We start from the raw sequence: 57,166 nt of genomic DNA, 5'->3' as shown, positions 1-57,166 counted from the left end.
CGCCGGTCGCGAGATCGATGACCGCCCCCTTGATGCCCGTGCCGCCGATGTCGATGCCGATCGCGTGCTCAGTCGCCATGGCGCCACACTATCGCGGGCCGCTCGGGAGACGCTCAGGGGAGGGTCAGGACCTCCGCGCCGCGCTCCGTGACGACGAGCGTGTGCTCGAACTGCGCGGTGAGCTCCCGGTCGCGCGTGACGACCGTCCAGTCGTCGTCCCAGACGTCCCACTCGATCGTACCGAGCGTGAGCATCGGCTCGATCGTGAAGACCATGCCGGGCTCCATGATCGTGTCGAACTCGGGTGCGTCGTAGTGGGGGATGACGAGGCCCGTGTGGAATGCGCGGCCGACCCCGTGGCCGGTGTAGTCGCGCACCACCCCGTAGCCGAAGCGCCTCGCGTACGCCTCGATCGCGCGGCCGATGACGTTCACCTGCCGACCGGGTGCGACGGCGCGGATGCCGCGGGCGAGCGCCTCGCCGGTGCGCTCGACGAGCAGGACGGCCTCCTCGCTCGCGGCGCCGACGAGGAAGGTCCGGTTGAGGTCGCCGTGGTACCCGTCGAGGTACGCGGTGACGTCGAGGTTCACGAGGTCGCCGTCGTCGAGCACGGTGTCGTCGGGGATGCCGTGGCAGATCACCTCGTTGACCGACGTGCACGAGGACTTCGGGTAGCCGCGGTAGCCGAGCGTCGAGGGGTACGCGCCGTGCGCGACGACGAACTCGTGCGCGATGCGGTCGAGCTCGTCGGTGGTGACCCCCGGACGGATGGCGGATGCCGCGGCCTCGATCGCCCGCGCCGCGATGCGCCCGGCGGCGCGGATGCGCTCCACCTCGTCGGGGGTGTAGGTGTCGCCGGCGCGGTTCTCGGCGGGCGCAGGGCGCCCGACGTACTCGGGACGGGCGATGGATGCGGGGACGGCGCGGGTCGGCGACAGGCGTCCGGGGATCAGATGGCCGGCGGCATCCTTGGGCATAGGATCAGCCTATGGCCGAGGATGTGGAGCACCAGTTCTGGTACAACATGCACACCGGTGAGGTGGAGCAGGGATTCGTGTCGCCGTCGGTCGATCGGGTCGGCCCGTTCGAGACGCGCGCCGAGGCCGAGCGGGCGCTCGAGATCCTGCGCGCGAACAGCGCGAAGTGGGCCGAGGAGGAAGCCGCCGAGGACTGAGCGTCCGCTACTCGTAGCTGTGCTCGGCGTTCGGGTAGCTGCCCGACTCGACGTCCTCGCGCCACTCCCTCGCCGCCTGGCTGAGGATCCCCGCGAGGTCGGCGTACTGCTTCACGAACTTCGGCACGCGCCCGATCGTGAGTCCGGCCCAGTCGGTCCACACGAGCAGCTGGCCGTCGGTGTGCGGCCCCGCGCCCACGCTGATGGTCGGGATCTCGAGGAGCTCGGTGACCTGCCTCGCGGCATCCGCCGGCACCATCTCGAGCACCACCGCGAACGCGCCGGCCTCCTGCACGGATCGCGCATCGGCGAGGAGTTGCTTGACGCCCTCGCCGCGACCCTGGATGACGTGTCCGCCGAGCCCGTGCTCGCTCTGGGGGGTGTAGCCGATGTGCGCCATGACCGGGATGCCCGCGCCGACGATGCGCCGGATCTGCTTGTGGCTGCGTTCGCCGCCCTCGAGCTTCACCGCGTGCGCGCCCGTCTCCTTCATGAATCGCACGGCGGTGTGCAGTGCCTCCTCGGGCCCGTTCTCGTACGACCCGAACGGCATGTCCGCCACGACGAACGCCCGCTTCACCGCACCCGCCACGGCCCGCGTGAGCGGGATCAGGTCGTCGACCTTCACCGGCAGCGTGGTCTCGTAGCCGAACACGTTGTTGCCGGCCGAATCGCCCACGAGCAGGAAGTCGATGCCGGCCTCGTCGAAGATGCGCGCCGTCAGCATGTCGTAGCTCGTGAGGCCGGTGATCTTGATGCCCTCGCGCTTGGCATTCTGGAAGTGGCGGGTGCGTACGCGCTTCGGTCCGCCGGATGCCGCCGCGCCGCCGTAGGGGTTCGTCTCCGCGGTGGCCGAGGCCGCGTTCGAGGTCTCGGAAGCTGCGTCGTTCACGGGCTGCTCTGACATGCCGCCAGTCTGGCACACGCGGCATCCGGGCTCGGCGCTCCGCCGGTCGCCGAGCCGCTACCCTGAGAGGTGCGAGAGAGGGTGTGGATGGATAAGCAGCGCGACTTCGTTCTCCGGACCATCGAGGAGCGAGGAGTCAAGTTCGTCAGGCTCTGGTTCACCGACGTCGTCGGCACCCTGAAGTCGGTGGCGATCGCCCCGGCCGAGGTCGAGGGGGCGTTCACCGAGGGGATCGGGTTCGACGGGTCCGCGATCGAGGGGTTGAGCCGCTCCTTCGAATCCGACCTGCTCGCGTACCCCGACCCCACCACGTTCCAGACGCTCCCGTGGCGCGGCGACATCGACCCGACGGCGCACATGTTCTGCGACATCACGACGCCCGACGGGGAGCCCGCCGTCGCGGATCCGCGCAACGTGCTCAAGCGCACGCTCGCACGGGCTGCGGATCGCGGCTTCACGTTCTACACGCACCCCGAGATCGAGTTCTACCTGCTGCGCTCGTCGAAGTACGGCGAGGAGGGGCCGCTGCCGGTGGACTCCGCCGGCTACTTCGACAACGTGCCCGGCGGCACGGCGCACGATTTCCGCCGCCGCAGCGTGCGAATGCTCGAGGACCTCGGGATCTCGGTGGAGTTCAGCCACCACGAGGCGGGGCCCGGCCAGAACGAGATCGACCTGCGCTACGCCGACGCCCTCACCACGGCCGACAACATCATGACGTTCCGCACCGTGATCAAGGAGGTGGCGATCGAGCAGGGTGTGTACGCGACCTTCATGCCGAAGCCGTTCTCGCAGTATCCCGGCAGCGGCATGCACACCCACCTCTCGCTGTTCGAGGGGGATGCGAACGCCTTCTACGAGGCGGGCTCGCAGTACCAGCTCTCGAAGATCGGCCGCCAGTTCATCGCCGGACTGCTCCGGCACGCCAACGAGATCTCGGCGGTCACCAACCAGTTCGTCAACTCGTACAAGCGGCTCTGGGGCGGCGACGAGGCCCCCAGCTTCATCTGCTGGGGCCACAACAACCGTTCCGCGCTCGTGCGGGTGCCCCTCTACAAGCCGAACAAGGGGCAGAGCGCGCGCGTCGAGTACCGCGCCATCGACTCGGCCGCCAACCCGTACCTCGCCTTCTCACTGCTGCTCGCTGCCGGCATGAAGGGCATCGAGGAGGGATACGAGCTGCCGCCCGAGGCGGAGGACGACGTCTGGGCCCTGACCGACAGCGAACGCCGCGCGCTCGGCTACCACCCGTTGCCGGCGAGCCTCGACCACGCCATCGAGTACATGGAGGAATCCGAGCTCGTCGCCGAGACGCTCGGCGAGCAGGTGTTCAACTTCGTGCTCGCGAACAAGCGCTCCGAGTGGCGCGACTACCGCTCGCAGGTGACGCCCTTCGAGCTGCAGCGCAACCTCGAGATCCTCTGACCCGCTCCGGATGTCACGCCAGGCGCAGACCCTCGGACGACTCGCACGGGCGGGGTTCGACGACCTCGCCGCCGCCGCCGCGGGGCTCGAGGCCCTTGCGGAGGCGACCGGCGTCGACGAGGAGCGCCTGCTCACGGCCTACTCGCACGCCGGCGATCCCGACGAGGCGCTCGTCGCGACCCGCCGCCTCCAGGAGCGCGCTCCGCACGAGGTCGCGGCGGTGCTCGGCCACGACGCGTCGGCTGAGCGGATGGCGCTGCTGCTCGGCGCGTCGCGGGGGTTCGCCGACTTCCTGATGCGGCATCCGCGGGAGGTCGCCGTGCTGCAGGAGGTGCCGATGCCCCCGCTCGGCACCGAGGACGCACGCACCGTGATGCTGGCGGCGCTCGACGAGGTGGACGTGCCCGCCGTGCGCTACCTCGAGGCGGCGGCATCCGCCATCCGGGTGCGCTATCGCCGGCTCCTCGCCGGCGTCGCGGTGTACGACCTGACCCGGCCCGACGCGATCGACGCCGTCGACTCCGTCGCCGCGGGACTGGCCGACCTCGCCGGCGCGACGCTCGACACCGCGATCGAGACGGCGCGCCGCGCCACCGCCCGCGCGGAGGGCGACCCGGCCGTCCCCGGCCGGTATCCCGCGGACGAGGTCGCGGCGACGCGCCTCGCGGTCATCGGCATGGGCAAGGCGGGCGCACGAGAGCTCAACTACGTGAGCGACGTCGACGTGATCTTCGTCGCCGAGTCGGCCGACGAGGAGCACGTCACCACCCCGCGCTCGCTCGACATCGCGACCAGGCTCGCGATGGTCGCGATGCGGGTGATCTCGGAGCCCGGCATCGAACCGCCCCTGTGGGAGGTCGACCCGAACCTGCGGCCCGAGGGCAAGGACGGCGCCCTCGTGCGCACGCTCGAGTCGCACCTCCAGTACTACGACCGCTGGGCGAAGAGCTGGGAGTTCCAGGCGCTGCTGAAGGCGCGCCCGCTCGCGGGCGACCGCGAGCTCGGCGATCGGTACGCCGCGGGCGTGGCGCCCAAGGTGTGGGCCAGCTCGGGCCGAGACGGCTTCGTCGAGTCGGTGCAGCGCATGCGCGAACGGGTCACCGAGCACATCCCCGCCGCCGAGGTCGAGGTGCAGGTGAAGCTCGGCCCCGGCGGACTGCGCGACATCGAGTTCACCGTGCAGCTGCTGCAACTGGTGCACGGCGCCACAGATGCCGCGATCCGCCAGCCGGGCACGCTGCCCGCGTTGTCCGCCCTCGCCGAGCACGGCTACGTCGGACGCGAGGAGGCGGCGGAGTTCGCCCGCGACTACCGGATCCTGCGCGTGCTGGAGCATCGCCTCCAGCTGGAACGCCTCCGCCGCACGCACCTCATGCCGCGCGGCGACGCGGAGCTCCGCACGCTCGCTCGCTCCTCAGGCCTGGCGCGCGACGCCGCGGGCCTCGCCTCGCTGTGGCAGACCACGCGCCAGCGCGTGCGGGGCCTGCACGAGCGCCTGTTCTACCGGCCGCTCCTGTCGGCCGTCGCGGCCCTGCCCTCCAGCGGGCTCGAGCTCACGAGCGAGCAGGCCGAGGCCCGTCTCGCGGCGATCGGCTTCCGCGACCCCACGGGTGCGTTGTCGCACATCGGCGCGCTGACCGCGGGAGTCTCGCGTCGAGCCACCATCCAGCGGCACCTCATGCCCGTGCTCATCTCGTGGTTCGCCGACGGCGCCGATCCCGACTACGGGCTGCTCTCGTTCCGCCGGCTGAGCGACACGCTCGGCACGACGCACTGGTACCTTCGGCTGCTGCGGGACTCGTCGGATGCCGCGCTGCGCCTCACCCGCGTGCTCTCGGGTTCGCGGTTCGCCGGCGAGCTGCTGGAGCGCACCCCGGAGGCGGTGGCCTGGCTCGAGGACCTCGACGAGCTGCGGCCGCGGTCGCTCGCCGCGCTCGACGACGAGAAGCGGGCGGTGCTCGGCCGACACGGCGACGCGGACGCGGCCGCGAAGGTCTTCCGAGCCATCCGTCGCCGCGAGGTGCTCCGGCTCGCCCTGTCGGCGATCCTCGACGTCTGCACCGTCGAGGAACTGGGCCACGGGCTCTCCGACGTGACGCAGAGCCACATCTCCGCGCTCGTCACCGCGATCCGCGGCGGCGAGCCCGACGGCATCGAGTTCGCGGTCATCGGCATGGGCCGGTTCGGCGGGCGCGAGCTCGGCATCGGCTCGGACGCCGACATCGTCTACGTCTTCCGTCCGCTGGACGCCGAGTCGGGCGCGGCGCAGAACCGGGCGCTGCGCATCGTGTCGGAGCTCGTCCGGCTCAGCGAGGACGCACGACTGCCGTTCGAGCTCGACGCCGACCTGCGCCCCGAGGGACGCAACGGCGTCGTCGCCCGATCACTCGACGCCTATCGGGCGTACTACGCGCGCTGGTCGCTCACGTGGGAGGCGCAGGCGCTGCTGCGCGCCCGCGGCGTCGCGGGCGACGACGCCCTCACCCACGACTTCATCGAGCTCGCCGACACCGTGCGGTATCCGCGCGAGATCTCCGAGCAGGACATCCGCGAGGTCAAGCGCATCAAGGCGCGCGTCGAGAACGAGCGGCTGCCGCAGGGGGCCGACCCGACCCGGCACCTCAAGCTGGGCCGCGGGTCCCTCTCCGACGTGGAGTGGTTCGTGCAGCTGGTGCAGCTCGAGCACGGTGCCGAGGAGCCGTCACTGCGCACGCCGTCGACGCTCGACGCGCTCGCGGCGGCCGTCGAGCACGACCTGATCGCGGCCGACGACGCGCGCACGCTCCGTGCCGCGTGGGTGTTCGCGTCGCGAGCACGATCGGCGCTCACCCTGTGGCTCGACCGCACCACCGACGTGCTGCCGGTCGAGCGCTCCCAGCTCGAGGGCGTGGCCCGGATCATGGGGTACCCGCCGGGCTCGGCGACCCGCCTCGAGCACGAGTACCTCCAGGTCACGCGCCGCGCCCGCGCGGTGTTCGAGCGCGGCTTCTACGGCGTGGGGCCGCGCCGGGAGCCCACCACGGGCTGAGCGCCGGTCGGATCGTCGGCCGGACGGGTTCGGGCCCGGTGGCGCACCGTCACCCACGCGGACGGGCCCGCACCGCCGAGGCGATGCGGGCCCGTCCGGGACTGCAGGGGGTGGGGTCAGACGCCGAAGTACAGTTCGTACTCGAAGGGGTGCGGGCGCTGGGCGAGCGGCTTGAGCTCCTTCTCGCGCTTGTAGTCGATCCAGGTCTCGATGAGCTCCTTGGTGAACACGCCGCCCTCGACGAGGAAGTCGTGGTCGGCCTCGAGCGCGTCGAGCACGGCGTCGAGCGAGCCCGGCACCTGGGGGATCGACTTGGCCTCCTCGGGCGGGAGCTCGTAGAGGTCCTTGTCGACCGGCTCGTGCGGCTCGATGCGGTTCTTGATGCCGTCGAGGCCGGCCATGAGCTGCGCGGCGAACGCGAGGTACGGGTTGCCCGAGGCATCCGGCGCGCGGAACTCGATGCGCTTGGCCTTGGGGTTCGTGCCCGTGATCGGGATGCGGATGGCGGCCGAGCGGTTGCCCGCCGAGTAGACCAGGTTGACCGGCGCCTCGAAGCCGGGCACGAGGCGGTGGTAGGAGTTCACGGTCGGGTTCGTGAACGCCAGCAGCGCCGGCGCGTGCCGCAGGATGCCGCCGATGTACCAGCGCGCGAGGTCGGAGAGACCGCCGTAGCCCGCCTCGTCGTAGAAGAGCGGCTTGCCCTCGTTCCACAGCGACTGGTGGGTGTGCATGCCCGAGCCGTTGTCGCCGAAGAGCGGCTTGGGCATGAACGTGGCGGTCTTGCCCCACTGGTCGGCGGTGTTCTTGACGATGTACTTGAACTTCAGGATGTCGTCGGCCGCGTGCACCATGGTGTCGAAGCGGTAGTTGATCTCGGCCTGGCCGCCGGTGCCGACCTCGTGGTGGGCACGCTCGAGGATGAGGCCGGCGTCGATGAGCTTCAGCGAGATGTCGTCGCGCAGGTCGGCCTGCTTGTCGACGGGCGAGACCGGGAAGTACCCGCCCTTGTACGGCGTCTTGTTGCCGAGGTTGCCGCCCTCCTCGGTGCGGCCCGAGTTCCACGCGCCCTCCTCGGAGTCGACCGAGTAGAAGCTCGAGTTCTGCTTCACCTCGTAGCGCACGTCGTCGAAGATGTAGAACTCCGCCTCGGGGGCGAAGTAGGCGGTGTCGGCGATGCCGGTCGACGCGAGGTACTTCTCGGCCTTCTTCGCGACCTGGCGCGGGTCCTTCGCGTAGATCTCGCCGTTGCGCGGGTTGTAGATGTCGAAAACCATGACGAGCGTGCGCTCGGCGCGGAAGGGGTCGACGTATGCCGTGGAGACATCCGGGATCAGCTGCATGTCGGACTCGTGGATCGACGCGAAGCCGCGGATCGACGAACCGTCGAACAGCTGGCCGACCGTGAAGAACTCCTCGTCGACGGTCGACGCCGGGATGTTGAAGTGCTGCTGCACACCCGGGAGGTCGGTGAAGCGGATGTCGAGGAACTTGACATCCGTCTCCTTGATGAACTTGAGCACTTCAGACGAATCACTGAACATGTGACGGAATCTCCAAGAGGGGCGGGTGGGGCGGACGGACGTGCACAGCCGTAAGTGACGCTATCGACCCGCGGTTTCCCTGCCGTGACGCGAATGTTTCCGCCATGTTACGCGCAGCCCGGGTCGATAGACTCGTCGGATGCCTGACGCGACGCCCCGTACCTTCGGCGACCTCGAGCCGAGCCGGTGGCCGGGGGAGCGGCTGGGCCTGCCCGATTCCGGTCCCGGTTCCGTGGGCCGCGTCGGCCGGCGGATCGGCGCGATCGCGATCGACTGGGTCGTGGCGCTCCTGATCGCCCTGCTCTTCGCCCCGTACAGCTCGCTGCTGCACTCCTGGCTGACCCTCGCGGTCTTCGCGATCATGCAGGTCGTCTTCATTCCCACGATCGGCGGCAGCGTCGGCCATCGCCTCACCGGCATGCGCGTGGTGCCGCTCACCGGCGGCTGGGTCGGCCTCTGGCGACCGCTCGTGCGCACCTTGCTGCTCATCGTCGTGGTGCCCGCGCTCGTCTGGGACTCCGACCAGCGCGGCTTCCACGACAAGGTCGCCGGCACGGTCCTGATCCGCTCCTGAGACGCCGATGCGGCATCCGTCGACCAACGGATGCCGCATCGCGAGTCGTGCCTGCGGTCAGCGCATCTTGCCGCGCTGCGGCCGCGCCTTCATCGGGTCGATGCCCTTGGGGATCGGCAACGCGGTCTGCAGCGAGTTGAGTCGGTTCGACACCGCGAGCACCTCGGGCTTGGTGAGCGTGCGCTTGGTCTTGCGCAGCGTCGCCGGGAGGCGGTGGAGCTCGATCGAGCCCTCGTCGTGGCCGACCGAGATCAGCGTGACGGGCACATTCGGCAGGATGCGGGCGACCTTGCGCTGCTCGTCGTCGAGCATGCGCTTCGTGCGGGTGACGGGGCCCTCGCTGATGAGCGCGACCCCACCGCGACCGACGGCGCGGTAGACCGCATCCTGCGTCTTGCCGTTGACGGCGATCGGCATCTCGTTGCCGACCCAGCCGCCGCGCAGGCCGCTGCGGAGCACCGCGCCGACCGCGCCGGGCTGGCCCTCGATCTGGGCGTAGGCGGCGCGCTCCGCGCGTCGTCCGAGGATGAGCAGCGCGATCAGCACGCCGGCGAGCACGCCGGCGACGACCCACAGCGCGATCGTGAAGCCGTTGCCCTCGCCCAGCCAGAGCGCGAGGCCGAGGCCGACGAGCACGGGGGCGAGGAATCCGAGGAGCATGAGCCACTGCGCGCTCGAATCGTAGCGGCGGGTCATCTGGAAGACCTGCCACATCTGCTTCATGCGGCCGGGCTCCTTCGGAGCGGACGTCTTGTCCTTCGTGCGTGCCATGGTCACAAGGATACCGGCGGCGGCGGCCGCCTCCGACCGTGTTCTCGATGGGCGGAGGCGGCATCCGCAGTCGTCAGCCCACCGCCTGCGCGAAGCCGAGCGAGGCGTCCGCGAGGTGGGACAGCGACGCGGGCAGTTCGCGCCCCTTCGCGTGCATCGACTGCGCCCACAGTCGACCCGCTCGGTACGACGATCGCACCAGCGGACCCGCGAGCACGCCGAGGAACCCGATCTCCTCGGCCTCCTCCTTCAGCTCCACGAACTCCTCGGGTCGCACCCAGCGATCGACGGGCAGGTGTCGCGGGCTCGGTCGCAGGTACTGCGTGATGGTGATGATGTCGGTGCCGGCGTCGTGGAGGTCGCGCAGGGCCTGCGAGATCTCCTCCCGTTCCTCTCCCATGCCCAGGATCAGGTTCGACTTGGTGATCAGCCCCGCGTCGCGGCCCTGGGTGATCACGTCGAGCGACCGGTCGTACCGGAACGCCGGGCGGATGCGCTTGAAGATGCGCGGCACCGTCTCGACGTTGTGGGCGAACACCTCGGGCCGCGCGGAGAACACCTCACCCAGGTGGTCGGCATTGCCCGAGAAATCGGGGACGAGGATCTCCACTCCGGTGCCGGGGGACTGGCGGTGGATCTCGCGGATCGTCTCCGCATAGAGCCATGCGCCCTCGTCGGGCAGGTCGTCGCGCGCGACGCCCGTGACGGTGGAGTACCGCAGCTGCATCCGCACCACCGATTCGGCGACGCGTCGCGGCTCGTCGACGTCGTAGTCGGCGGGCTTGCCGGTGTCGATCTGGCAGAAGTCGCACCGACGGGTGCACTGCGAGCCGCCGATGAGGAACGTGGCCTCGCGGTCCTCCCAGCACTCGTAGATGTTCGGGCAGCCGGCCTCCTGGCACACGGTGTGCAACTCCTCGCCCTTCACGAGCTGCTGCAGCTGCCGGTACTCCGGTCCCATCTTCGCCCGGGTCTTGATCCACTCGGGCTTGCGCTCGATGGGCGTCTGGGCGTTGCGGACCTCGAGGCGCAGCATCCGGCGCCCCTCGGGTGCGGTGCTCATGCGGCGGCCGCCGTCTCGGCCCCGGCCAGGAACCGGCGCGTGATCGGCGCGACGAGGTCCTCGGGGGTGACGTCGCGGCCGAGCTCCCGGCTGATGGTCGTCACGCCGGCGTCGCGGATGCCGCACGCGACGATCCTCCCGTAGGGCTCGAGCGAGTTGCTGCAGTTCAGCGCGAAGCCGTGCATCGTGACGCCGTCGGCGACGCGGATGCCGATGGCCGCGATCTTGTTCTCGCGGCCGGGCTCGCCGACCCACACGCCCGAGCGTCCGTCGACCCGGCGCCCCTCCACGCCGAGCTCGGCGAGGACGTCGATGAGGATGCCCTCGAGCCGGCGCACGTAGCCGACCACGTCGATCGGCTCGGCGAGGTGGAGGATCGGGTAGCCGACGAGCTGACCCGGGCCGTGCCACGTGATCTTGCCGCCGCGGTCGACGTCGACGACGGGGGTTCCGTCGGTCGGCCGTTCGTCGGGCGCGGTGCGCTTCCCGGCGGTGTAGACGGAGGGGTGTTCCAGGAGGATGACGGTGTCGGGGCGTTCGCCCGCGACCACCGCGCGATGGACGGCGCGCTGAAGGTCGAGACCCTCGATGTACGGCACGGAGTTGGCGCTTAGCCCCGCGACGACGAAGTCGAGCATGGCGTCCAGTCTAGGTCGGTCGTCGGATGCGGCGGCGCACGGTCGCGCAGGTCCTTCGACTCGTCCTCCACATCGAGGTCGTCGGCGGGCGGCGGCGTTCCCGACGCGGACCGGTCGCCGACCGCGCGTTCGCGGCTGCAGCATTGCCGGCATGAGACGCCGTCCACGCCGTGCCAGCGCCGCGTCGCCCGAGCCCGACGTCGCCGCGCCCGCGCGTTCGCTCGAGGCCAGGCTCGTCGGCTATCGGCTGCTGCGGCGCATCGCCTCCGGTGAGCGGGCCGACGTGTACCTCGCCGTGGTCGACGACCACGAGCCGCACTCCTCATCCAGCCCACCCGAGGTCGTCGACGGTGGTCGGGCTGCCGGCCGTCCGGGTCCGGTCGTCGTCGTGCTCCGTGTCTACGACGCCGACGTTCCGGGGGAGACCATCACCACCGAGGTGGAGGCGATGTCGACGGATGCCTCGGGCACGCTGCCTGCGCTCCTCGACGTCGCGACGCTCGACGACGGGCGATGCTGTCTCGTGGTCGAGCGGCTCGGTGGTCCCGCGCTCTCCCGGGTCATCGCCGAGCGCACGCTCAGCCCCGGTGAGGCGGTCACCATCCTCGCGCCCATCGTGGTCGCCGTCGCGGAACTGGCGCGAACCGGGCTCGTGCACGCGCGACTCGCCGCGACCGACGTGCTCCTCGACGACGCGGGCCGTCCGCGACTCGTCGGGCTGGGCGCGCTGCGACGGTTGCCGGGCGACGGCTTCGAGCGGGTCGCCCTGGCGCGGAACGGCCACGCCGTCCTGGCCCGGCTCGTGGAGGATGTCGCTGCCGCGGTCAGCCCGGCCGGGGCGCTCGCGGGGCCGCTCGCGTTCCTTCGCGAGCGGCTCGATGCGCGCCCGTTCGAGCCGTGCGAGGCGGAGCTGGAGCGTCGCCTGTTCGCGGCTGCCGTTCCCGAGCCGGTGCGCGGCCTCGAGGTGCGGGCGCGACCGCCGCGACTGCCCGCCCGCATCACCGCTCCGGCGGCGGACGCCGCGGTCCTCACCGGTCCGCCGGCTTCCGGCGACGCGCGGGGAGGGGCGATCGGCGCCGGATTCCGCCGAATGCTCGCGCTGGCCCAGGGCCCCGACGACCTCGTCGACCGCCTGGCGGCCGCTGCCGACCGGGACCCCGGCGGTCCTGCGCGCCGACGGCTCGCCGCGATCCTCCGAGGTCGCGGGCGTTCACTGGCCTTCGGCGGACTCGTCGGCGGCGCGATGCTGGTCCTGCTGCTCACCCTGGTGCCGCCCGCGACCGCCGAGGGCGGACCGCCGGTCGTCGCGCCCGACGCGGCATCGCTCGAGTCCACCACGCCGCCGCCGGCGGCTCGGGCAGAGACGGGACCAGGTCCTGGACCCGATGGCCGCGACCCCGATCAGTCCACCTCGACCGACGCTGATCCCGTGACGGCGGCTCGCTCGCTGCTCGAACGTCGCGCGAAGTGCTTCGACACGCTCGATCTCGCCTGCCTCGAGTCGGTGGCCCAGCCGGGATCGGCGATCGAGGCCTCCGATCGGCTGGCGTTGTCCGCCGCCCGCGATGGGGCGGAGTCGGTGGCGGCCCCGTTCGACCCCGCGACGGTCGAGGTGACCGCGGAGATGGGCGCGGCCGTGCTGGTGCGCGTGGCGACCGCCCCCGGACGCGAACCGGCCTCGCTCCTCATGGTGAGGGGCGAGGCCGGATGGCGCTTGCGCGAGGTGTTCGGCTAGATTCCGAGCTCGGACTCGAAGTCGCCCTCCTCGAGGCGCTCCTTGACCGCCGTGAGGAAGCGCGCCGCGTCGGCGCCGTCGATGATGCGGTGGTCGTACGAGAGCGCCAGGTAGACCATCGAGCGGATGGCGATCGCATCGTCGCCGTCCTGCTTCACCACGACCGGACGCTTCACGACGATGCCGGTGCCGAGAATGGCCGACTGGGGCAGGAACACCACCGGCGTGTCGAACAGCGCGCCGCGTGAGCCGGTGTTCGTCAGCGTGAACGTGCCGCCCGAGAGCTCGTCGGGCTTCAGCTGGTTGTTGCGGGTGCGCTCGGCGAGGTCGGCGATCTGCGCGGCGAGCCCGGCGATGTCGAGTTCGCCGGCGTCACGGATGACCGGGGTCAGCAGGCCGCGCTCGGTGTCGACCGCGATGCTCATGTTCTCGGTCGCCGGGTAGACGATGCTGTCTCCGTCGACCGTCGAGTTGACGATCGGGTAGGCACGGAGCGCTTCCGCGGCCGCCAGGGCGAAGAACGGGAGGAATGACAGCTTGTTGCCGGTCTTCTCGAGGAACGCGCCCTTGACGCGATCACGCAGGCGCGCGATGCGCGTGACATCGACCTCGACGACGGTGGTCAGCTGGGCGGTCGACGTCATGGACACGACGGCGCGCTCGGCGACGACCTTGCGGAGGCGGGTCATCGGGACCGTGGTGCCGCGCAGCGGCGAGGTCTCGAGCGGCGTGCGGGCGGGAGCGGCGGCGGGAGCGGCGGGTGCCACCTGCGCGGAGATGACGTCCTGCTTGCGGATGCGCCCGCCGACACCGGTTCCGGTGACGTTCGCGAGGTCGACGCCCTGCTCGTTCGCGAGCTTGCGGACGATCGGGGTCACGTAGCCGCTGGTGCCGGCGTGCGCGCCCGACGCAGACGCTGCGGGCGCCGTCTCGGCCGCAGGGGCGGGAGCCGCAGGAGTCGCCGGGGCCGGCGCGGCGGGGGCGGCCTCAGCTGCCGGGGCCGGTGCGGCGGGGGCAGCCTCAGCTGCCGGGGCGGGTGCGGCGGGGGCGGCTTCGGGAGCCGGCGCCGCGGGCGCCGCCTCAGGGGCCGGCGCTGCCGGTGCGGCTTCGGGTGCCGGTGCAGCCGGTGCGGCCTCGGGTGCCGGTGCTGCGGGTGCTGCCGGTGCTGCGGGCGCGGCTTCGGGTGCCGCGGGTGCCGCCTCAGCCGCAGGTGCCGGTGGGGCTGCCTCGGGCGCCGGCGCCGCCTCAGCGGCGGGAGCCGGCGCGGCGGGCGCGGCCTCCGGAGCCGGCGCGGCGGGCGCCGCTTCAGCGGCAGGAGCCGCCTCCGCGGGTGCGGACGGCTCGGCGGCAGCAGCGGAACCGTCGCCGATGGTCACGAGGGCCGTGCCGACCTCGACGGTCTCGTCCTCCTGGACGAGGATGGCCTCGATCACTCCGGCCACCGGTGATGGAATCTCGGTGTCGACCTTGTCGGTCGACACTTCGAGCAGCGGCTCGTCGACCTCCACACGGTCGCCGACATTCTTCAGCCAGCGGGTGACCGTGCCCTCCGTGACACTCTCCCCGAGTGCCGGGAGGCTGACGGATTCGCTCATGCGCTTGTCTCCTTCACAGCGTGTGACGCTTTCTAGCTTATTGCAGTCGTGTTTCCAGGGTCCGGCTCAGAGCGCGTGCAGCGGCTTGCCGGCGAGCTTCAGGAATGCCTCGCCGAGCGCCTCGTTCTGCGTCGGGTGGGCGTGGATGAAGGGGGCGATGTCCTCGGGGTACGCCTCCCAGTTCACCGCGAGCTGCGCCTCGCCGATCAGCTCGCCGACGCGGGCTCCGATCATGTGCACGCCGACCACCGGGCCGTCGTTCACGCGAACCACCTTGATGGAGCCGCTCGTCTCGAGGATGTGGCTCTTGCCGTTCCCGGCGAGGTTGTACTCGTAGGCCGAGACCTGGTCGGCGCCGAACTTCTCCCCCGCCTTCGCCTCGGTGTAGCCGATGGACGCGACCTCGGGCTCGCAGTACGTGACCTTGGGGATGTTGACGTCCTCGACGACGATCGGGTTGAGGCCGGCGATCTCCTCGGCCACGAAGATGCCCTGCTGGAAGCCGCGGTGCGCGAGCTGGAGGCCGGGGACGATGTCGCCGACGGCGTAGACGCCGGGGATGTTGGTGGCGAGGCGCTCGTTCGTGATGACGAAGCCGCGGTCCATCGTGACGCCGACCTCGTCGTAGCCGAGGCCCTGGGTGACGGGTCCGCGGCCGACGGCCACCAGCAGCAGCTCGGCCTCGACCGTCTCGCCGTTCTCGAGCGTGACCACGACGCCGTTGTCGTCCTGCGTGACGCCCTGGAAGCGGGCGCCGAGCTTGTACTCGATGCCGCGCTTGCGGAACGCGCGCTCGAGCTGCTTCGAGACCGACTCCTCCTCGTTGGGCACGAGGTGGGGGAGCGCCTCGATGATCGTGACCTCCGCGCCGAAGGACTTCCAGACGCTCGCGAACTCCACGCCGATGACGCCGCCGCCGAGCACGGCGACCTTGCCCGGCACGAAGTCGAGCTCGAGTGCCTGCTCGCTCGTGATGACGCGACCGCCGATCTCGAGGCCGGGCAGCGACCGCGAGTAGGAGCCGGTGGCCAGGATGACGTTCTTGCCGACGATCCGGTCGTCGCCGACCTGCACGGCGTTGGCGGCGACGAGGCGCCCCTCGCCCTCGATGACCGTGATGCCACGGGCCTTCACGAGGCCCTGCAGACCCTTGAACTTGCTCGAGACGATGCTCTCGCGGTACGTCGTGACGGCGGCGACGTCGATGCCGTCGAACGTGGAGCGGACGCCGAACCTCGCAGACTCACGGGTGTTGTCCGCGATCTCGGCCGCGTGGAGCAGGGCCTTGGTCGGGATGCACCCACGGTGCAGACACGTGCCACCCAGCTTGTCCTTCTCGACCAGGCCGACGGTGAAGCCGAGCTCGACGGCACGCAGCGCCGCCGCGTACCCTCCGCTGCCGCCACCGAGGATGACAATGTCAAAGTTCTGCTCGGACAACCGCAATCTCCCTTGCGCAATCGATCTGCGACACGGACTGCCGCCGGTTCGTAGTCGGGGGCAGGCTGTATGGGCGACGTTCTCGCCCATACGACCTTACTACCCTGCGGAGAGCTGCTCGCCCAGCCGCACGAGGGTGCGCACGGCCACTCCGGTGCCCCCCGAACCGGTGAATCCCCAACCCCCGCCGGTGTTGAACGCGGGGCCGGCGATGTCGAGGTGCGCCCACGGGATCCGCTCGTCCGAGTCGGCCTTCGAGCCGACGAACTCGCGCAGGAACACTCCGGCCAGCAGCATGCCCGGCACGGTCATGCCCAGCTTCGTGTTCGCCAGGTCGGCGACATCCGACTTCAGCAGTGCCTTGAGGTCGCGGGGGAGCGGCATCGGCCAGACGGCCTCGTCGACGTCGCCGGCGGCGGTGCGGACGCGATCCACCAGTTCGTCGTCGCCCATCAGCCCCGCGATGCGGTGGCCCAGTGCGACGACCTGGGCGCCCGTGAGGGTCGCGACGTCGACGATCGCGTCGGGGTGCTCGTCGCTCGCGGCGGCCAGGGCATCGGCCATCACGAGACGTCCCTCGGCGTCGGTGTTGAGCACCTCGACCGTGGTGCCGCCATGGATCCGCAGCACGTCGTTCGGCCGGATGGCGGTGCCGGACGGCATGTTCTCGGCGAGGCACAGCCAGCCGGTGACTCGCACGGGCACGGCGAGCTCGGCCAGCGCGACGATCGCCGACAGCACGGCGGCCGCCCCCGCCATGTCGCTCTTCATGCCGACCATCGAGGCGCCGGGCTTCAGGGAGAGTCCGCCCGAGTCGAACGTGATGCCCTTGCCCACGAGCGCGAGGTGCACGGATGCCCCGGACGGCGCGTACTCGAGCCGGACGAGCCTCGGCCCACGGCTCGAGCCGCGACCGACGCCGAGGATGCCGTCGAACCCGTCGGCCTCGAGCGCCGCCTCGTCCCAGACACGGGAGGCGACGCCCGCGGCATCCGCCGCCTCGACGGCGAGCTCGGCGAACCGCTCGGGCGAGAGGTCGGCTGGGGGCGTGTTCACGAGGTCCTTGGTGCGTGCGACGCCGCCGACGACCGAGCGCACGCGCTCGAGGCGCGCGTCGTCGAGGGTGGCGTGCAGGGTGATCCGCCGCACGGGTTCCTTCGGCTCGGCACGGTAGGCGGAGAACGCGTAGGCGCCGAGCGCGGCGCCCTCGAGGAGCGCCTCCGCCGCGTCCGCGTCGTCGACGGGCACCGCGACGGCGAGCGAGTCCGTGCCCGTGAGCTGCCGCACGGCACCCCCGGCGGCGAGGCGGAGGCCGGCGGCATCCGACCGGTCGCCGAGCCCGACGACGGCGACCACCTGCGGGCCGGCGCCCTGCGCGGGAATGCGCGTGAACTCGTCCGCCGCGCCCTTCGCGCCCAGGCGCGACAGCAGGGGCGCCACCCATTCGTAGCCGTCGGGCGCGAGGAGCACGGGTCCGTCGTCGCCGGGCCGGGCTGCGAGCAGCACGACGTCGGCGTCGGAGCCGCTCACGGGGTCGGACGAGCAGGAGAGTTCGGGCGCGGTCATGCTGCCGATGGTACGTGTTCGCTCTCGGCATCATCCGCGCGGGCCGGGATCCGGGGACGGCTCCGCCCGCGTCAGTAGGCTGGACGCATGCGCGATCCCCGCTCCCTCTACGAGCTCAACCCCGACGTGCAGGTGCCGCCCGGGTTGCCGCTCGTCGCTGGCCTGACGGGGTTCGCCGACGCCGGGTCCGCGGTCGCCCAGACGACGGAGTACCTGCTGTCGACGCTCGACACCACGGTCGTCGCGACGTTCGACGCGGACGAGCTGCTCGACTACCGCGCCCGGCGGCCGATCATCCTGTTCCAGGGCGATCACCTCGCCGACTACCGCCCGCCGCGGCTCAGCCTCGACCTGGCTCGCGACGAGATCGGCCAGCAGTTCCTGATGCTGACCGGCTACGAGCCCGACTTCCAGTGGGAGCGGTTCGGTGCGGCCGTGCTGGGGCTCATCGACGCGCTCGAGGTGTCGTCGACCACCTGGATCAACTCGATCCCCATGCCGGTGCCCCACACACGGCCGATCGGCATGACCGTGAGCGGCAATCGCGCAGACCTCATCGAGGCCATGTCCATCTGGCGACCGACCACCCAGGTGCCGTCGAACGCGCTGCACCTCGTGGAGTACCGCCTGCAGGAGGAGGGGCATCCGACGACCGGGTTCGTGCTCCTGGTCCCGCACTACCTGTCCGACGCCGAGTACCCGACCGCGGCCGTCGCGGCGCTCGAGGCCATCAGCGCGTCCACCGGTCGGATCTTCCCGACCGACGCGCTGCGCGAGCAGGGCCGCGAGTTCGTCGCACGCATCGACGAGCAGGTCGCGGAGAACGGCGAGCTCGCCAAGCTCGTCGGCACGCTCGAGGAGCGCCACGACTCGTACATGGAGGGCACGACCCTCCGGTCGCCGCTCACCGACGAGGACGGCGAGCTGCCCTCGGCCGACGAGATCGCGGCCGAGCTCGAGAAGTTCCTGGCCTACCGGCGCACGCGCGACGACGACGGCCCGCTCGGCGCCTGACCGGCGACCCGCCCAGGGGGAATGCGGCGGGGGCCCTCAACGTTGTACTCAGCGGGGAAGAACGACGATGAATGCGCGGGTCGCACGGACGTTCGCAGGCCCGCATGACTGTATAATGGGGGCAGGACCCGTTCTGGTCTGCCGGCGCGACACGCTCGCGCCGTTCACGCGGACTTGACATGGGTCCTCATAGTGTCCGAAAACGACCGGGCCGAGTGCACGAGCCGACGCCTGCGAGGGCACGTGCCGCGCGACGGTAGGAGAGGTTCAACGAATGGCAACGACGAAGGCTGCGACGTCGGCGAAGAGCGAGGCGGAGAAGCCCGCTGCGACGCGCGCGACGGCCGCGAAGTCGACGGCCGCCAAGACGGCCGCGAAGGCCACCGCCACGGGATCCGCGGCGAAGACGACGAAGGCCGCCGCCGCCAAGGCGAGCGGCAACAAGACCGCGTCGAAGGCCGCGGCGACGCCCGCGAACAAGACGCCGCGCACCAGCACCGCGAAGTCGGCGGCGAAGCCGCGCGGCGCCAAGGCGAAGTCCGCCGCCGCTGACGACGAGGACGAGGTCGATCCCGCGGAGCTCGAAGAGGTCGAGGTCGACGCGGAGGTCGAGACGGAGGTCGCCGACGAGGTCGTCGCCGACGAGGTCGTCGCAGAGGTGGTCGCCGACGACGCGGCATCCGACACCGACGACGAGGAGGCGAAGCCCGTCGCGGTCGAGCCGCACCCCACCGGTGCGCTCGTGCTGCGCGCCGTCGACGACGAGGACGAGGTCCCGGTCTACTCGAGCGCCATCACGGGCGCGACGGCCGACCCGGTCAAGGACTACCTGAAGCAGATCGGCAAGGTCGCGCTCCTGAACGCGGCCGAAGAGGTCGAGCTCGCGATGCGCATCGAGGCGGGCCTGTTCGCCGAGGAGAAGCTGTCGCACATGAGCGACGCCGAGAAGCGCTCCCAGCTCGGTCGTGAGCTGCAGTGGGTCGCGAAGGACGGCCAGCGGGCCAAGAGCCACCTGCTCGGTGCGAACCTGCGCCTCGTCGTGTCGCTCGCCAAGCGCTACACCGGCCGCGGCATGCAGTTCCTCGACCTGATCCAGGAGGGCAACCTGGGCCTGATCCGTGCGGTCGAGAAGTTCGACTACACGAAGGGCTTCAAGTTCTCGACGTACGCCACCTGGTGGATCCGCCAGGCGATCACGCGTGCGATGGCCGACCAGGCCCGCACCATCCGCATTCCCGTGCACATGGTCGAGGTCATCAACAAGCTCGCCCGCGTGCAGCGGCAGATGCTGCAGGACCTGGGTCGTGAGCCCACGCCCGAGGAGCTGAGCCGCGAGCTCGACATGACCCCCGAGAAGGTCATCGAGGTGCAGAAGTACGGTCGCGAGCCCATCTCGCTGCACACGCCGCTCGGTGAAGACGGCGACAGCGAGTTCGGCGACCTCATCGAGGACACCGAGGCGGTCGTGCCGGCGGACGCGGTGGGCTTCACGATGCTCCAGAAGCAGCTCGAGTCGCTGCTCGACTCGCTGAGCGAGCGCGAGGCGGGCGTGATCCGCATGCGCTTCGGCCTCGGCGATGGCATGCCGAAGACCCTCGACCAGATCGGCGACACGTTCGGGGTGACCCGCGAGCGGATCCGCCAGATCGAGTCGAAGACGATGGCGAAGCTCCGCCACCCGTCGCGCTCGCAGTCGCTCCGCGACTACCTCGAGTAGGCCGCAGGTGCGTTACGCGCCGGCGATCCTCGTCGGCAGGCTCACTCGATTCGCCGCCCGGCTGCGCAAGCCCGGCGGCGGATCGGCTGTTCCGGGCCTGGTCGTCAACACGATCGCGCCGGGCTACCTCAAGCGCACCCTGTCGGGATTCCCGCAGGGCCTCGTGGTGGTGTCGGGGTCGAGCGGCAAGTCGACGACCACGAAGATGCTCGTCGCCATCCTCCGCGCGCACGGCGTCGACGTGTTCACCAACCCGTCGACGGCGAACATCAGCCAGGGCCTGACGTCGGCGCTCCTCGAGCGCGCCGACTGGACGGGCAGGGTGCCGGGCGACGTCGCGGTGCTCGAGATGGACGAGGGTCACGGCGCCGTGGTCATGCAGGGTGTCGACGCCCGCGTCGTCGCCCTCACGAACGTGATGGTCGACCAGATCGACCGGTTCCACGACTCGGAGATGGTCGCGGGCATGCTCGCCCGCATCGCCGAGCGTGCACACGAGGCCGTCGTCGTCAACGCCGACGACGCCAACCTCGAGCGCCTCGCCGCGGCGGTCGGCCCAGGGGTCGCCGTGCACCGGTTCGGCGTCTCCGCGGGCGTGCTCGCCCGGTCGCCGCGCGGACTCGGGTACACCGAGACCCGGCGCGACCGGCTCGCCGCCGGCGCCGGCGTGATCGTCGACTCGGTCGAGGGAGCCTCGGCCGTGCTGCGCGACGGCGCGGCATCCGTGCACATCAGGCTCCCCGCGCGCGGCACGCACTACGCCGTCGACGCCGCGGCCGCGTACGCGACCGCCGAGGTCGTGCTCGGGGAGCGATTCTCGCCGACCACCGCGGCCGACGCCCTGAGCGAGATCCCGGCCGTCTTCGGCCGTGGGGAGCGCGTGCACGTGCGCGGCCAGGAGGTCGAGTTCGTGCTCGTGCAGAATCCCGCGAGCTACCAGCTGAACGTCGACAGCATCGAGCCCGGCACCGAGCAGATCCTCTTCGCGATCGGCTCCGACGTGCGCGATCCCTCCTACTTCTGGCCGACGGATGCCTCGTCGCTCGGCCGCGTGGCGATCGTCAGCGGGTCGAAGGCACCCGAGGCGGCGCTCATGCTCGCCTACGACGGCGTGGAGATCGACCGCGTCGAGCCCGACCTCGGCCGCGCGCTCGACGACTTCCTCGCATCGCCCGCCCCCGCGCACGGCGTGAAGACCATCGTGTTCTCGGCCGACGCGATGCGTCGCACGCGCGCCCACCTCGGACTCTCGGGAGCGGAATGACCCTCACGATCGCAGCGCTCCTGCCCGGACTGCAGAACACCAACGGCGACGCCGAGAACGCGGCCGTGCTCGCCAGGCGCGCGGAGTGGGCCGGCCTCGCCGCCCGCGTCGTGCGCGTCGACTCGCGTGACGACCTTCCCGAGCGGGTCGACGCGGTCGTGCTCGGCTCGGGCAGCGACGCATCGCTCGAGGCGAGCCGCGACATCCTGCTCACGATGCACGACGAGCTCCGGCGCTGGGGCACCGAGGGCGTGCCCATCCTCGCCGTCGGTAGCGGATGGGAGCTGCTGAGCTGGGGCGTCGAGCGCGCCGACGGCTCGAGCATCGAGGGACTCGGGATCGTCCCGGGCCGTGCGGTGCCGCGTTCCGGGCGGGTCACCGGCGACCTCGTCGTCGCCTCGCCTCGTTTCGGCCTCCTGGTGGGCTTCGAGAACCACGCCCGCGACTACGTACGGGCGGAGGGCTCGCCCGTCGGACGCGTGCGCTCCGGCAGCGGCAACGGTCGCGACTCCGGCCAGGAGGGCGTCGTGATGGGAGCCGTGATCGGCACCCACCTGCACGGTCCCGTGCTCGCGAAGAATCCGGCGTTCGCCGACCTCCTGCTGGGCATCATGGCCGAGCGAGCGGGCCTCGAGTACGCGCCCGGTGAACGCGCCGCGGCCGTCGACGCCTACGCGTCGGCTGCGCGCGAGGCGCTCCTCGGAGCGACGCGAGCCGCGGCATCCGCCACCGACGCCTGACGCACGGAGGCCGCACCCCTCGGCCCGCAGACGACGAACGCCCCGGCGGAGAGCCGGGGCGTTCGTGTTCGAGTCGGTGTGGTCAGTCGCGGCCGTCGACGAGGAGTCGGCTCGACTCGTCGTGCCAGCTGTGGGCGATCTGCGAGAGCTTCTCCTGGTGCTTGCGGCCGTGGTGGGCGCAGAAGAGGAGTTCGCCGCTCGCGACGACGACGCGGATGTACGCCTGGGCGCCGCATGCATCGCAGCGGTCGAGTGCCGTGAGCTCATACGGGGTGTCGAGTTCGTCGACCGCACCGGTTGTGTCGGTGTAGTTCGTCATGGCTCCTCCTCCTGCTCACGCTCGAATAATCCGTGCATCAATGAAAACACGGGACCGGCGCACATCCTTCCGTTTGGCGGGCATTTCGCTCAGCGCGTAGCGCCTCGCGCGTGGTGTCCCCGGCCGTCAGTAGGCTTGTGCGACGTGAGCTCCGACTATTCCGCCCGCCATCTCTCCGTCCTCGAAGGACTCGAGGCGGTGCGCAAACGACCCGGCATGTACATCGGGTCGACCGACTCGCGCGGGCTCATGCACTGCCTCTGGGAGATCATCGACAACTCGGTCGACGAGGCCCTGGGCGGGCACGGCGCCGAGATCGGCGTCATCCTGCACCCCGACGGGAGCGTCGAGGTCCGCGACCGGGCTCGCGGCATCCCGGTCGACATCGAGCCGAAGACGGGCCTGTCGGGCGTCGAGGTCGTCTTCACCAAGCTGCACGCGGGCGGCAAGTTCGGCTCGGGCTCGTACGCGGCCTCCGGCGGACTCCACGGCGTCGGCGCCTCCGTGGTGAACGCCCTCTCCGAACGCCTCGACGTCGAGGTCGACCGCGACGGCAAGACGTGGGCGATGTCGTTCCACCGTGGCGAGCCCGGCGTGTTCGCCGATGCCGGCTCCCCGTCGCCCGACGCCCCGTTCACCCCGTTCGAGGTGCGCAGCGAGCTGCGCGTGGTCGGCAAGGTCGCCAAGGGCGTCACCGGTACGCGCATCCGCTACTGGGCCGACCGCCAGATCTTCACGAAGGGCGCCGAGTTCCAGACCGACGAGCTGCTCGGGCGCGCCCGCCAGACGGCGTTCCTCGTGCCCGGCCTCGCCATCGACGTCACCGACGAGCGCGGCGCCGAGCCGCACACGACGTCCTTCCAGTTCGACGGCGGCATCTCCGAGTTCGTCGAGCACCTCGCCACGGATGCCCCGCTGACCGACGTGTGGCGGCTCACCGGCACCGGCGGCTTCACCGAGACCGTGCCCGTGCTCACCGACGGCGGCGCCATGGTGCCGACCGAGCTGCAGCGCGAGTGCCACGTCGACATCGCGCTGCGATGGGGCACCGGCTACGAGACGGTCGTGAAGTCGTTCGTCAACATCATCGCGACCCCGAAGGGCGGCACCCACCAGACCGGGTTCGACCAGGGACTGCTCCGGTTCCTGCGCCTGCAGGTCGAGCAGAACGCGCGGCGCCTGAAGGCCGGCAACGACAAGCTCGAGAAGGACGACGTGCTGGCCGGACTCACGGCGGTCATCACCGTGCGCCTGCCCGAGCCGCAGTTCGAGGGCCAGACCAAGGAGGTGCTCGGCACTCCCGCGGTGCGGGCCATCGTGGCGAACGTGCTCACGAAGGAGCTCGGGGCACGCTTCACGTCGACGAAGCGCGACGACAAGGCGCAGTCGGCGCTGCTGCTCGACAAGGTCGTCGCCGAGATGAAGTCGCGCATCTCCGCGAGGGCCCACAAGGAGACGCAGCGGCGCAAGAACGCACTCGAGAGCTCGTCGCTGCCCGCGAAGCTCGTCGACTGCCGTTCGAGCGACGTGGCGCACAGCGAGCTCTTCATCGTGGAGGGCGACTCGGCGCTCGGCACCGCGAAGCTCGCACGCGACAGCGAGCACCAGGCGCTGCTGCCGATCCGCGGCAAGATCCTCAACGTGCAGAAGGCCAGCGTCTCCGACATGCTCGGCAACGCGGAGTGCGCCTCCATCATCCAGGTGATCGGCGCGGGTTCGGGCCGGAGCTTCGACCTCTCGACGGCGCGCTACGGCAAGGTCATCATCATGAGCGACGCCGACGTCGACGGCGCGCACATCCGCACACTGCTGCTCACGCTCTTCTTCCGCTACATGCGGCCGATGATCGAGGAGGGTCGCGTCTTCGCGGCCGTGCCGCCGCTGCACCGCGTGGTCGTGATGAACCCCGGCACGAAGCCCAACGAGACCATCTACACCTACTCCGAGACCGAGCTGCAGGGCGTGCTCGCGACGCTGAAGAAGCAGAACCGCCGGTACCAGGACCCGATCCAGCGCTACAAGGGCCTCGGCGAGATGGATGCCGACCAGCTCGCGACGACCACCATGGATCGTCGCCAGCGCACGCTGCGCCGCGTCGGCATCGGCGACGCGGAGAACGCGGGCCGCGTCTTCGAGCTCCTCATGGGCAACGAGGTCGCGCCGCGCAAGGAGTTCATCATCGACAGCTCCGACGCGCTCGAGCGCGACCGCATCGACGCCTGACGGTCGTGCGGCCCGGCCGTCACCCCGCGGAGGGGCGGATGTTCTGGTTCAGGTGGAACAGGTTGCCGGGATCGTGCGCGTCCTTGATCGCCGTCAGGCGCGCGAGCTTCCCGGGCGTGTAGGCGCGCCGGATCCCCGCCTCGCCGTCGTCGCCGAGCACGTTGACGTAGGCGCCGCTCGCGAACCGGTCCATGGTTCCGGCATAGCGGCGGGCCGCCGACATCCGCCGCTCATCGTCGTCGGGGCTGCTCCACCGCGACGCCGCGACGAACTCGAATGCGGCGTCGCGACGCGAGAATGCGGTCTCCTCGTCGGCCACGTCCGCGATCGCGCCGCCGTACGCCTGCAGGCTGACATCGGGCAGGTCTGCGCCGTCGCGGGCGAGCAGCGCGTCGATGACGGCATCGCCGAGTTCGCTGAAGTAATGCCCCTTCCAGTACCGACGCCAGTGATGGCCCTCGACGTCGTCCTCACGGGTCTGCAGTCGCAGGTACGTCATCGGGTCGATCGCACGTCCCGCCGGTTCGGCCGCGCCGGTGAGCCGATCCGCGAGCTCGGAGACCCGGGTGCGCCCGACGACGGGGTCGCCGACCCACACGAGGCCGAGCGCCACCATGGTGCCGGAGATCGTCGCGGTGAAGGTCGCCTCCCGGGGGGCGTCAACGCTCAGGTCGCGCCAACGCCGCATCGCCGCGGCGGCTCGCCCGTCCTCGAGCGGGAAGAGGAGCTCGGCCGAGATCGCCTGCCCCGGCTCGGGATGCAGGTCGAAGTCGAAGGCGGTGACGATCCCGAAGTTCCCGCCGCCTCCGCGGAGCGCCCAGTCCAGGTCGGGATGCGACTCCGCGTCGACGTGGATCAGGTCGCCGCTCGCCGTCACGAGCTCGAACGACGCGACGTTGTCGCAGGCGAGCCCATGCCGACGGGCGAGCCAGCCCATGCCCCCGCCGAGGGTGAGGCCGCCGACGCCGGTGTGCGAGACGTTCCCCGCGGTCGTCGCGAGCCCGTGCGCCTGCGACGCACGGTCGAGCGCGCCGAGCAGCGCCCCGCCCTGCACGCGAGCGCGCCTGGTGAGGGGGTCGACCGTCACGCCCCCCATCGGCCGCAGGTCGATCATGAGCCCGTCGTCGGGCACGGCGTGTCCGACGATGCCGTGCCCGCCGCAGCGGACGCCGATCTCGAGGCCCAGATCCGCGCCGTATCGCACGGCCGCGACGACATCGGCCGCCTCCGCGCATTGCACGACGTACCGCGGCCGTCGATCGATCATCCCGTTCCACACCGCGCGGGCCTCGTCGTAGCCGGGGTCGCCCGGCCCCAGCACGCTGCCCTGGATCGCCGCCTGCAAGCTCGTCCGCGTCACCGATGCCTCCGTCCGCCGAAACCCGGCCGACGACGAACCCCTCGCCGTTCGGACCGGCCATCGCCGAATCTGCCCCTCGATCGCGTCGGCGTCAAGCCGAGGGCGGGGGTGTCAGGCGATGCGGACGCCGATCGCGGCCACGACGCCCTCGAGCGGCTGACCCGACGCGTCGCGCCTGGCCCCGCCGTCGGGCAGCTGGCGCGCCGAGCCGTCGCTGCCCACCGCGAGGGCGGGGGAGCGGCCGACCCAGGCGAGGTGCAGCGCGTCCTCGCCCTTCAGGAGGCGTTGCGAGCGGACGCCACCGGTCGCGCGGCCCTTGGCGGGGAATTCGCTGAAGGGGCTCACCTTCGCGCTGCCCGGGTCGGTGCCGAGCAGGGTCTCGTTGCTCGCCGCGATCGTGACGACCACGGCGTCGGCCGCGGCATCCGCCGGGATGCTCGTGAAGTGGATGACGTGCGCGCCCGAACCGAGGTTGATGCCGGCCATGCCGCCGGCCGGACACCCCTGCGGCCGCACCGAGGCGGCCGCGAATCGCAGCAGCTGGGTGTCGGATGCCACGAACACGAGCTCGTCGGTCTCGTCGCCCTGCACGGCGCCCACGACCTCGTCGCCGGCCTTGAGGCCGATCACCTCGAACTCGGGCTTGTTCGGGTAGGCGCCCGTCGAGACGCGTTTCACGATGCCCTGCTTCGTGCCGAGGGCGATCGAGCGGTCGGCCTCGAGCGAGACGATCGCGAGCACCTTCTCGTCGCGGTTGGGGAGCGCCAGATAGTCGCCGATCCGCACGCCCGCGCCGAGCTGCACCGACGTCGGCGGCAGCATCGGGAGGTCGACCGGCGTGAACCTGATGAGTCGACCGAGGCTCGTGACGGCCCCGATCTCGGCGCGGCTCGTGGTGTCGAGCGTCGAGCGGATGGCGTCGTGCCTGCTGCGGCGCGGGGGCGGGCTGATGCTCGGCGGCCCGTCGGGGCCATCGGGCAGGTCGACGCGCGCGATGCGCCCCGTGGCGCTCAGGAAGACGCGGCACGGGACATCCGCCACCTCGAGGACGGCTGCCGCCCGCTTCGTGGCCGCACCCGCGATGCTCGGCCGTGCGTCGGTCAGCAGGGTGCGACGCGGCGTGCCGAACCGCTCGGCCACCTCGGCGAGCTCATCGGAGACGAGGGCCTCGATGCGATGGCGGCTCGCGAGCAGGAGCTCGAGCTCCTCGATCTCGGTGCGCAGCTTGTCGCGCTCGGCCTCGAGCTCGATGCGCGAGAACCGCGTGAGTCGCCGCAGGCGCAGCTCGAGGATGTACTCGGCCTGCACCTGGCTGAGGTCGAAGACGTCCATGAGGCGGGTGCGTGCCTGCTCGGCCTCGTCGCTCGTGCGGATGACCTGGATCACCTCGTCGATGTCGAGGATCGCGATGAGGAGGCCCTCGACGAGGTGCAGGCGCTCCCGGCGGCGTGCGAGCCGGTACTGCGAGCGTCGCGTAACGACCTCGATGCGGTGCCCGACGTACACCTGCAGCAGCTCGCGGAGTCCGAGCGTCTGCGGTCCGCCGTCGACGAGCGCGACGTTGTTGATGTTGAAGGAGTCCTCGAGCGGCGTCAGCCGGTAGAGCTGCTCGAGCACCGCGTCGGGGCTGAAGCCGGTCTTGATGCCGATGACGAGGCGGAGGCCGTTGGTGCGGTCGGTGAGATCGGTGACATCGGAGATGCCGCTGATCTTCTTGGCGTTCACCCCGTCCTTGATCTTCTCGATGACCTTCTCGGGGCCCACGAGGTAGGGCAGCTCGGTGACGACGAGGCCGGTCTTGCGGGCGGTGATGCTCTCGACGGTCACCTTGGCGCGGGTCTTGAAGCTGCCGCGCCCGGTGGCGTAGGCGTCCTTGATGCCGGCGAGTCCGACGATCGTGCCGCCCGTCGGCAGGTCGGGGCCGGGCACGAACTCCATGAGCTCGTCGAGGGTGGCGTTCGGGTGGGCGATCAGGTGGCGGGCCGCGCCGACCACCTCGATGAGGTTGTGCGGCGCCATGTTGGTGGCCATGCCGACCGCGATGCCGCTCGCGCCGTTCACGAGGAGGTTCGGGTAGGCGGCGGGCAGCACGTCGGGCTGCGTGAGCTGGTTGTCGTAGTTCGGGACGAAGTCGACGACGTCCTCGTCGAGCCCCTCGGTCATCGCGAGCGCGGGGGAGGCGAGCCGTGCCTCCGTGTATCGCGGCGCGGCCGGGCCGTCGTCGAGCGAGCCGAAGTTGCCGTGGCCGTCGATGAGGGGCACGCGCAGCGTGAACGCCTGCGCCATGCGCACGAGCGCGTCGTAGATCGCCGTGTCGCCGTGGGGGTGCAGCTTGCCCATGACCTCGCCCACGACCCGGGCCGACTTCACGTGGCCGCGGTCGGGGCGCAGCCCCATCTCGGTCATCTGGTAGAGGATGCGGCGCTGCACGGGCTTCAGGCCGTCGCGCGCGTCGGGCAGGGCCCGCGAGTAGATGACCGAGTAGGCGTACTCGAGGAACGAGCCCTGCATCTCGGTGGCGACGTCGACGTCTTCGATGCGTTCGACGATCGTCTCGTCGGCGGGCGGGTTCTTTGCTCGGGTCATCCGTGTTCTCTGGTGCTGGCGTGCGGTGCACGCGGGGGAACGGGGGCGCGCCCGGCCTGTGCCAGACTGGGCGCGATGCCAGCAATGCTACCGGTGCCCGCCGTCACCGCTCCGAGGCTTGCCGGGGTGCTCGGCAGTTCGGTCGCCAGTCTCACGGGCGAGGCGAACGACTTCGGGCTCCCCGCGGCATCCGGCGCGGTGGTCGTGCTCGTCGACGGCCTCGGCGCTGCGAACATCCAGGCGCGAGCCGGCCATGCGCGGTTCCTGTCCACGCGGATGGCGCGCCGCGACGTGATCCGCACGGTGACGCCGTCGACGACCGCTGCGGCCATCGCGAGCTTCACGACCGGGCGGATGCCGGGCGAGCACGGGCTCGTCGGATACCGGGTGCTCGACGCCGCGCACGACCGCCTCGTCAACCAGCTGAACGGCTGGGACGCCGGCATGGTGCCCGAGACGTGGCAGCGCGCGGAGACGATCTTCGAGACGGCGTCGGCCCGCGGCATCCGGAGCTTCGCGGTCGGTGCCCCGCGCTACGCCGACTCCGGCTTCACGCACGCCGTGCTGCGCGGCGCGGAGTACCGGCCGGCGGCGACGATCGCCGACCGCTTCGCCGAGGCCCGTTCGCTGCTCGAGGGACAGGCCGGCGCGCTCGTCTACCTCTACGTTCCCGAACTCGATCAGGCCGCGCACGCGCACGGCTGGGAGTCGGACAAGTGGCTCGCGATCCTCGAGCAGCTCGACGCCGAGCTCGCCGCCTTCGAACGACGGATGCCGCGAGGCACGGGCCTCCTCGTCACCGCCGACCACGGCGTCGTCGACGTGCCGGCGCACCGTCACGTGTTCGTCGACGCCCGTCCCGACCTGCTCGACGGCGTGCGCCACGTGGGCGGCGAGCCTCGATTCGTGTCGCTCTACTTCGAATCCGGCCTCGAGGAACCGGCACGTGCATCGCTGCTGGCCGGCTGGCGCGAGGCGGAGGAGCATCGCGCGTGGGTCGTCTCCCGCGACGAGGCGATCGCGGCCGGCGTCTACGGACCGGTCGCCGACGAGGTGCGCCCGCGGATCGGCGACGTGCTCATCGCCGCGCGGGCGGGCGTCGCCTACTACGACCGGCGGGAGCCGAACCGCCAGGCGGAGGCAATGATCGGCCAGCACGGGTCGCTCAGCGATGAGGAGATCCGCGTGCCGCTGGTGCGCGGCGGAGCGTACGCCAGGGAGTGACCCCCGGCTCAGGACGGGTACTGGCCCCGCTTGACCTGCGGCTTCGGCAGTCGCAGCGGACGCAGCTGCAGGGCGCGCATCGCCGCGTACCAGCGCACGCGCTCCGCCTTGTCCTCGCCGAACTTGGCCTTGAGCTTGCGCGTCACCAGGAACCCGAGGATCACGACGTCGACCACGGCGACGATGAAGAACGCCCACAGGGCGAGGATGCCGATCGTCTGCACCTGCGCATCGGGGATGAGCGTGAGCAGGATGACGAGGAACATCACGGGGATGAGCACCTCGCCGATGCTGAACCGCGCGTCGACGTAGTCGCGCACGTACTTCTTCTGCGGGCCGCGGTCGCGGGTGGGCAGGTAGCGGTCGTCGCCGACGGCCATGCCGACGCGGGCGCGCTCACGCGCCTCGGCCTGCTTCGCGCGCGCCTGCTTCGCCGCCTCCTTGCGGTCGTTCGGCACGAGCGGCCGCTTGCGCGCCGCCTCCTGCTGGGCCCGGCTCGGCGTGGGTGCGCCCTTGCCGGTCCTCGTCGTGTCGGGTGCTGCGTCATCGGCGCCGGCTTCGGGCGCAGGGGTGTTGGTGGGGTTCTTTGCCACGGGAGTCCTCGGATCGGTTGCCCTTAAGATTACCGGCATGACCCAGCCCCATCCCACCGAATCCATGGCTGCGGCCGCTCCAGTCACGACCGAGGCCATCCGAGCGGCGGTCGACGCGGGCTTCCCGGCCACCGTCGCCGACCTCGCGAGGCTCGTGCGCATCCCGTCCGTGTCCTGGCCGGCGTTCGATCCGACGCACGTCGCCGAGAGCGCCGAGGCGGTCGCCGAGCTCCTGCGCGGCACGGGCGTGTTCGAGCTCGTCGAGGTGCGGCGCGCGCCCGTCGAGGACGGTTCGGAACTCGGCCAGCCCGCCGTCGTGGCCAGCCGCCCGGCACGCGACGGACGACCGACCGTGCTCCTCTACGCCCACCACGACGTGCAGCCGCCCGGCAAGGACGAGGACTGGGAGACGCCGCCGTTCGAGCCGACGCAGCGCGGCGACCGCCTGCACGGCCGCGGCGCCGCCGACGACAAGGCCGGTGTGATGGCGCACGTCGGAGCCATCCGCGCCTTCGCCGAGGCATCCGGCGACTTCGACCTCGGCATCGCGGTCTTCATCGAGGGCGAGGAGGAGTGGGCGTCGCGCTCGTTCGCGAACTTCCTCCGCGAGCACCGCGACGTGCTCGCCGCGGACGCGATCATCGTCGCTGACTCCGGCAACTGGGACCTCGAGACGCCGGCCATCACGGTCGCGCTCCGCGGCGCCGTCGCCTTCAACCTCCGCGTCGACACGCTCACCCACGCGTCGCATTCCGGCATGTACGGCGGAGCGGTGCCCGATGCGATGCTCGCCGCCATCCGGCTGCTGGACACGCTCTGGGCGGCCGACGGCTCGGTCGCCGTCGACGGCCTGCGCAGCGCCGACCTGGAGACCCCCGAGTACGACGAGGCGCAGCTGCGGTCCGAGGCCGGCCTGCTCGACGGCGTGTCGCCGATCGGCAACGGCACGATCCTGTCGCGCATCTGGGCGAAGCCCGCGATCACGGTCACGGGCATCGACGCGCCGGATGTCGCGAACGCGTCGAACACGCTGGCGCCCGGCGTTCGCGTGCGGGTGAGCGCCCGCATCGCGCCCGGACAGGACGCGGACGAGGCCTTCGCGGCCATCCGGTCGCACCTCGAGGCGAACGCCCCGTTCGGCGCGCGCCTGACCTTCGAGGAGGTCGACACCGGGCAGCCGTTCCTCGTCGACACGAGCGGCTGGGCGATCGCGGAGACCCGGGCCGCCATGGCCGAGGGCTGGGGCCGCGAGCCCGTGGAGATCGGCGTCGGCGGGTCCATCCCGTTCATCGCCGAGCTCGTCGAGGAGTTCCCGCAGGCGCAGATCCTCGTGACCGGCGTCGAGGACCCCGACTCCCGGGCGCACAGCCCCAACGAGTCGCTCCACCTGGGCGTCTTCAAGCGCGCGCTGCTCAGCGAGGCGCTGATCCTCGCCCGCCTCGACGCGCGTGCGACGACTTCCTGAGCAGAGGCCGGACGTGCACTCGGTTTCGGCGGTTACCATGGGAGTGAGGGTTCCGCGTTCCCTGACGCACCGAGGAGAGACATGAGCGACACGATCACCGAGACCGCGCACGGCGTGAAGCTGAGCGACCCCGCCGCCGACAAGGTGCGCAGCCTGCTCGAACAGGAGGGGCGCGACGACCTTCGCCTCCGCGTCGCGGTGCAGCCCGGCGGATGCTCCGGCCTGATCTACCAGCTCTACTTCGACGAGCGGCTGCTCGACGGCGACGCCGTCGTCGACTTCTCCGGTGTCGAGGTCGTGGTCGACAAGATGAGCGTGCCCTACCTCGACGGCGCGTCGATCGACTTCGAGGACACGATCCAGAAGCAGGGCTTCACGATCGACAACCCGAACGCGCAGGGCAGCTGCGCGTGCGGCGACTCGTTCCACTGAGCCGAGTCCCGACCCAGCTCCGGAGGGAGGCCGCGCACGCGGCCTCCCTCCGCTGTTTCCGCAGATCGATCGGGGAATCCGCGTTCTGGCACCGCCGACACCGCCTGCGGGTGCACACCCGGGGCGCGGAGTCGGAGTAGGCTAGGCATCGATCACCGCGCTTCGCTGAGAAGCGCCTTCGAGTCTCCCGAAAGGTCACCGGTGCGCCACAATCGCCGTCTCCGATGGGCTGCAATCCCGATCGCAGCGTCGCTCAGCCTCGTCCTCGCCGGATGCACACAGGCCCAGCTGAACGGATTCCTCCCGGGGTTCGAAGCGGGCGAGCCGCCGGTCACGAACCACACCGAGCTCGTGTCGGGCCTCTGGGTCACGTCGTGGATCGTGCTGCTGGTCGTCGGCGTCATCACCTGGGGCCTCACCATCTGGGCGGTCATCGCGTATCGCCGCCGCAAGGGCCAGACCGGCCTGCCGGTGCAACTGCGCTACAACATGCCGATCGAGGTCTTCTACACGATCGTGCCGCTGATCCTCGTGCTCGGGTTCTTCGCCTTCACCGCCCGCGACCAGCAGGTCATCGAGCAGCGGTTCGCGGAGGACGAGATCGACGTCAAGGTCGAGGTCATCGCGAAGCAGTGGGCGTGGGACTTCAACTACGTCAACGAAGACGTCTACTCGCCGGGAATCCAGGGCCAGCTCTCCGATGAGGGACCGGCGGGCTCGTTGGTCCAGTCGGAGCTCCCGACGCTCTACCTGCCCGTCGGCCAGAACGTCGAGATCGAGCTGGAGTCGCGTGACGTCATCCACTCGTTCTGGGTCGTCGACTTCCTCTACAAGAAGGACATGTTCCCGGGCAAGACGAACTACATGTCGTTCGTGCCCGAACGCGAGGGCACGTACGAGGGCAAGTGCGCCGAGCTCTGCGGCGAGTACCACTCGATGATGCTCTTCAACGTCGAGGTGGTCTCCGAGGCCGAGTACGAGGAGTACATCGAGTCGCTGCGCGACCTGGGCCAGGAGGGCCAGCTCTCGAACGAGTACGACCGACGCCAGAACCTGCCCGGTACGGGCGAGCCCGAGCTGAAAGAGGAAGAGTAAGCCGCGATGAGCACCACGACCGCACCGGCTCGTCCTGCGAGCACCTCGACGTTCGGCACTCCCAAGGTCGAACGCAAGGGCAACATCCTCGTCCGGTGGATCACCTCCACCGACCACAAGGTCATCGGGTACCTCTACCTGATCACCGCGTTCATCTACTTCTGCATCGGCGGCGTGATGGCCCTCATCATCCGCGCGCAGCTCTTCGAGCCCGGGCTCGAGATCGTCCAGACCCGTGAGCAGTACAACCAGCTGTTCACGATGCACGGCACGATCATGCTGCTGATGTTCGCGACACCGCTCTTCGCCGGCTTCGCCAACGTGCTCATGCCCCTGCAGATCGGCGCGCCGGATGTCGCGTTCCCGCGCCTGAACGCGTTCGCCTACTGGCTGTTCAACTTCGGCTCGCTGATCGCCGTGGCCGGCTTCTTCACGCCGCAGGGCGCCGCCTCGTTCGGGTGGTTCGCCTATCAGCCACTCGCGTCGACGACATTCTCGCCAGGCGTCGGCGGCAATCTCTGGATGCTCGGCCTCGGCCTCTCGGGCTTCGGCACGATCCTGGGCGCGGTGAACTTCATCACCACGATCATCACCATGCGCGCGCCCGGCATGACCATGTTCCGCATGCCGATCTTCACGTGGAACACGCTCGTCACGTCGATCCTCGTGCTCATGGCGTTCCCGGTCCTGGCCGGCGCCATCCTGGCCGCCGGTGCCGACCGCATCTTCGGCGCCCACATCTACGATCCCGCCAACGGCGGCGTCATCCTGTGGCAGCACCTGTTCTGGTTCTTCGGGCATCCCGAGGTCTACATCATCGCGCTGCCGTTCTTCGGCATCGTGTCCGAGATCTTCCCGGTCTTCAGCCGCAAGCCGATCTTCGGCTACAAGACGCTGATCTATGCCACGATCGCGATCGCCGCGCTCTCGGTGACGGTGTGGGCGCACCACATGTACGTCACCGGCTCGGTGCTGCTGCCGTTCTTCGCCCTCATGACGATGCTCATCGCGGTGCCGACCGGCGTGAAGATCTTCAACTGGATCGGCACGATGTGGCGAGGATCGATCACCTTCGAGACGCCGCTCGTCTGGTCGATCGGCTTCCTCATCACGTTCGTCTTCGGCGGCCTGACCGGTGTCATCCTCGCGTCGCCGCCGCTGGACTTCCACGTGTCCGACACGTACTTCGTCGTGGCGCACTTCCACTACGTCGTCTTCGGCACCGTGGTGTTCGCCATGTTCGCGGGCTTCTACTTCTGGTGGCCGAAGTGGACCGGCAAGATGCTCAACGAGTCGCTGGGCAAGTGGCACTTCTGGTTGCTGTTCATCGGGTTCCACACGACGTTCCTGATCCAGCACTGGCTGGGCGTCGTGGCGATGCCCCGTCGGTACTACTCGTACCTTCCCGAGGACAACATCACCTGGATGAACCAGTTGTCCACGATCGGCGCCGGCATCCTCGCCGTCTCGATGATCCCGTTCTTCCTGAACGTGTACATCACCGCCCGGCGGGCTCCGAAGGTCACGGTCAACGACCCGTGGGGCTACGGTCGCTCGCTCGAGTGGGCCACGAGCTGCCCGCCGCCTCGGCACAACTTCACGTCGATCCCGCGTATCCGCTCGGAGGCGCCGGCATTCGACCTCAACCACCCCGAAGCGGGCATCCCGGTGGGCATCGGCCCGGCGAAGGATGCGCCGCAGGCACCGGTCTACGACGCGGCGACGAAGGAAGTCAAGTAAATGCGCGCCAATGCCATCCTCTTCTGGATCCTCGCCGGGTTCTTCGCCCTCTCGGCGGCGGTGTACGCGGCGTGGTCCGCGCTCGACGAGCAGGATCCCGGCATGGAGCCGGCCGGCACCGTCGCCCTGACGCTGACCACCGTCCTGGCCGCCTTCATCGCCTTCTACCTGGGACGCGTGCACAGCGCGCAGGGGGCGGAGCTGCCCGAGGACCGGCTGGACGCGAACATCGACGACGGTGACGCCGAACTCGGATTCTTCAGCCCGTGGAGCTGGTGGCCCATCATCCTCGCCGGCGGCGCCGCGCTCGGATTCCTCGGCCTGGCCATCGGGTTCTGGATCACGTACCTCGCGATCCCGATCGTCGTGGTCGCGCTCGTCGGCTGGGTGTACGAGTACTACCGCGGCAACTTCGCCCGCTGACCCGCACCCCGCAACGCTTCGAAGCCCCGGCGCACCGCGTCGGGGCTTCGCGCGTCCCGCGGCGCACGTGTGCTGCAGGTGTTCGCGGTCAACCGCGTACCGCGCCTACGATGCACCAGGACAGGCCGCGATGGCGGTAGCGGAGCTCGAAGCCGTGCCGTCGAACCACGTCGGCCATGGCCTCGGGTGGGTGGACGAATCCGCGATAGCTGCGCCCGGAGAACCCGACCATGAGATTGCTGATGCCGACCGCCGCACGCGTCCAGATGGTACGGGGCGGGTGGGTGAAGACGATCGTTCGACGGGCCCGATCCGCTGCGGCGCCCAACAGGCGCTCGTACGCCGGATAGCAGCACACCACCCGATGCATGACGACGACGTCGGCGCGGTCGACCGAGTCCGGTGAGGTGGCGAGGTCGACGCCGAGGATCCTCGTGACGCGGCCGCCGACCCCGGCCTCGTCGATGAGTCGCTTCGCATCCTCCTCGTAGGCTCCCGAGAGCTCCAGGTTCGTCGTGCGCGCCGCGCCTCTCGCCATCAGCTCCAGCTGCACCTCGCCGACGCCACCGCCCACCTCGAGCACCGAGGCGCCCTCGATGCCCGTCGAGGCGAGGAAGCCGACGAGCCGCTGCTCCGTCGGGGTGAGTCCTCGCCGGCGATATCGCCGCGCGGCGTTGTGGGCGTATCGCGTATCGAAGACCTCCGAATACCCGTCGGCGCTCGGTGGACCGCAGCACTCGTCCATGTGATCAGTATGGAACCGATGGGCTGGATCGTCCCGAACTCGACGAACGTCGACCGCGCGCATGCGCGTCGATCGGCCCATGCAGCGGCGGCTGGTCAGCGCGCGAAGACGAGGAGATCGACGGAGATCGTGACGCGCGTCGGCTCATCGCCGGACGCAGCTGCCGCCAGGCTGTCGACATGGTGGGCCGACGGGCCCATGCCGACGAGGAGCGCGCGGGTGGCGGCATCCGCCTCGAGCAGGTACTGGATCGACGTGCTCGACGCCGGCTCGAATCCGAAGGGCTGGAGCTGCTCTCCGACCCGTTCGGCCTTGCCCGCGGGTACCTCCAGGACCGCACCATCTCGACGGAGCTCCTGGAGGTGGGTGTCGCCCGGGACGACGACGATGAGCCGCCCGTCCGGCCCGAGCACCCGTGCGAACTCGGCGCCGTTGCGCGGCGAGAAGACATTGAGGGCGACGTCGACGACGCCGTCCCGGATCGGGAGTGGACGCCAGAGGTCCAGGACGACGCCGGTGGCGGCCGGGAGGACACGCAGGCTGATCCGCACGGCATCCGGTGAACGGTCGGCGAGGAGGAACGCGGCATCCGGGACCGCACGAGCGATGCTCGCCGAGTAGTAACCGGTTCCGCAGGCGAGGTCCGCGATGCGGAGCGCCGCCCCCGGTGGACTCGGGGGCACCGCCGCAACGACGTCGGCGATCGCCGCGGCGATGGGGGAGTAGGCACCGCCGTCGAGCAGGGCGGAACGGGCGGCGAGCATCTTCCGATCGTCGCCGACCGTGCGAGGGGCACGTGGCGGCAACAGGGTGAGGTAGCCCGGCCTGGCGCGGTCGAAGCGATGCCCGGCCGCGCAGCCGTAGACGCGATCATCGATCGCGGAGAGATCCTGGAAGCAGTTCGGGCACCGGAGCCATGTCGTGTCGATCGACATGGGACCGGTGCCCGAATCCGAGTGCGGTCGGATCAGTGGTGTGCGGAGTGGGACGCCTCGAGCTCGCCCTTCGTCACCGGTGCAATGCGGTCCTCGAAGAACCACCGCGACATGCCGGCACGGAGTCGCTGGCCGACGGTGATCTTGCCACGCGCGTTCGGGCGGATCATCAGCGGTTCGTAGGACTCGTAGCTCACGAGCTTCCAGCGGTCGTACTCATCGAGTGGCTGGTGCACCTCGATGAACTCGCCGCCGGGGAGCTTGACGATGCGGCCGGACTCGTAGCCGTGCAGCACGACCTCGCGATCCTTCTTCTGCAGTGCGATGCAGACCCGCTTGGCGATGAAGTAGGCGACGAACGGCCCGATGATCACCATGGCCTGGAGGGCGTGGATGACGCCCTCCATCGTGAGCGAGAAGTGGGTCGCGAGGATGTCGGAGCTCGCCGCGGCCCACAGGCCCGCGTAGAACGTGACACCGGCGGCACCGATCGCCGTGCGGGTCGGCGCGTTGCGCGGACGGTCGGCGATGTGGTGCTCCCGGTGATCGCCCTTCACCCACGCCTCGATGAACGGGTACGCGACCACGAGCAGGATGAAGATGCCGATCGCGATGAGCGGGACGAGGATGTTGAACGACCAGGTGCGGTCGAGCCACACGAACTCCCAGCCCGGCGGGATCAGTCGCAGGGCGCCGTCGGCGAAGCCGATGTACCAGTCGGGCTGCGTACCCGCGGAGACCGGCGAAGGGTCGTACGGGCCGTAGTTCCAGATCGGGTTGATCGTGAACAGCGACGCGATGAGGGCGAGGACGCCGAAGATGATGAAGAAGAAGCCGCCGGCCTTCGCCGCGTAGATCGGCAGGATGGGCGGGCCGACCGCGTTCTGCTGCGTCTTGCCGGGCGCGGCGTACTGCGTGTGCTTGTGCACCACGACGAGCACGAGGTGGATCGCGATGAGCGCGACCACGATCGCGGGCAGCAGCAGGATGTGGAGCGTGTAGAGCCGGCCGACGATCGCCGTGCCCGGGAACTCGCCGCCGAAGAGCAGGAACGAGGTCCAGGTGCCGATGACCGGGATGCCCTTGATCAGGCCGTCGATGATGCGGAGGCCGTTGCCCGAGAGCAGGTCGTCGGGGAGCGAGTAGCCCGTGAAGCCCTCGCCCATCGCGAGGATGAACAGGGTGAAGCCGATGAGCCAGTTGAACTCGCGCGGCTTGCGGAACGCACCCGTGAAGAAGATGCGCAGCATGTGCAGGCCGATCGCCGCGACGAACAGCAGGGCCGCCCAGTGGTGCATCTGGCGCACGAAGAGGCCGCCGCGGATGTCGAACGAGATGTCGAGCGTCGACGCCATCGCGACCGACATCTCGACGCCCTTGAGGGGCACGTACGAGCCGTCGTAGTGCACCTCGGCCATCGACGCCTGGAAGAAGAACGTCAGGAAGGTGCCCGAGATCAGGATGACGACGAAGCTGAACAGGGCGATCTCGCCGAGCAGGAACGACCAGTGGTCGGGGAACGCCTTGCGGCCGAGCTCCTTGACGAACCCCGCGAGGCTCGTGCGCTCGTTGACGTAGACAGATGCGGAAGCCGTGAACGATCGCTTCGGCGTGACCTGGGTGGATGGTGCGGTGCTCAACTGCGCTCCCAGAAGCTCGGACCGACGGGTTCGGTGAAGTCGCTCTGCGCGATGAGGTAGCCCTCGTCGTCGACGGCGATGGGCAGCTGCGGGAGGGGTCGCTTGGCCGGGCCGAAGATGACCTCGCAGTGGTTCGCCACGTCGAACTGCGACTGGTGGCAGGGGCAGAGCAGGTGATGGGTGTGCTGCTCGTACAGAGCAACGGGGCATCCGACGTGCGTGCAGATCTTCGAGTACGCGACGATGCCGTCGTATGACCAGGACTCGCGATCGGGTGCCTGGTTGAGCTCGCTCGGCTCGAGGCGCATGAGGAGCACGGCCGCCTTGGCCTTCTCCTCGAGCTTGCCGTGCTCGAGCTCGGCGAGGCCTTCGGGGATGATGTGGAACGCGCTGCCGATGGTGACGTCGGCCGCCTTGATCGGCACGCCCGACGGGTCGAGGGCGAGTCGCGTGCCCTTGGCCCACATGGTGTGGCTGAGGAGCTCGACGGGCAGCTGGTCCTGGGGGGCGAAACCGCGGAAGAGCACCAGCGCGGGGAGCGGGAAGGCGATGAGCGCGCCGATGAGGCTGTTGCGGATGACCGAACGGCGCGTGAAGCCCGACTCCTTGTCGGAATCGGAGAAGACCTTGGCCGCGGCGGCCTGCGTCTCGGGCGATCCACCGATCGGGTGGCGTTCGTCGGCGAGCTCGACGTCGTCCATGATCGCCTTGCCCCAGTGGACGATGCCGAATCCGAGGCCCAGGAGTGCGAGCGTGGCGCCCAGTCCGATGAACATGTTGTTGAGGCGCACCGCCCCGACGTCGTTCGACTCGATCGGGAACAGCATGTACGCCGCGACGGCCCAGACGCTGCCGAGGATCGAGAGGTAGAAGAGCGTGTAGACCGTGCGCTGGGCGCGCTTCTCCTTCTTGGGGTCCTCGTCGGTGACGCGGGGACGGTGGGGCGGGAATCCCGGATTCTCGAACGCGTCGGATGAGATCAGGGCGGTACCCGGCGAGGCCGTCGGTGCGAGCGCCTCGTGCGACGAGTCGGCAGCGGCGAGTTCAGTGCCGCTGTGGTCGTCCTGGGCCATGGTTCTCCTTCTTGGGTGTTCGGTGCCGGGCGCTAGTTGGATTTCGCCGTGATCCACACGGTGACCGCGACGATCGCGCCCAGGCCGAAGATCCAGATGAACAGGCCCTCTGCGACCGGCCCGAGCGAGCCGAGCTCGAAACCGCCGGGCGAGCGGTTGTCCTGCACGTACTTGAGGTAGGTGATGACGTCGCGCTTGTCTTCAGGCGAGATGTTCAGGTCGTTGAACACCGGCATGTTCTGCGGACCGGTCACCATCGCCTCGTAGATGTGGACGCCCGAGACGTCGGTGAGCGGGGGAGCGAACTTGCCCTCGGTGAGCGCGCCGCCGGCTCCGGCGACGTTGTGGCACATGGCGCAGTTGATGCGGAAGAGCTCCGCGCCGTTGGCGGCGTCGCCGCCGCCGTTCACGAGGCTGTCGGCGGGGATGTCGGGGCCGGGGCCGAGGGAGGCGACGTAGTAGGCGAGCTGCTTCGTCTGCTCATCGGTGAACTGCGGCGGCTTCTCCTGAGCCTGGGGGCCCTGCATCTGCATCGGCATGCGGCCGGTGCCGACCTGGAAGTCGACGGCGGCCGCGCCGACGCCGATGAGGCTCGGACCGTTGTTGGTGCCCTGGGCCTCGAGGCCGTGGCAGGTGGCGCAGTTCGCCTGGAAGAGCTTCTTGCCCTGCTCGATCGTCTCCTGCGACGTCGGCTCCGCCTCGGCCTGCGCAGCGGTGCCGCTGCTGAGCGCCGCGTACGCGCCGCCCGTGAAGACGAGTCCGAGCGCCAGCAGGGCGACGGTGGCGAGCGGATGCCGGCGTCCGGTGCGTCGCTTCGAGCGGTTCATCAGTTTCTTCCTGTTCGCGGGCATGCTGTTCGTGGCGCTCCTGCTGCGGCTATTTGAGGACGTAGATGACGAGGAACAGGCCGATCCAGACGACGTCGACGAAGTGCCAGTAGTACGAGACGACGATGGCGCTCGTCGCCTCGCGGTGGCCGAAGTTCTTGACGGCGAACACGCGGCCGATGACGAGGAGGAACGCGATCAGGCCACCCGTGACGTGCAGGCCGTGGAAGCCGGTCGTGAGGTAGAACGCGGACCCATAGGAGTTGGAGTCGATGGCGATGCCCTCGGAGACGAGCGTCGCGTACTCCCAGATCTGGCCGGCGACGAAGATGGCGCCCATGGCGTAGGTGAGGAAGAACCACTCCACCATGCCCCACTGCGTCGGCTTCCATCCGGTGGCGTACGGCTGGAGTCGCTCTGCCGCGAAGACGCCGAACTGGCAGGTGAACGACGAGAGCACGAGGATGATCGTGTTCGTCAGCGAGAACGGGAAGTTCAGGCGATCCGCCTCGAACGCCCACAGCTCGGGCGAGGTCGATCGCAGCGTGAAGTAGATCGCGAAGAGCCCCGCGAAGAACATGACCTCGCTGCCGAGCCACACGATCGTGCCCACAGCAACGGTGTTGGGGCGCTTGATCACGGGCGCGGTCGCCTGATAAGTGATTGAGGTGCTCGTCACGCTCCCCATTATGGCTGAAATCAGGCCTGAGTTTTCGTCAACAGGGGGAGGCATTTCGACGCTGAAGGGTAAGGGAACCCTAACCTCCGGTGGGCGATCGCCGCGAATCCGCCCTGAATCCGATGGCTAGGATCGGTGCATGCCCGCCGCACAGACCTGGCCGACCATCATCTCCTCGCTCCTCGACGGCGAAGATCTCAGCGTGTCGGATGCAGCGTGGTGCATGGAGCAGGTGATGACGGGCACCGTCACGCACGCCCAGCTCGCCGGATTCCTCATCGCGCTCCGCGTGAAGGGGGAGACGGTCGACGAGATCGTGGGGTTCCGCGATGCCGTGCTCGAGCACGCGGTGCCGCTTCCCGTCGACCCGATGGCGCTCGACATCGTCGGCACGGGCGGCGACCGGTTCGGCACGGTGAACGTGTCGACGATGGCCTCCGTCGTCGCCGCGGCATCCGGAGTGCCCGTGATCAAGCACGGCAACCGCGCCGCGAGCTCGTCGTCGGGCTCTTCCGACGTGCTCGCCGCCCTCGGGCTCGACCTCTCGCTTCCGGCGGAACGCGTGGCGGAGGTGCTCGGCGAGGCCGGCATCACCTTCGCGTTCGCGGGGGCGTTCCACCCCGGATTCCGGCACGCGGGGGCGGTGCGCGCCGAGCTCGGCGTGCCGACGGTGTTCAACTTCCTGGGTCCGCTCTGCAACCCCGCTCGCCCAGAGGCCTCCGCGGTGGGCGTCGCCCACTTAGACCGCGTGCCGCTCATCGTCGGCGTGTTCCAGACCCGCGGGGCCACCGCGCTCGTCTTCCGCGGCGACGACGGACTCGATGAGCTGACGACGACGGGCCACAGCCACATGTGGGAGGTCTCCCGCGGCACGGTCAAGGAGCACGATCTCGACCCGCGCGAGCTCGGCATCCCGCGCGCGAGCATCGACGACCTCGTCGGCGGCGATGCCGCGCACAATGCCGCGATCGTGCACGAGGTGCTCGCGGGGGAGCGCGGCGCCGTGCGCGACATCGTGGTGCTGAACGCGGCTGCGGGGCTCGTCGCGTTCGAGCTGGCCAAGGATCCGAGCCAGTTCCAGCGCGCCGTCCTCGACCGCTTCCGCGACAAGATGGCGGTCGCCGAGGAGGCGATCGACAGCGGCGCTGCCGCACGCAAGCTCGAACAGTGGATCTCCGCCACGAAGGCCTGATCGCGGCATCCGCCGCGCCCGTCGCATCCGCCGCATCCGTTGGGGCCTCGCCGTCGTCGGCGCCGCGCATGCGAACGGCCCCGCGGATGCCGCGGGGCCGTTCGGGTCGCTCAGGTCAGCCGTGCGACACGTCGTCGTCGATCCAGTCGAACGTCTTCGTGACGGCCTTCTTCCACAGGCGCATCTGCCGCTCGCGCTCCGCGGTCTCCATCTTCGGCTCCCACCGCGAGTCCTCCTGCCAGTTGGCGCGCAGCTCGTCGAGGTCGGCCCAGAAGCCGACCGCGAGCCCGGCCGCGTAGGCGGCCCCGAGCGCGGTGGTCTCGGCGACCACCGGGCGCACGACCGGAACTCCGAGGATGTCGGCCTGGAACTGCATGAGCGTGTTGTTCGCGATCATGCCGCCGTCGACCTTCAGCTCCGTGAGGTCGACGCCCGAGTCGGCGTTGACGGCGTCCAGCACCTCTCGGGTCTGGAACGCCGTGGCCTCGAGGGCGGCTCGGGCGATGTGGCCCTTGTTCACGTACCGCGTCAGGCCCACCAACGCACCGCGCGCGTCGGGACGCCAGTACGGCGCGAAGAGCCCCGAGAACGCCGGTACGAAGTACGCGCCGCCGTTGTCCTCCACGGTCTTCGCCAGTTCCTCGATCTCAGGCGCGCTCGAGATGAGCCCGAGATTGTCGCGCAGCCACTGGACGAGTGAACCCGTGACGGCGATCGCGCCCTCCAGGGCGTAGTGCGCCGGCTGGTCGCCCAGCTTGTAGCCGAGCGTCGTGAGCAGTCCGTTCTTCGAGTGCACGATCTCGGTGTCCGTGTTGAAGATCAGGAAGTTGCCGGTGCCGTACGTGTTCTTCGATTCGCCGGCGTCGAACGCCGCCTGGCCGAAGGTCGCGGCCTGCTGGTCGCCGAGGATGCCGGCGACCGGCACCTCGCGCAGCAGGCTGGACGACTCGACCTGCCCGTAGACCTCGGAGGAGCTCCGGATCTGGGGCATCATCGAGGGGGGCACGCCGAACGCGGCGAGGATGTCGTCGCGCCAGCTGAGCGTCTCGAGGTCCATGAACATCGTGCGGCTCGCGTTCGTGACATCCGTCGCGTGGACGCCGCCCTCGGTGCCGCCCGTGAGGTTCCAGAGCACCCAGCAGTCGGTGGTGCCGAAGAGCAGGTCTCCCGCCTCGGCCCGCTCGCGGGCCCCCTCGACGTTCTCGAGGATCCAGGCGATCTTCGTGCCGGAGAAGTACGTCGCGAGCGGGAGTCCGACGTCCTGCTTGAACCGCTCGACGCCGCCGTCGGCCGCGAGCCGGTCGACGATGGGCTGCGTGCGGGTGTCCTGCCACACGATCGCGTTGTAGACGGGCTCGCCGGTGTTCTTGTCCCACACCACCGCGGTCTCGCGCTGGTTCGTGATGCCGACGGCCGCGATGTCGTGCCGGGTGAGGTCGGCCTTGCCGAGCGCGTTCCCGATCACCTCGCGCGTGTTGCGCCAGATCTCGGCGGGGTCGTGCTCGACCCAGCCGGCCTTCGGGAAGATCTGCTCGTGCTCGAGCTGCCCCGACGCGACGATCGATCCCTTCTTGTCGAAGATGATCGAGCGGGTGCTCGTCGTTCCCTGGTCGATCGCCAGGATGTAGTCGGCCATGACTTCCTCTCAGTTCGTTGCGCCCGTCGACGTCGACGTCGACGGGTGTTGGTGTCTCTGATGCCTGGACGCGAGAGGGCCGGCCCTGATCGGACCGGCCCCACTCGAGTCATCCCATGGCGGCACTGACCATGTCGCCGAGCGGGATCCACAGCCAGCCCGCGAGGAGCCCGCCGATGATCGGACCGACGACCGGCACCCACGAGTAGCCCCAGTCGCTGGCCCCCTTGCCCTTGATGGGCAGGAAGGCGTGCGCGATGCGGGGGCCGAGGTCACGGGCGGGGTTGATGGCGTACCCCGTCGGTCCACCGAGCGAGGCGCCGATGCCGACGACGAGGAGCGCGACGGGCAGCGCCCCGAGCGGGCCGAGCCCGGCGGGGGTGACCGTGTCGGGGTCGCCCCACACGCCGAAGCCGATCACGACGAACACGAGCACGAACGTGCCGATGATCTCCGTGACGAGGTTCCAGGCGTAGGAGCGGATGGCGGGGCCGGTCGAGAAGACCGCGAGCTTGAGCGCGGGCTCGGGCTCGTCGTCGAAGTGTTGCTTGTAGGCGAGCCAGGCCGCCACGGCGCCGATGATCGCGCCGAGGAGCTGGGCCCCGATGTAGGTGAAGATCGAGGCCGCGTCGATCGGGATGCCCTCGACGAACTCCGTGCCGCCCTTGCCCAGGATGTTGGCCGCGAGGCCGAGGGTGACCGCCGGGTTGATGTGCGCACCCGACACGACCGACACGATGACACCGGCGAAGACCGCAAGGCCCCAGCCGAAGTTCACCAACAGGAAGCCGCCGCCGTTGCCCTTGGTCTTCGCCAGGGCGACGTTGGCGACCACGCCGCAGCCGAGCAGCAGCAGCATCGCCGTGCCGACCAACTCCGAAACGAATATGACGCCCAGATTCATGTCCCGTCCTCTCCGCTGAGTAACGAGAAGCCTGCGGCCCCCCGGATAGCACACACCATACTCAGCCGAGCATCCGCTGGGAATGGGCGCGATGGATTTGGTGGAGGGCGCTCTCCGATTTCCGGGAAGCTCTTACCCCCGACCCACCGTGGGGCGTAGTTTGACTGGGGAGTGCTGCGTCGGCGCCGATGCACGGTCGCGCGGCGTGCGGCAGCCATGGTGAAGGGATGCCCGTGAAGAAGATCATCAACGATCCGAAGCGCGTCGTCGACGAATCGGCCGCCGGCTTCGGCCTGGCTCATGCCGACCTCGTGCGCGTGGAGATGGACCCGATCTACGTGGTGCGAGCCGACGCGCCGGTCGCCGGCAAGGTCGGCATCGTCAGCGGCGGCGGCAGCGGACATGAACCGCTGCACGCCGGGTACGTCGGCTTCGGCATGCTCGACGCCGCGGTGCCCGGTGCCGTGTTCACGTCGCCGACGCCCGATCCCATCCTCGCTGCGACGAAGGCCGTCGACGGCGGCGCCGGAGTGCTGCACATCGTCAAGAACTACACGGGCGACGTGCTCAACTTCGAGACGGCGGCCGACCTGGCCTCCGCCGACGGCATCACCGTGCGCGCGGTCGTGACGAACGACGACGTGGCGGTGAAGGACTCCCTCTACACGGCGGGGCGCCGCGGCGTCGCGGGCACCGTGCTCGTGGAGAAGATCGCCGGCGCGGCCGCCGAGCGCGGCGACTCGCTCGACGAGGTGGCAGAGATCGCGGAGCGCGTCAACGCCAACGCGCGGTCGATGGGCCTCGCGCTCACGCCGTGCATCGTGCCGCACGCGGGGGAGCCGAGCTTCGTCCTCGCGGAGGACGAGATCGAGATCGGCATCGGCATCCACGGCGAACCCGGGCGCGAGCGCATCAAGCTCGAGCCCGCCGATCGCCTCGTCGACCGCCTCATCGAGCCGATCCTCGAGGACCTGCCGTACTCGGAGGGCGATCGCACGCTGCTCTTCGTGAACGGCATGGGCGGCACGCCCCTCGTCGAGCTCTACCTGGCATACCGGCGTGCCGCCGAGGTCCTGGAGGAGCGCGGAGTGGTGATCGCCCGGTCCCTCGTCGGCAACTACATCACCTCGCTCGAGATGCAGGGGATGTCGCTGACCCTCCTGAAGCTCGACGAAGAGATGATCGAACTCTGGGACGCCCCGGTGCACACCGCGGCGCTCCGGTGGGGACGATAGGAGGCATCCGTGGGTCTGGACATCACCTGGGCGGTGGACTGGGTACGGCTGAGCGCCGACGTGATCGCCGAGCACCGGATCGAGCTCATCACGCTCGACCGTGAGATCGGCGACGGCGATCACGGTGAGAACATGGATCGCGGCTTCCAGGCCGTGCTCCCGAAGCTCGACGACCTGCCGGCCGGGTCCACCCCGGGCGATGTCCTGAAGCTCGTCGCGACGACGCTCATCTCGACCGTCGGGGGAGCGGCCGGGCCGCTCTACGGCACCGCCTACCTGAAGGGCGCGGTCGCGGCAGGTTCGGCGGCGTCGCTCGACGGTCCCGCGATCGCGGCGGTGCTCGCCGCTGCGCGCGACGGCATCGTGCTGCGCGGGAAGGCCGAATCGGGCGACAAGACGATGATCGACGCGTGGACGCCGGCGGTCGATGCCGCCGAGGCCGCCGCGTCGAACGGGTCGGATGCCGCGGCCGTGCTCGCGGCGGCGAGCGATGCCGCGTGGGCGGGCGCCGAGGCGACCGAGCCGCTCGTGGCCCGAAAGGGTCGCGCGAGCTACCTCGGCGAGCGCTCGGCCGGGCACCGCGACCCCGGCGCCCAGTCGACCGCCCTGCTGCTGCAGGCCGCGTCCGATGCGGCGTCCGCGTCCGCGGGGGCGTGAGGTGGGGACACCCGGCAAGGTCGGCATCGTCTTCGTCTCGCACTCCGCACGGATCGCGGAGGGCCTCGTCGACCTCGCCCGGCAGATGGCGCCGAGCGCGGCGCTGGTGGCAGCGGGCGGCACCGACGACGGCCGGATCGGCACGAGCTTCGATCTCGTGAGTGCGGGCATCGGCGAGGCGGATGCGGGGGAGGGGGTCGCGGTGCTCTGCGACCTGGGATCCGCGATCCTCACTGCGGAGACCGCGCTCGACTTCCTCGACGACGACGTGCGCACCCGGGTCCGGATCGTCGACGCGCCCCTCGTCGAGGGCGGCGTGGCCGCCGCGGTGTCGGCAGAGGCCGGCGACGACCTCGCGCAGGTGGTCGCCGCGGCGGAGTCCGCACGCGGTGCGGCATCGACCGGGGCTGCCGGTCCCGATGGCGGCGCGGGTGCGCCGGGCCCCGGGGAACCGGCCGGCGCGGCATCCGCTCACGCTCGCAGCATCACCCTCGTGAACGCCGACGGCCTGCACGCCCGCCCGGCCGCCGAACTGGTGAAGCTCGCCAGCACCTTCCCGCAGCGGGTGACGGTCAACGGCACCGACGCGAAGAGCCTGCTCGCCATCATGTCGCTCGGCCTCACGAAGGGCGCGACGGTGGAGATCGCGAGTGACGATCCCGACGGGCGCGCGGCCGTCGACGCCATCGCCGCGCTGGCCGAGTCGGGTTTCGGCGAGGCCTGAGCCGCCGCCGGCTCGGGATGCCGTAGGTCGCTCAGTTGCCGCCGGCCACGCGGATGTCGGCGCCCGACGTGTACGAGGCATCCGCCGAGAGCAGGTAGGCGACGGCGCCGGCGATCTCGTGCACCTCGCCGGGGCGGCGCATGGGGATGCCGGGGGCGCGCTCGTCGGGTGCGTTCGGCCGCCCGGCCGCCGCGTGGATCTCGGTTCGCGTCGTGCCGGGTGACACCGTGTTCACGCGCACGCCGACCGGACCGAACTCCTTCGAGGTGCCGGTCGTGAGGGCGTTGAGCGCGGCCTTGCTCATCGCGTAGGGGATGTACGTGTTGGGGGCGCCGGTGGTGGCCGCCCCCGACGAGATGTTGACGACGCAGCCGCCTGCGCCGCCCCGGTCCGTCGCCATGTGCGCGATCGCGGCGCGCGTCAGCACGATGGGAGCGAGCACGTTGACGCGGAACAGGAGCTCGGACTCGTCGATCGATCCGTCGAGGAATCCACCGATGCGTCCGGTGATGCCCGCGTTGTTCACGAGCCCCGTCACGGTGCCGAATCGCTCGACCGCAGCGGGAACCACCGCGGCGGCGGCATCGAGGTCGGCGAGGTCGACGCGAAGGAGCAGGACGCGGGCGCCGGATGCCTCGCACGCCCGCGCGACCTCGGCGGCGTCGGACTCCCGGTCGCGATACGTGAGCACGAGATCGTGGCCGTCGGCCGCGAGCCGCTCGGCGACGGCGGCGCCGATGCCACGGCTGGCCCCGGTGATGATCGTGACCGGGCGGCGCGGGGCATCCGACTGCATGCTCACCAGCCTATGGCGCGCGAACGCGGGTCTGGCGCGAGCGCCGGGGGCGGGCGTACCATCGGGCGCATGGCACGCGAGGAGGCGAGCCCGCCAGAGGGCAACTCGTTCACGAGGTTCTTCGAACGCGTCGACCGGGCGCTCGAGCCCGTGTTCGGCGCTCCACCGATGTCTCCCGAAGACGAGAGACCCGCGGTGCCGGCCGACCAGCAGACCTGCCCGATCTGCGGGCACCCGATGTTCGAGCACGTGATCGACCACTCCACCCCGAACACCGTGCTCGTGTGCCCCACCGACGAACGGCTCCCCGAGCGCGACGTGTCCGGCCCCTACAACGAGCTGGGAATGCCGGCGACCGGCCGGCGACTCGAGAAGTTCGAGGAACGCGAGGAACGCGAAGCCCGCGAAGAGGCCGAGCAGCGCTGACGTGGAGCTGCCGCTGCGCGCCAGGGCGCTCGAAACCGGTGACACGGTCGCCGTGTCGGCGCTGTCGAGCGGCCTCGACCCCGACGAGGTCGAGCTGTTCGAGCGGGGCATCCGAGCCGTCGAGGGCCTCGGCTTCACGGTGCGGGTCGCGCAATCGGTGGAGCCCGGTCGCCGTCGATGGTGGATGTCCGCGCCTCCGGCGGAGATCGCCGGGGAGCTGAACGGGCTGTTCCGCGATCCGGAGGTGCGCGCGATCCTCGCACTCACCGGAGGACGGGCGGCGCTCTCGTACCTCGACCTCATCGACTTCGACGCCGTGCGCGCCGATCCCAAGCCGCTGCTCGGATTCAGCGACATCACGGCGCTGCATCTCGCGCTGTATGCGCGCACCGGGCTCGTGACCGTGCATTCCGACCTCGTCACGCACGGCTTCGGCTATTGGAGCGAACTCGCCGAGGATCGACGACGGGAACTCGACGACGTCTACCGGCGGGTCCTCACCGGCGACCCCGATCCGGTGCGCCTTCCGCAGCTCGGCGATTGGCAGACCTGGCGTCCCGGCCGGGCGACCGGTCGGCTGGTCGGGGGGCTTCTCAACCGCCTCATCCGCCTGCAGGCCGGCCCGCATGCGCTCAGCACAGAACGATTCGACGGGGCGCTCCTCTTCTGGGAGGAGGTCGGAACCTCCGATTCGTTCATCTGGAACGACCTGCACGTCCTCCGGCAGGCGGGGGTGCTCGACCGAATCGCCGGGATGATCGTGGGACCGACGGGTACGGTCGAGATGCTCGACGAGGGCCCGGGCACGCTGCGCGAGATCGTGCTCGACGTGCTCGGCGATCGCGACATCCCCGTGCTCGGCAATGTCGACATCGGGCATGAACCGCCGAACGTGCCGCTTCCGATCGGAGTGCTCGCGGAGATGGACGCCGATGCGGCATCCCTCACGCTGCTGGAGCCGGCGGTGACGCGCTCGACGGGAGTCGCGACCCCCTCGCGCGTCGCTGTCTGATCGCCGACGAAGCCCCGCAGACCACCGACCGTCGTCAGGCGCGGGATAGCGCTTTCCAGCACGCCCGGATCAGGATGAGAGCGGGGGAGGAGGGGGCCGGCGCTGCGGGCGCGACTGCGCCGTTGTCGCAGCTCGACGCGGGGAGTACCGTCTGCCACATGGAATGGTGGGGCGCAACCGTCGCTCGCGATCCGGGCGCCGGACCCCGGCGTGTGCGCCGCCGTGGCCGCGAAGTCAGGGCGTCGTGAGGATGACGAGTTGCTGCGTGGCCCGGGTCATCGCGACGTAGCGGTCGACGGTTCCCTCGATGCCGGTGCCGTACGCCTCGGGGTCGATGAGCACGACCAGGTCGAACTCGAGTCCCTTCGACAGTTCCGGTGTCAGCCACCGGACGCGCGGCGTCGGCCCGGACGCGTCGTCGATCCGCTCGGTGCCGATCACGCAGGCGATCCCCTCGGAATGTGCGGCGAGCCAGGTCTCGAGGATGGACCCCAGGTCCGACGTGGCCCCGCGGACCACGGGGAGGCCACTGCTGCGGATGGACGTCGGCACGTTGGCATCGGGGAGCACGGCGCGGATGACCGGCTCGGCGACCGTCATCACCTCTGCCGGCGTCCGGTAGTTGATGCCCAGGGAGGCGAGGGTGATCCGGTCGAGCCCGATCCGCTCGAGCCGCTCCTGCCATGACTCGGTGAACCCGTGCCGGGCCTGAGCGCGGTCGCCGACGATGGTGAAGCTCCGCGACGGACAGCGCAGCAGCAGCATCTGCCACTCGGCGTCCGTCACTTCCTGCGCCTCATCGACGACGAGGTGCGCGAACGGTCCCGCGAGCTGGTCGGGGTCGGCGCTGGGGAGTCCGGACTCGTCGACCAGCGAGTGCTGGGCATCCGCTCCGCGCAGCATCTTCATGACCCCCAGCTCGGAGTCGTCGGCGGCGATGAGGTCGTCGACGACGCGGTCCATGACCTCGCGTTCGGCTGCGAGGGCGGCGTCACGTCGACGCCGGCGTCGGGATGCCTCGGGGTCGCCGATCCGCTGACGTGCCGCGTCGAGCAGCGGCAGGTCGGAGACCGTCCACGCACGGGCGTCGTCGCGTTGCAGCGACGCGACCTCGTCAGGACGGAGCCAGGGTGCGCACGTGCGCAGGTAGGCCGGTACCGACCACAGGTCTCCGACGAGGCCGGGCGCGTCGAGCAGCGGCCAGGCCCGGTTGAAGGCTGCGCGCAGCTCACGGTTCTGCTCGAGCGACCTGCGGAGCAGGTCGTCTTCGACGTCCTCGTCGTCGTCCTGCTGGTCCATCAGGATCGTCAGCAGTTCGTCCCAGACCTGATCGCGAGCCTCGTTGTGCGGGGTGCCGGGTTCCGGCGCCTCGAACGCCGCGGCCCAGTCATCGGGGTCCAGCCAGATGTCGCTCCAGTGGGTCTCGACGGTCATGCCGGTGGTGGGCGGTCGCTCGTAGTATCCGACGGCCGCCTCGATCACCTGCACGAGGTCTCGAGAGGACTTCAGGCGTGCCGCCTCGGGGTCGGCCTCGATCCCGGCGGTCGCGCCCTCGGGCACGAGGTCGCGCAGGGTGCAGGTCTGCACGCCCTCCTCACCGAGGCCGGGGAGGATGTCGGCGACGTAGTCGAGGTACGGCCGGCTCGGACCGACGAACAGCACGCCGCCCCGCCGGTGGCCGAGACGGGGATCCGAATAGAGGAGGTAGGCGGTTCGGTGCAGCGCCACGACGGTCTTCCCCGTGCCGGGGCCGCCGTCGACGACGAGCGCGCCGCGGGATCCCGTGCGGATGATGGCGTCCTGGTCCGCCTGGATCGTGCTCAGCACGTCGCGCATCCGCTCGGACCGGCTGCTGCCCAGGCTGGCGATGAAGGCGGAGTCCTCGTCGAGCGCGACGGTCTCGTCGAGACCGTCGGCGGTGAAGACCTCATCCCAGTAATCGGTGATGCGACCACGGCTCCAGCGATACCGGCGACGGCTCACGAGGCCCATCGGGTTGGCATGGGTTGCGCCGAAGAACGGTTCTGCCGCGGGGGAGCGCCAGTCGATCAGCAGCCGACGGCCTGCGGTGTCCGCGAGGCCGAGTCGACCGACGTACACGGGCTCGCCGTCATCGTCGACCATGCGCCCGAGGCAGAGGTCGAGGCCGAATCGACGCAGGGTACGGAGGCGAGCGCTCAGGCGCCGGGTCTCGAGATCCCGCTCAACCGCCTCCTGGCCCATGCGAGCCGGTGCCCTGCGCACGGCATCGAGACGGGCGGTCACGTCGCCGACCGTCTGCTCGAGGCACTGAGCGATGGCCGCGAAGTGCTGCTCGTCGCCGGCGACCAGCTTCGGGTCGGCCTTCGAGGCAAGGCGATCGGGCAGGTCGAACACGCTGGTGATCAGGGGTTGCTCCTCGGTGCGTCGTGGGCTCGGCCGACCAGTATGCGCCCTCAGCGGGGCCTTGCGGCAAGGCCCCCTCGGTCCGATATCCTGAAAGTGGAGAGCATGGCTGCTCTCCGTTTCCATGTCCATGGTGGGTGCGGCGACCGCATTGCCAATCGGTTGACGCGTCGCAGGCATCCGACCCGACAGGTGTGACTGCGCGCCGGCGGGCTACGACGACCCGATCACGACGTAAGCTTCTCGACGAACCGTGACACGATTCGAGGAGGTGAGCCCGATGCACGCACTGTCCACTCCGGGCGCTCCTTCGAGTTCACGATCGCGCGACTGACGTACCTGTCGCGGGGAGCGCTGCACGCACTCCCCGAAGGCGACGACCATGAATCATTCACTTCAGCACAGCTCGGCGACGATCGCTCACGACGACTCCGAGCACCCCTCCCGTACCGCGTTGGTCCTCGGCGGTGGCGGATCGACCGGCAATGCGTGGCTGATCGGCGTCATCGCCGGCCTGTTCGAGGGCGGGTTGGATGTCACCGAGGCCGACCTGATCATCGGCACGTCGGCCGGTTCGACCGCCGCCGCCCAGATCACCGGCGCGACACCGATCGAGCTCCTCGCCGACATCCTCTCCGCCGTGCACCCGGAACGGAGCACTCGGATCGCATCCGGCGATCGACGCGGTGCAACCGGGTCGGTGAGCGACCACTTGGAACGATCGAGCCGAATCATCGCTGCCGCTGAAGATGCGGCCGACATGCGCCGCAGGTTCGGTGCCGCGGCGATCGAGCGGGCTGCGGCGTCGGACGGGTCCGAGCGATGGCGCGCCGTCGTCGAAGCGCGTCTGCCGAGTCGGGCCTGGCCGGAGCAGACGGTGCTCATCACGGCAGTCGATGCCCAGACCGGTGAACCGGTCGTGTTCGATCGGCACAGCGGGGTCGACCTGGTCGACGCCGTGGCCGCGAGCTGTGCCAGTGGCTTCGCCTACCGCATCGGCAGCAGCAGATACATCGACGGCGGGTACCGATCGAACGCCGAGAATGCCGACCTGGCCGCCGGATACGAGCGGGTGCTGGTGCTGTCACCATTCGGCGGCCGAACCCTCATGCCCCTGGACTGGGGCATGCATCTCGCAGCGCAGGTCGACGGACTCCGCGCGGGTGGCAGCAGCGTCGAGACGGTCTTCCCCGAGCGCAGCTCGGAGCACATGTTCGGCGCTCATGCGATGGATCTGTCGCTGCGCCCTGCCGCTGCTCGAGCCGGGTACGACCACGGCCGAGCACTCGCCCAGCAGCTCGGCGATTTCTGGCGCTGAGGCCCACGATGCGAGCCGAGGTGGGGGAGGGGGAGGAGCCCCGCACCCGGACTCGGGATGCGAGACCCGGCCGCTATTCGGATGTCTCGTTCTGCTCTCGTTGGGCGAGCCGCTGGACCTGCCACCGGTGCACGTCGGGCAGCCAGTCGAGCGGGGCCGACGAACCGACCCGGGGGTCGTCGGGAACAGCGCGGTCCCGCAGGGCCTTCACGTAGGCGAGATCCAGCTCGATTCGTGCTCGGAGCTGTTCGGCATCACCGACTGAGCCGTGGCCGGGGATGACGGCGACGACGTCGTCGGCCACGCCCTCGAACAGGCGCAGCGCGGCGACGTAGTCCTCGGTCGGATCTGCGGCCTGCAGGTCGAGGAACGGCATCAGGATGTCGGAGAGCATGTCACCGGCGACGAGGACTCCGCGCTCCTCGATCAGCAGCGCCGCATGGCCCGGGGCGTGGGCCCGATGCTCGATGATCCGCACATCGGGGCCGTTCCACGGAATCCGCGCGGCTTCGGCGGGCAGTCCGGTGACGAGACCGAGCCGATCCATCGGGATCTCCTCGGCGTACTCCGGCGGCAGCCCCTCGGCGACTCGGTCCTTCCAGTCGGCGTGCGACAGCAGGTCGTGGAGCGAGGCGGCGCAACGGGCGGTGCCGTAACGGGGCGCGTCGCCGAAGCTCGCGTGCCAGAGCACGTGATCCCAGTCAGGATGCGTCGAGAAGCCCGCCACGACGGGCTTGCCCAGCGCGCGAAGGTCGCTCCCGAGTTCGGCCATCTCGTCGCTCGTGATACCGGGGTCGATGAGCAGCACGCCATCCCGGCCCTGCACGACGATGGAGTTGCTCTGGATGAATTCGCTCTTGTGGACGAGAACGCCCTCAGCGACCTGCTGGAGCATGAGACGCCTTCCGCTTGTGCCTGCGACCGTCTGTCGAGACCGTAGTACCTTCCATCGTCGGAGTCGACCGCGATCGGTGCACGTGGGTCGAACTGAATCCAGATCCGTCGGTCGTCACACGGACGGGTCCCAGGCTGCGAGCTGGTCGAAGACACGACGGTCGCCTTCGAACTTCAGCGAATCCAGCGGTATGCGCCCGTAGAAGAACAGGACCAGGTCACTGGCCGTGCCCCGGGCGGACGCGTAGGTCGTGTCGGGGTCCTCGCCCGCAGCGGGCGTGAGGTGGGCGACCTGTGCACCGTCGTGGGACAGCCGGAGGCGCCAGGAGTGGCCCTCGGTGGCGTGGTAATCGACGATGGCGGGGTCGTGGGGCCAGGGGACCGTCGTCGCGCAGAGGGTGAACTGGCAGTCGTCGAAGCCGTCGAGGGCGATCTCCTCCGGTATCGGCTGCTGGGCACCGCCGGTGAGCTGGACGTCGTACGTGTGCACCGCGATCTCGTGGAGCTGGCGCCGCGCCCAGGCCCCGGAGGTCTGCGGTGACGGCGAGTCTCCCCACCATGTCCAGCAGCCGCGATCCGGGCCCGCCTGGCGCAGCACGCTCGCCAGGTGCTCGACGGACTCGACCCACCAGGCCAGGAGAGCCTCGCGCTCCCGAGGCGCACCCGTGCCGCCTCCCCATGCGGACTCCTCCGGCGGGGCGTCCGCGGGCCCGGCGGCGACGATGGCGGCTGCCTTGCGGCGACCCATGCCCACGTGCTGCACGTGATCGAACAGCGTCCGCTCGGGATGGGTCGGCATCTGAACATCGAGGCTGGGTGCCGCGGCGACCGCAGCGCGGAAGGCGGCCGACCGTTCGTTGATCAGCCGCAGCTGATCAGGGAACGTGAGCATCTTGTGCATCCCGGCTTTCTATCACAGTGCCCGATGACCGGACAGCGATGTTCGCAGCCGACGCGGCGGCTGGTTGCCAGTCTTCGCCGGCGCCCATGTGGTCGGAGAAGTCGTCGTCGTCCTGGTCGTCAGGGGGCTCGAGCGCGCCAGACCTGCATTTCACGCCGAGAGGGGACTATAAACCGACATAATGTGCATTATCGGCGCTAACCCAGCTGACCGCGGCGACGGGTCAGGTACGCGATCTCACCGGAGTTGCCCGCCGATTCGATGGCTTCGTCGTACGCCGCCCGGGACTCGTGCGTGCGTCCGAGTCGACGCAGCAGCTCGGCGCGGGTGGCGTGATACGCGTGATAACCGGACAACTTCTCATCAAGGCGCTCGACAGCGGCCAGAGCAACCTCCGGGCCGTCGAGCTCGGCGACCGCGATGGCCCGGTTGAGGGCGACGATCGGCGAGGAGTCGAGACGGATGAGCTGGTCGTAGAGCGCGACGACCTGCGACCAGTCGGTGTCGCGTGCGTCGCGTGCGGAGGTGTGCACGGCGTTGATCGCAGCGAGGATCTGGTATCGACCTGGAGCCACTCCGGCGGCCAGTCGTTCGCGCACCAGTCGATGCCCCTCGGCGATGAGCGCCGGGTCCCAGGTCCCACGGTCCTGCTCGTCGAGGACGACCAGCTCGCCCGTGGTCGAGACCCGCGCGGCGCGGCGGGCTTCGGTGAGGAGCATCAGCGCCAGGAGCCCGGCCACCTCGCCGTCCTCGGGCATGAGGCCACGGATCAGGCGGGTGAGCCGGATCGCCTCGCCGGTCAGGTCGCGCCGTACGGGATCGGTGTCGGCGCCGGTCGCGAGGTAGCCCTCGTTGAACACCAGGAAGAGGACGGCGAGGACGCCGGAGACGCGTGCTGGGAGATCCTCGGCGGACGGGACCCGATACGGGATGCGAGCCGCCGTGATCTTGGCCTTGGCACGGGTGATCCGCTGCCCCATCGCGCTCTCCTGCACCAGGAAGGCACGGGCGATCTCGGGCACGGTCAGACCGCCGACCATGCGCAGTGTGAGCGCCACCCGAGCCTCCAGCGAGAGCGCCGGATGACAGCAGGTGAAGACCAGCCGGAGCCGATCGTCATCGATGACACCGAGCGGCTCGGGCGGGTCGTCGTCGTACAGCATGCGAGCCTCCCGCTGCCGTTCACCGCGCGAGCTCTCTCGCCGGATACGGTCGATCGCCTTGTGGTTGGCGGTGGTGGTCAGCCACGCGCCGGGGTTCGGGGGCACGCCCGCGGCCGGCCACCGTTCGACGGCGATCGCGAACGCCTCGCCAGCCGACTCCTCGGCGATGTCGAGGTCACCGAACCGCCTGTTCAGGGAGGCGACCACGCGCGCCCACTCCTCCCGATAGGCGCTGGTGATCGCTGCCCGGGCATCGATCGTGGAATTCGGATCCTGCATCTGACGATGGGCGCCGGGAGGTCAGCGCTCCAGGGTGGAAAGGCACTCCGTGGCGGCCTCGGTGTCAGCGGCCGAGAAGGACGCGAGAGGCGC

At 70.3% G+C, this 57,166-nt stretch carries 50 protein-coding genes (1 of these 50 only partly in view); 23 read left to right on the top strand and 27 right to left on the bottom strand.

The window, feature by feature from the left end; all coding sequences use genetic code 11:
* Both ppgK and map read right to left on the bottom strand, forming a co-directional pair.
* Positions 1-79: the start of a polyphosphate--glucose phosphotransferase gene (gene ppgK, locus EV187_RS10485; RefSeq protein ID WP_130352980.1), read on the bottom strand. 677 nt of this gene lie to the left of the window's left edge; only the first 79 of its 756 coding nucleotides appear in the window; it begins with the start codon at positions 77-79; the stop codon falls past the left edge of the window.
* Between the two features lie 34 nt (positions 80-113).
* The gene (gene map / locus EV187_RS10480; protein ID WP_130352979.1) at positions 114-977 is read right to left on the bottom strand and encodes a type I methionyl aminopeptidase; all 864 of its coding nucleotides are present in this window, start codon (positions 975-977) and stop codon (positions 114-116) included.
* An 11-nt stretch (positions 978-988) separates the two neighbouring features.
* Between map and EV187_RS10475 the strand changes: the two genes are divergently transcribed.
* Positions 989-1,174: an SPOR domain-containing protein gene (locus tag EV187_RS10475; protein ID WP_130352978.1), complete on the top strand. Its 186-nt coding sequence runs from the start codon at positions 989-991 to the stop codon at positions 1,172-1,174.
* 7 nt (positions 1,175-1,181) lie between these two features.
* On the opposite strand, the gene panB is transcribed toward EV187_RS10475, so the two are convergent.
* On the bottom strand, positions 1,182-2,081 hold the full coding sequence (panB, locus tag EV187_RS10470) for a 3-methyl-2-oxobutanoate hydroxymethyltransferase (RefSeq protein WP_130352977.1): 900 nt from the start codon (positions 2,079-2,081) through the stop codon (positions 1,182-1,184).
* Between the two features lie 87 nt (positions 2,082-2,168).
* On the opposite strand from panB, the gene EV187_RS10465 reads away from it, so the two are divergent.
* Entirely contained in the window at positions 2,169-3,506 is a 1,338-nt protein-coding gene (locus EV187_RS10465) for a glutamine synthetase family protein (RefSeq protein WP_130352976.1), read from the top strand.
* Positions 3,507-3,516: 10 nt separating this feature from the next.
* Complete coding sequence (locus tag EV187_RS10460; protein ID WP_130352975.1) at positions 3,517-6,534, top strand: bifunctional [glutamine synthetase] adenylyltransferase/[glutamine synthetase]-adenylyl-L-tyrosine phosphorylase; 3,018 nt, start codon at positions 3,517-3,519, stop codon at positions 6,532-6,534.
* A gap of 116 nt (positions 6,535-6,650) precedes the next feature.
* On the opposite strand, the gene glnA is transcribed toward EV187_RS10460, so the two are convergent.
* Positions 6,651-8,075: a type I glutamate--ammonia ligase gene (glnA, locus tag EV187_RS10455; protein WP_130352974.1), complete on the bottom strand. Its 1,425-nt coding sequence runs from the start codon at positions 8,073-8,075 to the stop codon at positions 6,651-6,653.
* Between the two features lie 139 nt (positions 8,076-8,214).
* Here glnA and EV187_RS10450 point away from each other — a divergent pair, with 139 nt between their 5' ends.
* Positions 8,215-8,649 (top strand): RDD family protein, encoded by a 435-nt coding sequence (locus tag EV187_RS10450; protein ID WP_130352973.1) that lies wholly within the window; start codon positions 8,215-8,217, stop codon positions 8,647-8,649.
* Between the two features lie 57 nt (positions 8,650-8,706).
* On the opposite strand, the gene EV187_RS10445 is transcribed toward EV187_RS10450, so the two are convergent.
* The 3 genes from EV187_RS10445 to lipB form a co-directional block, all read right to left on the bottom strand.
* Positions 8,707-9,420 carry a DUF4191 domain-containing protein gene (locus EV187_RS10445; RefSeq protein ID WP_130352972.1) on the bottom strand — a complete coding sequence of 238 codons (714 nt, stop codon included), beginning with the start codon at positions 9,418-9,420 and terminating at the stop codon, positions 8,707-8,709.
* 73 nt (positions 9,421-9,493) lie between these two features.
* Positions 9,494-10,483 carry a lipoyl synthase gene (gene lipA / locus EV187_RS10440; RefSeq protein ID WP_130352971.1) on the bottom strand — a complete coding sequence of 330 codons (990 nt, stop codon included), beginning with the start codon at positions 10,481-10,483 and terminating at the stop codon, positions 9,494-9,496.
* Positions 10,480-11,121 carry a lipoyl(octanoyl) transferase LipB gene (gene lipB / locus EV187_RS10435; protein ID WP_130352970.1) on the bottom strand — a complete coding sequence of 214 codons (642 nt, stop codon included), beginning with the start codon at positions 11,119-11,121 and terminating at the stop codon, positions 10,480-10,482. Before lipB ends, lipA begins: the two co-directional genes overlap by 4 nt.
* Before the next feature lie 151 nt (positions 11,122-11,272).
* On the opposite strand from lipB, the gene EV187_RS10430 reads away from it, so the two are divergent.
* Complete coding sequence (locus tag EV187_RS10430) at positions 11,273-12,856, top strand: hypothetical protein (RefSeq protein WP_130352969.1); 1,584 nt, start codon at positions 11,273-11,275, stop codon at positions 12,854-12,856.
* On the opposite strand, the gene sucB is transcribed toward EV187_RS10430, so the two are convergent.
* The 3 genes from sucB to EV187_RS10415 form a co-directional block, all read right to left on the bottom strand.
* Positions 12,853-14,451 carry a 2-oxoglutarate dehydrogenase, E2 component, dihydrolipoamide succinyltransferase gene (gene sucB / locus EV187_RS10425; RefSeq protein WP_130352968.1) on the bottom strand — a complete coding sequence of 533 codons (1,599 nt, stop codon included), beginning with the start codon at positions 14,449-14,451 and terminating at the stop codon, positions 12,853-12,855. The two genes, EV187_RS10430 and sucB, sit on opposite strands and share 4 nt — an antisense overlap.
* A 66-nt stretch (positions 14,452-14,517) precedes the next feature.
* Entirely contained in the window at positions 14,518-15,891 is a 1,374-nt protein-coding gene (gene lpdA / locus EV187_RS10420; RefSeq protein ID WP_130352967.1) for a dihydrolipoyl dehydrogenase, read from the bottom strand.
* A gap of 99 nt (positions 15,892-15,990) precedes the next feature.
* Entirely contained in the window at positions 15,991-17,457 is a 1,467-nt protein-coding gene (locus tag EV187_RS10415; RefSeq protein WP_130352966.1) for a leucyl aminopeptidase, read from the bottom strand.
* An 87-nt stretch (positions 17,458-17,544) separates the two neighbouring features.
* On the opposite strand from EV187_RS10415, the gene EV187_RS10410 reads away from it, so the two are divergent.
* The 4 genes from EV187_RS10410 to EV187_RS10395 all read left to right on the top strand — a co-directional run bounded on the left by EV187_RS10410 (position 17,545) and on the right by EV187_RS10395 (position 22,192).
* Positions 17,545-18,471 (top strand): proteasome assembly chaperone family protein, encoded by a 927-nt coding sequence (locus EV187_RS10410; RefSeq protein WP_130352965.1) that lies wholly within the window; start codon positions 17,545-17,547, stop codon positions 18,469-18,471.
* A gap of 274 nt (positions 18,472-18,745) precedes the next feature.
* On the top strand, positions 18,746-20,188 hold the full coding sequence (locus EV187_RS10405) for an RNA polymerase sigma factor (protein WP_130352964.1): 1,443 nt from the start codon (positions 18,746-18,748) through the stop codon (positions 20,186-20,188).
* A gap of 7 nt (positions 20,189-20,195) precedes the next feature.
* Positions 20,196-21,452 carry a Mur ligase family protein gene (locus tag EV187_RS10400; protein WP_130352963.1) on the top strand — a complete coding sequence of 419 codons (1,257 nt, stop codon included), beginning with the start codon at positions 20,196-20,198 and terminating at the stop codon, positions 21,450-21,452.
* A complete protein-coding gene (locus EV187_RS10395) occupies positions 21,449-22,192 on the top strand; it encodes a type 1 glutamine amidotransferase (protein ID WP_130352962.1) in 744 nt (247 codons plus the stop codon). The genes EV187_RS10400 and EV187_RS10395 overlap by 4 nt, the downstream gene beginning before the upstream one ends.
* A gap of 82 nt (positions 22,193-22,274) precedes the next feature.
* On the opposite strand, the gene EV187_RS10390 is transcribed toward EV187_RS10395, so the two are convergent.
* Positions 22,275-22,511, bottom strand: a complete 237-nt coding sequence (locus tag EV187_RS10390) for a DUF7455 domain-containing protein (protein ID WP_130352961.1) — start codon at positions 22,509-22,511, stop codon at positions 22,275-22,277.
* A 144-nt stretch (positions 22,512-22,655) separates the two neighbouring features.
* Between EV187_RS10390 and EV187_RS10385 the strand changes: the two genes are divergently transcribed.
* Positions 22,656-24,734: a DNA gyrase/topoisomerase IV subunit B gene (locus EV187_RS10385; protein WP_130352960.1), complete on the top strand. Its 2,079-nt coding sequence runs from the start codon at positions 22,656-22,658 to the stop codon at positions 24,732-24,734.
* Positions 24,735-24,753: 19 nt separating this feature from the next.
* Here EV187_RS10385 and EV187_RS10380 read toward each other — a convergent pair whose 3' ends face one another.
* Together EV187_RS10380 and EV187_RS10375 are read right to left on the bottom strand one after the other, a co-directional pair.
* Positions 24,754-26,094 carry an FAD-binding oxidoreductase gene (locus tag EV187_RS10380; protein ID WP_242609537.1) on the bottom strand — a complete coding sequence of 447 codons (1,341 nt, stop codon included), beginning with the start codon at positions 26,092-26,094 and terminating at the stop codon, positions 24,754-24,756.
* 111 nt (positions 26,095-26,205) lie between these two features.
* A complete protein-coding gene (locus EV187_RS10375; protein WP_130352959.1) occupies positions 26,206-28,680 on the bottom strand; it encodes a DNA gyrase/topoisomerase IV subunit A in 2,475 nt (824 codons plus the stop codon).
* A 75-nt stretch (positions 28,681-28,755) separates the two neighbouring features.
* Here EV187_RS10375 and EV187_RS10370 point away from each other — a divergent pair, with 75 nt between their 5' ends.
* A complete protein-coding gene (locus EV187_RS10370; RefSeq protein WP_130352958.1) occupies positions 28,756-29,904 on the top strand; it encodes an alkaline phosphatase family protein in 1,149 nt (382 codons plus the stop codon).
* An 8-nt stretch (positions 29,905-29,912) separates the two neighbouring features.
* Here EV187_RS10370 and EV187_RS10365 read toward each other — a convergent pair whose 3' ends face one another.
* Positions 29,913-30,497, bottom strand: coding sequence for a DUF3043 domain-containing protein (locus EV187_RS10365; protein WP_242609536.1), 585 nt, complete (start codon positions 30,495-30,497; stop codon positions 29,913-29,915).
* 37 nt (positions 30,498-30,534) lie between these two features.
* Between EV187_RS10365 and EV187_RS10360 the strand changes: the two genes are divergently transcribed.
* The 5 genes from EV187_RS10360 (at position 30,535) to EV187_RS10340 (ending at position 35,652) form a co-directional block, all read left to right on the top strand.
* Complete coding sequence (locus EV187_RS10360) at positions 30,535-31,962, top strand: dipeptidase (RefSeq protein ID WP_130352956.1); 1,428 nt, start codon at positions 30,535-30,537, stop codon at positions 31,960-31,962.
* Positions 31,963-32,043: 81 nt separating this feature from the next.
* Positions 32,044-32,394 carry an iron-sulfur cluster insertion protein ErpA gene (gene erpA / locus EV187_RS10355; protein WP_130352955.1) on the top strand — a complete coding sequence of 117 codons (351 nt, stop codon included), beginning with the start codon at positions 32,044-32,046 and terminating at the stop codon, positions 32,392-32,394.
* 201 nt (positions 32,395-32,595) lie between these two features.
* On the top strand, positions 32,596-33,489 hold the full coding sequence (gene ctaC, locus EV187_RS10350) for an aa3-type cytochrome oxidase subunit II (RefSeq protein ID WP_130352954.1): 894 nt from the start codon (positions 32,596-32,598) through the stop codon (positions 33,487-33,489).
* Between the two features lie 6 nt (positions 33,490-33,495).
* Positions 33,496-35,229 carry an aa3-type cytochrome oxidase subunit I gene (gene ctaD / locus EV187_RS10345; RefSeq protein WP_130352953.1) on the top strand — a complete coding sequence of 578 codons (1,734 nt, stop codon included), beginning with the start codon at positions 33,496-33,498 and terminating at the stop codon, positions 35,227-35,229.
* Positions 35,230-35,652 (top strand): cytochrome c oxidase subunit 4, encoded by a 423-nt coding sequence (locus EV187_RS10340; protein WP_130352952.1) that lies wholly within the window; start codon positions 35,230-35,232, stop codon positions 35,650-35,652. It begins immediately after the preceding gene.
* A gap of 88 nt (positions 35,653-35,740) precedes the next feature.
* Here EV187_RS10340 and EV187_RS10335 read toward each other — a convergent pair whose 3' ends face one another.
* The 6 genes from EV187_RS10335 to ctaE all read right to left on the bottom strand — a co-directional run bounded on the left by EV187_RS10335 (position 35,741) and on the right by ctaE (position 41,560).
* Positions 35,741-36,397: a methyltransferase domain-containing protein gene (locus EV187_RS10335; protein ID WP_207221798.1), complete on the bottom strand. Its 657-nt coding sequence runs from the start codon at positions 36,395-36,397 to the stop codon at positions 35,741-35,743.
* Between the two features lie 95 nt (positions 36,398-36,492).
* Entirely contained in the window at positions 36,493-37,332 is an 840-nt protein-coding gene (locus EV187_RS10330; RefSeq protein ID WP_130352951.1) for a putative RNA methyltransferase, read from the bottom strand.
* Positions 37,333-37,364: 32 nt separating this feature from the next.
* Positions 37,365-38,972, bottom strand: coding sequence for a cytochrome bc1 complex cytochrome b subunit (gene qcrB / locus EV187_RS10325; RefSeq protein ID WP_130352950.1), 1,608 nt, complete (start codon positions 38,970-38,972; stop codon positions 37,365-37,367).
* Positions 38,969-40,045 carry a cytochrome bc1 complex Rieske iron-sulfur subunit gene (qcrA, locus tag EV187_RS10320; RefSeq protein WP_130352949.1) on the bottom strand — a complete coding sequence of 359 codons (1,077 nt, stop codon included), beginning with the start codon at positions 40,043-40,045 and terminating at the stop codon, positions 38,969-38,971. The genes qcrB and qcrA overlap by 4 nt, the downstream gene beginning before the upstream one ends.
* Positions 40,046-40,077: 32 nt before the next feature.
* A complete protein-coding gene (qcrC, locus tag EV187_RS10315; protein ID WP_130352948.1) occupies positions 40,078-40,872 on the bottom strand; it encodes a cytochrome bc1 complex diheme cytochrome c subunit in 795 nt (264 codons plus the stop codon).
* 49 nt (positions 40,873-40,921) lie between these two features.
* On the bottom strand, positions 40,922-41,560 hold the full coding sequence (ctaE, locus tag EV187_RS10310; RefSeq protein WP_130352947.1) for an aa3-type cytochrome oxidase subunit III: 639 nt from the start codon (positions 41,558-41,560) through the stop codon (positions 40,922-40,924).
* A gap of 130 nt (positions 41,561-41,690) precedes the next feature.
* On the opposite strand from ctaE, the gene trpD reads away from it, so the two are divergent.
* On the top strand, positions 41,691-42,743 hold the full coding sequence (trpD, locus tag EV187_RS10305) for an anthranilate phosphoribosyltransferase (RefSeq protein ID WP_130352946.1): 1,053 nt from the start codon (positions 41,691-41,693) through the stop codon (positions 42,741-42,743).
* Positions 42,744-42,858: 115 nt separating this feature from the next.
* On the opposite strand, the gene glpK is transcribed toward trpD, so the two are convergent.
* Positions 42,859-44,379: a glycerol kinase GlpK gene (gene glpK / locus EV187_RS10300; RefSeq protein ID WP_130352945.1), complete on the bottom strand. Its 1,521-nt coding sequence runs from the start codon at positions 44,377-44,379 to the stop codon at positions 42,859-42,861.
* 109 nt (positions 44,380-44,488) lie between these two features.
* Positions 44,489-45,283 (bottom strand): MIP/aquaporin family protein, encoded by a 795-nt coding sequence (locus tag EV187_RS10295; RefSeq protein WP_130352944.1) that lies wholly within the window; start codon positions 45,281-45,283, stop codon positions 44,489-44,491.
* Positions 45,284-45,516: 233 nt separating this feature from the next.
* Between EV187_RS10295 and dhaK the strand changes: the two genes are divergently transcribed.
* The 3 genes from dhaK to dhaM are packed head-to-tail and all read left to right on the top strand — an operon-like array spanning position 45,517 to position 47,899.
* The gene (dhaK, locus tag EV187_RS10290) at positions 45,517-46,518 is read left to right on the top strand and encodes a dihydroxyacetone kinase subunit DhaK (protein ID WP_130352943.1); all 1,002 of its coding nucleotides are present in this window, start codon (positions 45,517-45,519) and stop codon (positions 46,516-46,518) included.
* 9 nt (positions 46,519-46,527) lie between these two features.
* A complete protein-coding gene (gene dhaL / locus EV187_RS10285) occupies positions 46,528-47,175 on the top strand; it encodes a dihydroxyacetone kinase subunit DhaL (RefSeq protein WP_130352942.1) in 648 nt (215 codons plus the stop codon).
* A 1-nt stretch (position 47,176) separates the two neighbouring features.
* Entirely contained in the window at positions 47,177-47,899 is a 723-nt protein-coding gene (gene dhaM, locus EV187_RS10280) for a dihydroxyacetone kinase phosphoryl donor subunit DhaM (protein WP_242609535.1), read from the top strand.
* A gap of 31 nt (positions 47,900-47,930) precedes the next feature.
* Here the strand turns inward: dhaM and EV187_RS10275 are convergent, their stop codons facing one another.
* A complete protein-coding gene (locus tag EV187_RS10275) occupies positions 47,931-48,695 on the bottom strand; it encodes an SDR family NAD(P)-dependent oxidoreductase (RefSeq protein ID WP_130352940.1) in 765 nt (254 codons plus the stop codon).
* Between the two features lie 69 nt (positions 48,696-48,764).
* Here EV187_RS10275 and EV187_RS10270 point away from each other — a divergent pair, with 69 nt between their 5' ends.
* Complete coding sequence (locus tag EV187_RS10270) at positions 48,765-49,121, top strand: hypothetical protein (RefSeq protein WP_130352939.1); 357 nt, start codon at positions 48,765-48,767, stop codon at positions 49,119-49,121.
* 1 nt (position 49,122) lies between these two features.
* Positions 49,123-50,133, top strand: coding sequence for a S66 peptidase family protein (locus EV187_RS10265; protein WP_130352938.1), 1,011 nt, complete (start codon positions 49,123-49,125; stop codon positions 50,131-50,133).
* 234 nt (positions 50,134-50,367) lie between these two features.
* Here EV187_RS10265 and helR read toward each other — a convergent pair whose 3' ends face one another.
* Positions 50,368-52,518 carry an RNA polymerase recycling motor ATPase HelR gene (gene helR, locus EV187_RS10260; RefSeq protein ID WP_242609575.1) on the bottom strand — a complete coding sequence of 717 codons (2,151 nt, stop codon included), beginning with the start codon at positions 52,516-52,518 and terminating at the stop codon, positions 50,368-50,370.
* Between the two features lie 382 nt (positions 52,519-52,900).
* Here helR and EV187_RS10255 point away from each other — a divergent pair, with 382 nt between their 5' ends.
* The gene (locus EV187_RS10255; protein ID WP_130352936.1) at positions 52,901-53,836 is read left to right on the top strand and encodes a patatin-like phospholipase family protein; all 936 of its coding nucleotides are present in this window, start codon (positions 52,901-52,903) and stop codon (positions 53,834-53,836) included.
* Positions 53,837-53,909: 73 nt separating this feature from the next.
* On the opposite strand, the gene EV187_RS10250 is transcribed toward EV187_RS10255, so the two are convergent.
* From EV187_RS10250 to EV187_RS10240, 3 genes are all read right to left on the bottom strand, one after another.
* Positions 53,910-54,731: an MBL fold metallo-hydrolase gene (locus EV187_RS10250; protein WP_130352935.1), complete on the bottom strand. Its 822-nt coding sequence runs from the start codon at positions 54,729-54,731 to the stop codon at positions 53,910-53,912.
* Positions 54,732-54,845: 114 nt separating this feature from the next.
* Entirely contained in the window at positions 54,846-55,631 is a 786-nt protein-coding gene (locus EV187_RS10245; RefSeq protein WP_130352934.1) for a maleylpyruvate isomerase N-terminal domain-containing protein, read from the bottom strand.
* Positions 55,632-55,828: 197 nt separating this feature from the next.
* Positions 55,829-57,073, bottom strand: a complete 1,245-nt coding sequence (locus EV187_RS10240) for an RNA polymerase sigma factor (RefSeq protein ID WP_130352933.1) — start codon at positions 57,071-57,073, stop codon at positions 55,829-55,831.
* Between the last annotated feature and the right edge of the window lie 93 nt (positions 57,074-57,166).

Origin of the sequence: Agromyces ramosus (genome assembly GCF_004216665.1) — a bacterium.
GTDB classification, from domain to species: domain Bacteria; phylum Actinomycetota; class Actinomycetes; order Actinomycetales; family Microbacteriaceae; genus Agromyces; species Agromyces ramosus.
This window is presented reverse-complemented; position numbering and strand designations above follow the sequence as displayed.

Excerpts from the sequence above, each read along its gene's own strand:
- EV187_RS10250 (WP_130352935.1), bottom strand. The coding sequence starts at position 54,731 with ATGCTCCAGCAGGTCGCTGAGGGCGTTCTCGTCCACAAGAGCGAATTC.
- EV187_RS10330 (WP_130352951.1), bottom strand. The coding sequence starts at position 37,332 with ATGTCGATCGACACGACATGGCTCCGGTGCCCGAACTGCTTCCAGGAT.
- map (WP_130352979.1), bottom strand. The coding sequence starts at position 977 with ATGCCCAAGGATGCCGCCGGCCATCTGATCCCCGGACGCCTGTCGCCG.
- erpA (WP_130352955.1), top strand. The coding sequence starts at position 32,044 with ATGAGCGACACGATCACCGAGACCGCGCACGGCGTGAAGCTGAGCGAC.
- EV187_RS10370 (WP_130352958.1), top strand. The coding sequence starts at position 28,756 with ATGCCAGCAATGCTACCGGTGCCCGCCGTCACCGCTCCGAGGCTTGCC.
- EV187_RS10245 (WP_130352934.1), bottom strand. The coding sequence starts at position 55,631 with ATGCACAAGATGCTCACGTTCCCTGATCAGCTGCGGCTGATCAACGAA.
- EV187_RS10465 (WP_130352976.1), top strand. The coding sequence starts at position 2,169 with ATGGATAAGCAGCGCGACTTCGTTCTCCGGACCATCGAGGAGCGAGGA.
- EV187_RS10405 (WP_130352964.1), top strand. The coding sequence starts at position 18,746 with ATGGCAACGACGAAGGCTGCGACGTCGGCGAAGAGCGAGGCGGAGAAG.
- ctaD (WP_130352953.1), top strand. The coding sequence starts at position 33,496 with ATGAGCACCACGACCGCACCGGCTCGTCCTGCGAGCACCTCGACGTTC.
- EV187_RS10475 (WP_130352978.1), top strand. The coding sequence starts at position 989 with ATGGCCGAGGATGTGGAGCACCAGTTCTGGTACAACATGCACACCGGT.
- EV187_RS10360 (WP_130352956.1), top strand. The coding sequence starts at position 30,535 with ATGACCCAGCCCCATCCCACCGAATCCATGGCTGCGGCCGCTCCAGTC.
- ctaE (WP_130352947.1), bottom strand. The coding sequence starts at position 41,560 with ATGGGGAGCGTGACGAGCACCTCAATCACTTATCAGGCGACCGCGCCC.
- EV187_RS10375 (WP_130352959.1), bottom strand. The coding sequence starts at position 28,680 with ATGACCCGAGCAAAGAACCCGCCCGCCGACGAGACGATCGTCGAACGC.
- EV187_RS10240 (WP_130352933.1), bottom strand. The coding sequence starts at position 57,073 with ATGCAGGATCCGAATTCCACGATCGATGCCCGGGCAGCGATCACCAGC.
- EV187_RS10450 (WP_130352973.1), top strand. The coding sequence starts at position 8,215 with ATGCCTGACGCGACGCCCCGTACCTTCGGCGACCTCGAGCCGAGCCGG.
- lipA (WP_130352971.1), bottom strand. The coding sequence starts at position 10,483 with ATGAGCACCGCACCCGAGGGGCGCCGGATGCTGCGCCTCGAGGTCCGC.
- EV187_RS10340 (WP_130352952.1), top strand. The coding sequence starts at position 35,230 with ATGCGCGCCAATGCCATCCTCTTCTGGATCCTCGCCGGGTTCTTCGCC.
- lipB (WP_130352970.1), bottom strand. The coding sequence starts at position 11,121 with ATGCTCGACTTCGTCGTCGCGGGGCTAAGCGCCAACTCCGTGCCGTAC.
- EV187_RS10415 (WP_130352966.1), bottom strand. The coding sequence starts at position 17,457 with ATGACCGCGCCCGAACTCTCCTGCTCGTCCGACCCCGTGAGCGGCTCC.
- qcrA (WP_130352949.1), bottom strand. The coding sequence starts at position 40,045 with ATGGCCCAGGACGACCACAGCGGCACTGAACTCGCCGCTGCCGACTCG.
- EV187_RS10275 (WP_130352940.1), bottom strand. The coding sequence starts at position 48,695 with ATGCAGTCGGATGCCCCGCGCCGCCCGGTCACGATCATCACCGGGGCC.
- glnA (WP_130352974.1), bottom strand. The coding sequence starts at position 8,075 with ATGTTCAGTGATTCGTCTGAAGTGCTCAAGTTCATCAAGGAGACGGAT.
- EV187_RS10460 (WP_130352975.1), top strand. The coding sequence starts at position 3,517 with ATGTCACGCCAGGCGCAGACCCTCGGACGACTCGCACGGGCGGGGTTC.
- sucB (WP_130352968.1), bottom strand. The coding sequence starts at position 14,451 with ATGAGCGAATCCGTCAGCCTCCCGGCACTCGGGGAGAGTGTCACGGAG.
- qcrC (WP_130352948.1), bottom strand. The coding sequence starts at position 40,872 with ATGAACCGCTCGAAGCGACGCACCGGACGCCGGCATCCGCTCGCCACC.
- EV187_RS10295 (WP_130352944.1), bottom strand. The coding sequence starts at position 45,283 with ATGAATCTGGGCGTCATATTCGTTTCGGAGTTGGTCGGCACGGCGATG.
- EV187_RS10410 (WP_130352965.1), top strand. The coding sequence starts at position 17,545 with ATGCGCGATCCCCGCTCCCTCTACGAGCTCAACCCCGACGTGCAGGTG.
- EV187_RS10335 (WP_207221798.1), bottom strand. The coding sequence starts at position 36,397 with ATGGACGAGTGCTGCGGTCCACCGAGCGCCGACGGGTATTCGGAGGTC.
- EV187_RS10430 (WP_130352969.1), top strand. The coding sequence starts at position 11,273 with ATGAGACGCCGTCCACGCCGTGCCAGCGCCGCGTCGCCCGAGCCCGAC.
- EV187_RS10445 (WP_130352972.1), bottom strand. The coding sequence starts at position 9,420 with ATGGCACGCACGAAGGACAAGACGTCCGCTCCGAAGGAGCCCGGCCGC.
- EV187_RS10395 (WP_130352962.1), top strand. The coding sequence starts at position 21,449 with ATGACCCTCACGATCGCAGCGCTCCTGCCCGGACTGCAGAACACCAAC.
- EV187_RS10390 (WP_130352961.1), bottom strand. The coding sequence starts at position 22,511 with ATGACGAACTACACCGACACAACCGGTGCGGTCGACGAACTCGACACC.
- trpD (WP_130352946.1), top strand. The coding sequence starts at position 41,691 with ATGCCCGCCGCACAGACCTGGCCGACCATCATCTCCTCGCTCCTCGAC.
- panB (WP_130352977.1), bottom strand. The coding sequence starts at position 2,081 with ATGTCAGAGCAGCCCGTGAACGACGCAGCTTCCGAGACCTCGAACGCG.
- EV187_RS10255 (WP_130352936.1), top strand. The coding sequence starts at position 52,901 with ATGAATCATTCACTTCAGCACAGCTCGGCGACGATCGCTCACGACGAC.
- glpK (WP_130352945.1), bottom strand. The coding sequence starts at position 44,379 with ATGGCCGACTACATCCTGGCGATCGACCAGGGAACGACGAGCACCCGC.
- EV187_RS10270 (WP_130352939.1), top strand. The coding sequence starts at position 48,765 with ATGGCACGCGAGGAGGCGAGCCCGCCAGAGGGCAACTCGTTCACGAGG.